The organism is Pseudomonas sp. QD4 (genome assembly GCF_049199125.1).
Lineage (GTDB): Bacteria > Pseudomonadota > Gammaproteobacteria > Pseudomonadales > Pseudomonadaceae > Aquipseudomonas.
Window position 1 is genome coordinate 1 of the sequence record NZ_JBLZOM010000014.1, and the last position, 41,138, is coordinate 41,138.

At 62.5% G+C, this 41,138-nt stretch carries 37 protein-coding genes; 21 read left to right on the forward strand and 16 right to left on the reverse strand.

The window, feature by feature from the left end; all coding sequences use genetic code 11:
- Positions 1-483 precede the first annotated feature (483 nt).
- Positions 484-1,929 (forward strand): purine-cytosine permease family protein, encoded by a 1,446-nt coding sequence (locus ACOZJV_RS34235; protein WP_421549568.1) that lies wholly within the window; start codon positions 484-486, stop codon positions 1,927-1,929.
- Entirely contained in the window at positions 1,926-2,750 is an 825-nt protein-coding gene (locus ACOZJV_RS34240) for a nitrilase-related carbon-nitrogen hydrolase (protein ID WP_421549569.1), read from the forward strand. Before ACOZJV_RS34235 ends, ACOZJV_RS34240 begins: the two co-directional genes overlap by 4 nt.
- A gap of 165 nt (positions 2,751-2,915) precedes the next feature.
- Here the strand turns inward: ACOZJV_RS34240 and gbcB are convergent, their stop codons facing one another.
- On the reverse strand, positions 2,916-4,016 hold the full coding sequence (gene gbcB, locus ACOZJV_RS34245; RefSeq protein ID WP_078472794.1) for a glycine-betaine demethylase subunit GbcB: 1,101 nt from the start codon (positions 4,014-4,016) through the stop codon (positions 2,916-2,918).
- Between the two features lie 285 nt (positions 4,017-4,301).
- On the opposite strand from gbcB, the gene gbcA reads away from it, so the two are divergent.
- Positions 4,302-5,597 (forward strand): glycine-betaine demethylase subunit GbcA, encoded by a 1,296-nt coding sequence (gbcA, locus tag ACOZJV_RS34250; RefSeq protein WP_201128340.1) that lies wholly within the window; start codon positions 4,302-4,304, stop codon positions 5,595-5,597.
- 92 nt (positions 5,598-5,689) lie between these two features.
- Here the strand turns inward: gbcA and ACOZJV_RS34255 are convergent, their stop codons facing one another.
- From ACOZJV_RS34255 to ACOZJV_RS34285, 7 genes are all read right to left on the reverse strand, one after another.
- On the reverse strand, positions 5,690-6,946 hold the full coding sequence (locus ACOZJV_RS34255; protein WP_421549570.1) for a metallophosphoesterase family protein: 1,257 nt from the start codon (positions 6,944-6,946) through the stop codon (positions 5,690-5,692).
- 992 nt (positions 6,947-7,938) lie between these two features.
- Positions 7,939-8,709: an electron transfer flavoprotein subunit beta gene (locus tag ACOZJV_RS34260; protein ID WP_078472791.1), complete on the reverse strand. Its 771-nt coding sequence runs from the start codon at positions 8,707-8,709 to the stop codon at positions 7,939-7,941.
- A 10-nt stretch (positions 8,710-8,719) separates the two neighbouring features.
- Positions 8,720-9,940: an electron transfer flavoprotein subunit alpha/FixB family protein gene (locus tag ACOZJV_RS34265; RefSeq protein WP_421549571.1), complete on the reverse strand. Its 1,221-nt coding sequence runs from the start codon at positions 9,938-9,940 to the stop codon at positions 8,720-8,722.
- Positions 9,940-11,883, reverse strand: a complete 1,944-nt coding sequence (gene dgcB, locus ACOZJV_RS34270) for a dimethylglycine demethylation protein DgcB (RefSeq protein WP_421549572.1) — start codon at positions 11,881-11,883, stop codon at positions 9,940-9,942. The genes ACOZJV_RS34265 and dgcB overlap by 1 nt, the downstream gene beginning before the upstream one ends.
- 96 nt (positions 11,884-11,979) lie before the next feature.
- Positions 11,980-14,040, reverse strand: coding sequence for a dimethylglycine demethylation protein DgcA (dgcA, locus tag ACOZJV_RS34275; protein ID WP_421549573.1), 2,061 nt, complete (start codon positions 14,038-14,040; stop codon positions 11,980-11,982).
- A 14-nt stretch (positions 14,041-14,054) separates the two neighbouring features.
- Positions 14,055-14,585 (reverse strand): 4-vinyl reductase, encoded by a 531-nt coding sequence (locus tag ACOZJV_RS34280; RefSeq protein ID WP_078472787.1) that lies wholly within the window; start codon positions 14,583-14,585, stop codon positions 14,055-14,057.
- Between the two features lie 151 nt (positions 14,586-14,736).
- Positions 14,737-15,714: a dipeptidase gene (locus ACOZJV_RS34285; RefSeq protein WP_421549574.1), complete on the reverse strand. Its 978-nt coding sequence runs from the start codon at positions 15,712-15,714 to the stop codon at positions 14,737-14,739.
- A 237-nt stretch (positions 15,715-15,951) separates the two neighbouring features.
- Here ACOZJV_RS34285 and ACOZJV_RS34290 point away from each other — a divergent pair, with 237 nt between their 5' ends.
- Complete coding sequence (locus ACOZJV_RS34290) at positions 15,952-16,353, forward strand: lysozyme inhibitor LprI family protein (protein ID WP_421549575.1); 402 nt, start codon at positions 15,952-15,954, stop codon at positions 16,351-16,353.
- A gap of 23 nt (positions 16,354-16,376) precedes the next feature.
- On the opposite strand, the gene ACOZJV_RS34295 is transcribed toward ACOZJV_RS34290, so the two are convergent.
- Genes ACOZJV_RS34295 through ACOZJV_RS34305 form a run of 3 tightly spaced genes read right to left on the reverse strand, consistent with a single transcriptional unit; the run spans position 16,377 to position 18,636 of the window.
- The gene (locus tag ACOZJV_RS34295; RefSeq protein WP_201128352.1) at positions 16,377-16,715 is read right to left on the reverse strand and encodes a hydroxyisourate hydrolase; all 339 of its coding nucleotides are present in this window, start codon (positions 16,713-16,715) and stop codon (positions 16,377-16,379) included.
- 8 nt (positions 16,716-16,723) lie between these two features.
- Positions 16,724-17,233, reverse strand: a complete 510-nt coding sequence (locus ACOZJV_RS34300; protein WP_421549576.1) for a nucleoside deaminase — start codon at positions 17,231-17,233, stop codon at positions 16,724-16,726.
- Between the two features lie 50 nt (positions 17,234-17,283).
- Positions 17,284-18,636, reverse strand: a complete 1,353-nt coding sequence (locus ACOZJV_RS34305; protein ID WP_421549577.1) for a nucleobase:cation symporter-2 family protein — start codon at positions 18,634-18,636, stop codon at positions 17,284-17,286.
- A gap of 169 nt (positions 18,637-18,805) precedes the next feature.
- On the opposite strand from ACOZJV_RS34305, the gene ACOZJV_RS34310 reads away from it, so the two are divergent.
- The 5 genes from ACOZJV_RS34310 to ACOZJV_RS34330 all read left to right on the forward strand — a co-directional run bounded on the left by ACOZJV_RS34310 (position 18,806) and on the right by ACOZJV_RS34330 (position 21,497).
- Positions 18,806-19,720 (forward strand): LysR family transcriptional regulator, encoded by a 915-nt coding sequence (locus ACOZJV_RS34310; RefSeq protein ID WP_421549578.1) that lies wholly within the window; start codon positions 18,806-18,808, stop codon positions 19,718-19,720.
- A gap of 116 nt (positions 19,721-19,836) precedes the next feature.
- Entirely contained in the window at positions 19,837-20,061 is a 225-nt protein-coding gene (locus ACOZJV_RS34315; protein ID WP_421549579.1) for a type II toxin-antitoxin system RelE family toxin, read from the forward strand.
- Positions 20,042-20,368: a helix-turn-helix domain-containing protein gene (locus ACOZJV_RS34320; RefSeq protein ID WP_421549580.1), complete on the forward strand. Its 327-nt coding sequence runs from the start codon at positions 20,042-20,044 to the stop codon at positions 20,366-20,368. Before ACOZJV_RS34315 ends, ACOZJV_RS34320 begins: the two co-directional genes overlap by 20 nt.
- A 33-nt stretch (positions 20,369-20,401) precedes the next feature.
- Positions 20,402-20,821 carry a DUF3010 family protein gene (locus tag ACOZJV_RS34325; RefSeq protein ID WP_421549581.1) on the forward strand — a complete coding sequence of 140 codons (420 nt, stop codon included), beginning with the start codon at positions 20,402-20,404 and terminating at the stop codon, positions 20,819-20,821.
- A gap of 37 nt (positions 20,822-20,858) precedes the next feature.
- Positions 20,859-21,497: a hypothetical protein gene (locus ACOZJV_RS34330; protein WP_421549582.1), complete on the forward strand. Its 639-nt coding sequence runs from the start codon at positions 20,859-20,861 to the stop codon at positions 21,495-21,497.
- Between the two features lie 82 nt (positions 21,498-21,579).
- Here ACOZJV_RS34330 and ACOZJV_RS34335 read toward each other — a convergent pair whose 3' ends face one another.
- Positions 21,580-22,524: a GlxA family transcriptional regulator gene (locus ACOZJV_RS34335; RefSeq protein WP_421549583.1), complete on the reverse strand. Its 945-nt coding sequence runs from the start codon at positions 22,522-22,524 to the stop codon at positions 21,580-21,582.
- Between the two features lie 195 nt (positions 22,525-22,719).
- Here ACOZJV_RS34335 and ACOZJV_RS34340 point away from each other — a divergent pair, with 195 nt between their 5' ends.
- The 4 genes from ACOZJV_RS34340 (at position 22,720) to ACOZJV_RS34355 (ending at position 26,202) form a co-directional block, all read left to right on the forward strand.
- Positions 22,720-23,664, forward strand: a complete 945-nt coding sequence (locus ACOZJV_RS34340; RefSeq protein WP_421549584.1) for a choline ABC transporter substrate-binding protein — start codon at positions 22,720-22,722, stop codon at positions 23,662-23,664.
- 87 nt (positions 23,665-23,751) lie between these two features.
- Positions 23,752-24,639 carry a 3-keto-5-aminohexanoate cleavage protein gene (locus ACOZJV_RS34345; RefSeq protein ID WP_201128360.1) on the forward strand — a complete coding sequence of 296 codons (888 nt, stop codon included), beginning with the start codon at positions 23,752-23,754 and terminating at the stop codon, positions 24,637-24,639.
- Positions 24,640-24,699: 60 nt separating this feature from the next.
- Positions 24,700-25,665 (forward strand): L-carnitine dehydrogenase, encoded by a 966-nt coding sequence (locus ACOZJV_RS34350; protein ID WP_421549585.1) that lies wholly within the window; start codon positions 24,700-24,702, stop codon positions 25,663-25,665.
- Positions 25,666-25,725: 60 nt separating this feature from the next.
- Positions 25,726-26,202 (forward strand): thioesterase family protein, encoded by a 477-nt coding sequence (locus ACOZJV_RS34355; protein WP_421549586.1) that lies wholly within the window; start codon positions 25,726-25,728, stop codon positions 26,200-26,202.
- 229 nt (positions 26,203-26,431) lie between these two features.
- On the opposite strand, the gene ACOZJV_RS34360 is transcribed toward ACOZJV_RS34355, so the two are convergent.
- The gene (locus tag ACOZJV_RS34360) at positions 26,432-26,860 is read right to left on the reverse strand and encodes a DUF4952 domain-containing protein (protein ID WP_201128366.1); all 429 of its coding nucleotides are present in this window, start codon (positions 26,858-26,860) and stop codon (positions 26,432-26,434) included.
- 263 nt (positions 26,861-27,123) lie between these two features.
- On the opposite strand from ACOZJV_RS34360, the gene ACOZJV_RS34365 reads away from it, so the two are divergent.
- Both ACOZJV_RS34365 and aac(6') read left to right on the forward strand, forming a co-directional pair.
- Positions 27,124-27,384: a hypothetical protein gene (locus ACOZJV_RS34365; protein WP_078472775.1), complete on the forward strand. Its 261-nt coding sequence runs from the start codon at positions 27,124-27,126 to the stop codon at positions 27,382-27,384.
- A gap of 66 nt (positions 27,385-27,450) precedes the next feature.
- On the forward strand, positions 27,451-27,897 hold the full coding sequence (gene aac(6'), locus ACOZJV_RS34370) for an aminoglycoside 6'-N-acetyltransferase (protein ID WP_421549587.1): 447 nt from the start codon (positions 27,451-27,453) through the stop codon (positions 27,895-27,897).
- Here the strand turns inward: aac(6') and ACOZJV_RS34375 are convergent, their stop codons facing one another.
- Together ACOZJV_RS34375 and ACOZJV_RS34380 are read right to left on the reverse strand one after the other, a co-directional pair.
- Complete coding sequence (locus ACOZJV_RS34375; protein WP_020295353.1) at positions 27,898-29,001, reverse strand: GlxA family transcriptional regulator; 1,104 nt, start codon at positions 28,999-29,001, stop codon at positions 27,898-27,900.
- Between the two features lie 447 nt (positions 29,002-29,448).
- Positions 29,449-30,825, reverse strand: coding sequence for an L-serine ammonia-lyase (locus tag ACOZJV_RS34380; RefSeq protein ID WP_078472773.1), 1,377 nt, complete (start codon positions 30,823-30,825; stop codon positions 29,449-29,451).
- A 430-nt stretch (positions 30,826-31,255) separates the two neighbouring features.
- Here ACOZJV_RS34380 and ACOZJV_RS34385 point away from each other — a divergent pair, with 430 nt between their 5' ends.
- From ACOZJV_RS34385 to choV, 3 genes are all read left to right on the forward strand, one after another.
- Positions 31,256-32,212: a choline ABC transporter substrate-binding protein gene (locus ACOZJV_RS34385; RefSeq protein ID WP_078472772.1), complete on the forward strand. Its 957-nt coding sequence runs from the start codon at positions 31,256-31,258 to the stop codon at positions 32,210-32,212.
- Positions 32,213-32,283: 71 nt separating this feature from the next.
- A complete protein-coding gene (gene choW, locus ACOZJV_RS34390; protein ID WP_020295350.1) occupies positions 32,284-33,129 on the forward strand; it encodes a choline ABC transporter permease subunit in 846 nt (281 codons plus the stop codon).
- A complete protein-coding gene (gene choV, locus ACOZJV_RS34395) occupies positions 33,126-34,304 on the forward strand; it encodes a choline ABC transporter ATP-binding protein (RefSeq protein WP_078472771.1) in 1,179 nt (392 codons plus the stop codon). Before choW ends, choV begins: the two co-directional genes overlap by 4 nt.
- 234 nt (positions 34,305-34,538) lie before the next feature.
- Here the strand turns inward: choV and ACOZJV_RS34400 are convergent, their stop codons facing one another.
- On the reverse strand, positions 34,539-36,479 hold the full coding sequence (locus tag ACOZJV_RS34400; RefSeq protein WP_342032588.1) for a BCCT family transporter: 1,941 nt from the start codon (positions 36,477-36,479) through the stop codon (positions 34,539-34,541).
- A 484-nt stretch (positions 36,480-36,963) separates the two neighbouring features.
- On the opposite strand from ACOZJV_RS34400, the gene betI reads away from it, so the two are divergent.
- The 3 genes from betI (at position 36,964) to betA (ending at position 41,037) form a co-directional block, all read left to right on the forward strand.
- Complete coding sequence (gene betI, locus ACOZJV_RS34405) at positions 36,964-37,557, forward strand: transcriptional regulator BetI (RefSeq protein WP_078472769.1); 594 nt, start codon at positions 36,964-36,966, stop codon at positions 37,555-37,557.
- A gap of 108 nt (positions 37,558-37,665) precedes the next feature.
- The gene (gene betB / locus ACOZJV_RS34410) at positions 37,666-39,138 is read left to right on the forward strand and encodes a betaine-aldehyde dehydrogenase (RefSeq protein WP_078472768.1); all 1,473 of its coding nucleotides are present in this window, start codon (positions 37,666-37,668) and stop codon (positions 39,136-39,138) included.
- Positions 39,139-39,333: 195 nt separating this feature from the next.
- Positions 39,334-41,037: a choline dehydrogenase gene (betA, locus tag ACOZJV_RS34415; RefSeq protein WP_421549588.1), complete on the forward strand. Its 1,704-nt coding sequence runs from the start codon at positions 39,334-39,336 to the stop codon at positions 41,035-41,037.
- Positions 41,038-41,138: the final 101 nt, after the last annotated feature.

Below are 41,138 nucleotides of genomic sequence, written 5' to 3' on the forward strand. Positions count from 1 at the left end.
GGGCAAGCCGCCTGTGACGTTGGTGGGAGCATCCGCGCTTTTTTGTGGCGAGGGAGCTTGCTCCCGCTGGGGCGCGTAGCGGCCCCAATCGCGGCAACCCCGTTTCTCCAGGCAAATCGCGAACTCTTGTTTACGGCCGCTGCGCGACCGGGCGGGAGCAAGCACCCTCGCCACAGAGGGCAAGCCGCCTGTGACGTTGGTGGGAGCATCCGCGCTTTTTTGTGGCGAGGGAGCTTGCTCCCGCTGGGGCGCGTAGCGGCCCCAATCGCGGCAACCCCGTTTCTCCAGGCAAATCGCGAACTCTGGTTTACGGCCGCTGCGCGACCGAGCGGGAGCAAGCTTCCTCGCCACAGGGGGCAAGCGCCCCTCGCCCTGCAATCAGTTCACAGATTCGTGAACTGATTATTTGCCGCCGCTGATTCAACATCCCCGGCAGATCCCGGACACTTCAAGGTCGACCTATAAAAACAAGGCAGCGACCCCATGACGAGCCTGGCCTCGGCTTCCGACAAAGCCCCTGCGTCAACCCTCAAGATCGAAACCCGCTCCATCGACTACGTCCCCCGCAACGAGCGGCACGGCAAAGTCTGGCACCAGGGCCCCTTCTGGTTCACCGGCAACTTCGTCCTCACCACCATGGTCACCGGCTTCACCGGTGCCGCCCTCGGCTTGAGCCTGCACTACGCGATCCTGGCGATTGTCATCGGCGTGTGCCTGGGCACCTTCTGCATGGCCTTTCACGCCAACCAGGGGCCGCGCATGGGTTTGCCGCAGATGATCCAGTCCCGGGCGCAATTTGGCCTGCGCGGCGCCATCGTGCCGTTTATCGCGGTGGTGTTTGTCTACATCGGCTTCAACGTGTTCAACGTGATTCTCGCCACCGACGCCATCAACACCGTGCTGCCCGGCGCCCGCGCGCCCTGGTACACGCTGATGATCATCCTCGCGGTGATCATTGCAGTGATCGGCCACGACCTGCTGCACACCGTGCAGCGCTGGCTGACCTACGTGATGATCAGCGTGTTCGCGGTGCTGACCATCAGCGCCCTGATGACCCTGCAGGCCGACGCCGCCGTGGCCAACGCGCACTTTTCCTGGTCGGCGTTCCTGATCCAGCTGTCGGCCGCCGCCGGTTACCAGATCAGCTACTCGGTATACGTCTCCGACTACTCGCGCTACCTGCCGCACAAGACGCCGTCGCGCCAGGTGATTTTCTGGACATACCTCGGCGCTGCCGGTTCGGCTCTGTGGCTGATGTCCCTGGGGGCATTCCTGGCCTCCGCCCTGCCCTCGCCGGACGCCATCGGCAGCGTGCGTGAAGTCGGCAACCAGGTGATTCCGGGCTTCGGCACCTTTACCGTGTTGATCGCGGTGCCGGCGCTGATCGGCATCATGGCGGTCAACTGCTACGGCGCCATGCTCACCGGCATCAGTGCCATCGACGGCTTCCTGCAGATCAAACCCAACCTCAAGAGCCGGGTGGTGGGGATCTCGCTGGTGGCGGTGGTGATCTTCCTGATCGCCCTGAATATCCCCGAGAGCTACCTGGGCAGCTTCAACACCTTCGTGCTGCTGATGCTGTATTTCCTGGTGCCCTGGACCGCGGTCAACCTCGCCGATTTTTATGTGGTGCGCAAAGGGCGCTACGCCATCGGCGATATCTTCAACCCGGCCGGGATCTACGGCCAATGGTCCTGTGCCGGCCTGGTGGCGTACTTCCTCGGTCTGCTGGCGATGGTGCCGTTCATGTCCCTGAGTTTTTACCAGGGGCCGGTTTCCCGGGCCCTTGAAGGTGCCGACATTGCCTTTGTGATCGGTTTGGCCGTGGCCGGGGTGGCCTATTGGGCGATGACCCGGCGACTTGATCTGGCTGCCGAGCAGCGGGCCATTGCCGCCAGCGAGCACCTGCTGGAGGGCCCGAGCGCATGAACCCGGTACACACCCTGAAAGTCGCCTGCCAGCAACTGGCGCCGCGTGTCGGCGAGCTGGCCCATAACCGCGAGCTCAGCGCCGCCGCCATCCGCCAGGCCGCGGCCCAGGGCGCCCAGGTGGTGGTGCTGCCGGAGCTGATGCAAAGCGGCTACGTGTTCCACGACCTGGCGGAAGCCCTGGCGCTGGCGGAAACCCTCGACGGCCCGGCCCTGAGCCTGTGGAAAAGCCTGGCCGAAGAACTGCAGGTGGTGATTGTCGCCGGCTTTTGCGAGCGCCTGACAGAAGACCAGGTGGCCAACAGTGCGGTACTGATCGAGCCCGAAGGTAACCTGACGGTGTACCGCAAGGCCCACCTGTGGGATCGGGAAAACCTGATCTTCACCCCTGGCAATGAACCGCCGCCGGTGGTGGCGACACGCTTCGGGCCGATTGCGCTGATGATCTGCTACGACCTGGAGTTTCCCGAATGGGTGCGCCTGCCGGCCCTGGCCGGGGCCGCCCTGCTCTGCGCCCCGGTGAACTGGCCGGACGGCCCGCGCCCGGTGGGCGAGCGGCCGGGGGAAATGGTTCGGGTACAGGCCAATGCGGCGGTCAACCGGATGTTTATTGCCGCCTGCGATCGCAGCGGCGAGGAGCGCGGGGTGAATTGGGTCGGCGGTTCGACCATCGTCGATGCCGACGGCTACCCCCTGGCGGGCAAAAACCGCCACACCGGGGAGCAACTGCTGCTGGCCGACCTGCCCCTGGCCGAGGCCTGGCACAAGTCCATCAGTGAACATAACCATGTGCACCTGGATCGGCGCCCGAGCTTGTATTAAACCCCTGCTCGCGCTGGGTCGGCCGGCGCTCCGGGGCTTAGCCGCCCTAATGGCTGCGCCCCATTTATTCAGATAGACCGTGCACTCTGGGTTTGCGACCGCTGCGCGGCCGAGCGGGAGCAAGCGCCCTCGCCACGGGGGGAGTGCCTGATCGGGTCCTTGGGATCAGAACTCGATGCGTACGTCGCCTTTTGGCACGCTGCAGCAGGAGAGGATGTAGCCTTCGGCTTCGTCCTCTTCGGTGATGCCGCCGTTGTGTTCCATTTCCACTTCGCCGCCGAGCTTGAGCACTTTGCAGGTGCCGCAGATGCCCATGCCGCAGGCCTTGGGGATCATCAGGCCGAGCTTGGCCGCAGCCGCGTGCACGGTTTCACCCGGGGCCACGCGGATGCTCTTGCCCGAGGCAGTGAATTCCACCTGGTGCAGGTCGGCAACGTCGATTTCCGGCGCGTCGGCCGCTTGTTCGGCTTGCTCCACCGCGTCGGCACGGGCTTCGGGCGGGGTCGCGCCGAATGATTCCTCGTGGTAGCGGGTCATGTCGAAGCCCGAGGCCTCCAGCAAGCGCTTGACCGCGGTCATATAGGGCGTCGGCCCGCAGCAGAACACTTCGCGCTCAAGGAAGTCGGGCGCCATCAATTCCAGCATCTTGTGGTTCAGGTAGCCGCGATAACCGGCCCAGGGTTCGCCCAGGCCGTGTTTCTCGCAGATCAGGTGCAGGCTGAAGTTGTCGATGCGCGACGCCATGTGCTCCAGCTCGCGGTGGTAAATGATGTCCTTGGGCGAGCGGGCGCTGTGGATAAACACCATGTCGACATTGGCGTTGGTGTCGTAGAACCAGCGCGCCATGGACATCACCGGGGTAATGCCGACCCCGCCGCTGAGGTAAAGCACCTTGGGACTGGGGAAGTCGATGGCGTTGAACAGCCCCACCGGCCCGTGCACCGCCAGTTCCTGGCCTTCGTGCAGGGTGTCGTGCAACCAGTTGGAGACCTTGCCCCCCGGCACGCGCTTGATGGTCACCGAAAAGCTGTAGGGCACCGAAGGCGAGCTGGAAATGGTGTAGGAGCGCATGATCGGCTGGCCGTCGATTTCCAGCTCCAGGGTCACAAACTGCCCCGGCTTGAAGAAGAACAGGATCGGCTGGTCGGCCATGAAGCAGAAGGTGCGCACGTCCCAGGTTTCCTGGATGACTTTGACGCAACGGACGATATGCCGACCATTGGCCCAGGTCTGGGTCGTTACCGGATTCAGGAAGCTGTTGGACATGCTGTTCTCCATAGCCGTGTGCTCGGCTTCATGGTGGCGATTCTGCGTAACGCACGAAGCACCCATTTACCTATCTGCGACATTCACATGCTTATCGCGACCAGCCCCCAATCACCGGGGGTTGCGCGTCGGGAACAGGTTGGGCCATGTCGCCCATGGATAAGGTTCGGGGCGCTGGCGACCGCACACTCGGCGCAACGACAACAGCCGTATTTCGTGCCTTGCGTAGCACCAACCGTAGCCACTTTTCGCCGGCCGCACAGAACGGCCATGAGGACTTTAACGATGGACGTCACCGCAACCCTGAGCTTGGGCGATCCGCTGGAACCTGCACGCAAGGCCACTGCACAGATGCTGCAGGAGCGCGAGCGGACCTTTTCCCTGCCGCAGCCGTTTTACTCTGACGAGCGACTGTTCGATATCGACATGCAGGAGATCTTCCAGAAGGAGTGGTTGATCGCCGGCATGACTTGCGAGATCCCGACCAAAGGCAACTACCTCACGCTGCAGGTCGGCAAAAACCCGATCATCGTGATTCGCGGCGCCGAGGGCGTGGTGCACGCCTTCCACAACGTCTGCCGTCACCGTGGCTCGCGCTTGTGCACCAGCGAAAAGGGCAAGGTGGCCAAACTGGTGTGCCACTACCACCAGTGGACCTACGAGCTGGACGGCCGCCTGCTGTTCGCCGGCACCGAGATGGGCGCCGACTTCGACATGAAGCAGTACGGCCTAAAGCCGGTGAACGTGAAGACGGCCGGCGGCTACATCTTTATTTCGTTGTCGCAGAACCCGCCGGCGATCGATGACTTCCTGTCGACCCTGAGCCACTACATGGAGCCCTACGACATGGAGAACACCAAGGTGGCGGTGCAAACCACCTTGATGGAGAAGGCTAACTGGAAACTGGTGCTGGAAAACAACCGCGAGTGCTACCACTGCAACGCCTCGCACCCGGAGCTGCTGAAAACCCTGCTGGAATGGGACGACGTCACCGACCCCCGGGCCGATCAGGCGTTCAAGGACCACGTGGCCGCTTCGGCCGCCGCCTGGGATGCCGAGAAGATCCCCTATGCCCACGCCAGCTTCGGCCTGCGCAACCGTATCGTGCGCATGCCCCTGCTCAAGGGCACCGTGTCCATGACCATGGACGGCAAACAGGGCTGCGCCAAACTCATGGGCCGGATCAAGAACCCGGACCTGGGCTCGATGCGCATCCTGCACCTGCCGCACTCATGGAACCACTGCATGGGCGATCACATCATCGTGTTCACGGTCTGGCCGATCAGCGCCCAGGAAACCCTGGTCAGCACCAAGTGGATCGTGCACAAGGACGCGGTCGAAGGCGTGGACTATGACGTCGAGCGCATGCGCAAGGTGTGGGACGCCACCAACGACCAGGACCGGCGCCTGGCGGAAGAAAACCAGCGCGGCATCAACTCCACCGCCTACCAGCCCGGTCCGTACTCCAAGACCTACGAGTTTGGCGTGGTCAACTTCGTCGACTGGTACAGCGAGCGCATGTTGAGCAACCTGGGCGCAGAGCCTGCGCCTTACCTCAAGGGCGTGCCGGTTCAGGGCTGAACGTTGCCGCGAGCCACCCGCCGAATGCCGCAATACAAGAGCCCGGGGGCGAGGTAAGCCGGCCCCGGGCTCTTGTATTGCAGCGGGTCCCATCAAGCAAGCGGCCAACTGACGGCGCCGTTCTCGCCCACAAACGCTTCGGTGATCGTTGCGCCCTGCAACGTCACCCTCACATAGCCATTACGCACCCGCTGCGGGTAGTCAGGGTCGTCCGCGGACAGGGTTTCCGACCATTGCACGCGAGGGTTGCCTTTGACCTCGCGGGTGGGGCCATAGGGGATCGCCCCGTGGCCGATGCAGCGTCCGTACATGCCGCCCTGGGGCGCATAGCAGATGCCATTGTGCAGGTGCCCCCAATACCAGTAGTCCGGTGCACGGCCCATGGCCGCAACCACTTGCTGATAGAGCGCGGTCTGGGTCTGGCCGGTGATGTCCAGCCCCTGGTGATGGCTGAGCAGCATGATCTTGCGTCCCTGCCCCTTGCTGGCGACCAGGTCCTGGAGCCATTGCTGCTGCGCCGGGGCCAGGTTGCCGTCCATATAGAGGCTCATCTCGTCGGCGGCATAGGCCGAGTCCAGGCCGACGATCAGCCAATGGGTATTGAACAGGGCGAAATAGCTGGTGCTCTGCTGCTTGGGAAACAGCGCGTCGATCTCGGCAAAATAGCCATGGGCGCCGCTGTACATCTCATGGTTGGAGTTGAGGCTGAACGAAGCCTGGGTGCCCTGGGGCCAGTTCTTGAGGTCAGCGCCCTCCTCGCTGCCGGTCCCGGCGTAATACACATCCCCCAGGTGGATGGTGTAGTCCGGCTTGTCCTGGAGCATCAGCTCCGCCACCCGCTGCGCCGCCGACGCACTGTCGAAATACCCGGTGCCCCAATCCCCGGCCATGTCCAGCAGCACGTCATCGGCCATTTCGATCAACGCCGGGGTCGTGTCGAAGGGTGCATGATTACGCAGGTTTTCGATCCAGTTGAGCAGGGCCTCGCTCCAGCGCAGGTCCAGCAACTCCCATTGGCGACAGCCCAGCAGGGTGCCGTCCTTCATCACCTGGGTCTGCAGCTCGGCCTCCGTTTGCGGCAGGCGCGCGGCGTTACCAAGGTGCAGCAACGACAGGCCGTGGGCCAGCTCCCACGGCACCGGCGCCTGGCCCCGCGGCAGCTCGCCGTGAATGATTGCGTACTGAGCCTGGTCGTGGGCGCGCTGCAACAGGTTGACCAGCGCCTGCAGTTGTTCGGCGTCGAGCTGATTGCTGAGTTTTTTCCAGGCCAGGTCGAGCCTGGCGAGCAGGCCGTCGACCCGGGTTTTCACGCGGTCGTACTCATGTTCCAGATGACTGACGAATGACATTCCGTTATCCCTCTTGATCGTCCATTGGGGCAGGCGCCTCACCGGGATCGGCCGTTGAGGCGCAAGTCGAATAGCCCGTGACGCGATTCGATGTGGCCTTGTGGTCAGGCAGTCGCAACTCTTCCGTGGTGCTGACCAGGGGGTTGGGGCGGTCGCCGGGGGAGAGAAACACGGATCGGGGAACCCTGGGATAAACGACAATCCATTGTCTGCACTCCTGAAAGCAGGTGTGGATAAGTAATCATGCTGTCCTGGTGGCATCAGTGAAGACAGGCCCCTGATCCCTGTCAAGCAGGCCATTAGAACTGTAGGAAGTTTGATCTATTGCCTTGCATGCTATGTATTACAAGGCGTCCAGGGTTCGGCCAACATCTTATCCACAGCTTGGCCCACAGCAATTGTGGGCAAGTGCACCGGGTACCGGGACAGCTCAGCGGAAAAAGGCGAGAAAAACCGTGACTTATGGAGAAACAGCGGTTTCAGCGGCAACTGATCAATTTTTGAACAAAACCCTGCAGCCCTTTAATTAAAAGGGCTGCAGGGTAAGGCAAACACCTTATCCACAGAACCGCCAACAGACTTTGGGGGCAACTTGCACACAGCCCGTAGCCGGTGTGGAAAACCCGCTCCACGCCGCGAAAATCGAGGCTTTGCGCGGGCACGAACGGGTAAAATCTCGAAATCGATCAATAATTGAACAACTCTCTACAAGCAGCTAACGGCGTGGCCTACAGCCGACAGCAAACATCTTATCCACAGAAGCGCCAACAGAGATTGGGGGCAACTTCAGGGGATGAAGGAGCTCAAGGCCTGGGAAAAAGCTCGAAAAAACAACAGCTAACGCTGGTCATTTTTCATACAGGGGGCTGCAGGGCCTGCTGCACATGGGCTGTAGCGAGGGGCGAACACGTTATCCACAGAAACGCTAACAGGGATTGTGGGTAACCTTCTGCGGCAGCAACCCGGACCGGTCGCTGCCGCATGAAAGTCAATCAGCGGACGACGCCTTCCTCGATCAACAGCTTGAGGATGGCGTCGGCGCCGGCCTCGGCCGTCACGCCCTTGAGCACCTGGCCGGTGCCACCGCTGGCCTTGGCCGTGGCGGCTTTCATGCGGTCGGCACCGCTCTTGGCCTTGATCACTTTCAGGCGCTTGGGCCGGGGCTTGGCCGGTTGCAGGGTCGAGGCTGTGAGTAACTCGTCGTCCACCACCGTGACCTGGTCTGCCTGCAACACGCCGCGCTGGGCCGGACCGTAGGCGCTTTGTCGGGGTTTGGGCGCAGCGTTATCCACAGTGGCGAGAAATGGCAGGCGCACTTTCAGGCGCCGCCGCTGGCCACGGGGCAAGGCTTGCAGCACCAGGGCTACCCCGGCGTCGATGGACTCGACCTGGGCCAGCCCCACCACCAGCGGCCATCCCAGGTTCTCGGCCAGCAGAAACGGGAGCATGCCCGAGCCTTCGCCGGTTTCCGCCTGACTCCCGGTCAGCACCACCTGGGCCCCGGCGTCGCGCAGGTAGTCGGTCAGCGCCGGCAAGGCATCGGCACCGGACGGCTGTTCCAAGACATGCAACTGCTCCAGGCCCATGCCCAGGTAGGCCCGCAGCGCCGGTTCGTGGATGTCGCCGGCGTGCAGCACCTGTAGTTTGTCCCCCGCCAGTTGCAGGCCCAGCTCCACTGCGCGCGCGTCCTGATCAGCGCGTCGTGGGCGGCCGGAAGTGGGGTGGGCGCCGATGGATACCAGGCTGATTACGTTACTGTTCATGGTCGTCCCCTTAAGCCGCGTCGCGCTTGGCGCCGTTGCGGTAAGCCGCTACCGCCGCGATCAAGGCTTGAAGAATCTCGGCGCTCTCGCCAATCACCGACAGGTCGGCACGCTTGATCATGTCGCAACCGGGGTCGAGGTTGATCGCCACCACCTTGTCGCAGGCACCGATGCCCTGCAGGTGCTGGATCGCCCCGGAAATCCCCACCGCGACATACACCCGCGCCGTAACCCAGGTGCCGGACGCCCCGACCTGCCGGTCGCGGGCCATGAAACCATCGTCCACCGCCACCCGCGACGCGCCTTCAGTGGCACCCAGGGCAGCAGCGGTCTGGTGAAACAGTGCCCAGTCCTTGACCCCGTTGCCGCCGGAGAAGATGAACTCGGCTTCAGCCATGGGAATGGCGGCCGGGTCCACCGCCACCGCGCCCAAGTCTTCGATCCGCGCCAGGCTGCGGGCAACGCTTGTGGATAACTCCACGGGCAGCGCTTCATGCCGGGTTTCGCTGACCGGCTCGGCGCATTCGACGGCGCCCAGGATCAGCCGTGCCAGAGGCCGGGCCAGATCCTGCAAGCCGGCACCGGCACGTCCGATGCACTGCCCGTCCTTGACCTGCCAGACACGGGTCGCCGGGCGCTCGCCCAAGGCCGCGGCAAAGCGCCGGCCCAATTCGGCGCCGCCGCTGCGGCTGTCAGGCAGCAGCCAATGGCGCGGGCTGAACTGGTTATCCACAGCCCGCAGGCCCTGGACCCGTTGCTCCGGTGCATAACCTTCGAACTCATGACCTTGCAGCACCAGCAGGCGATCGACGCCGGCCTGGGCGAAGGCGGTTTCCTTGTGCTCGCCAAACACCACCGTCAGCACCGCACCGTCCTGGCCGGCCAACTGGCGGGCCAGGCCCAGCAGGTCGCGGTCGTGGCTGCCGAGACGGCCACCGACCATGTCCGGCACCACGCCGATGTAAAACGCCGGTTGCGGCACCTGATGCAGCGGCAGTTGCACCTCGACCGCGGCGCTGCGCTTGCTCATGCCGCCCTGCTGGGCACCGCTGCGGTCGATGCGCTTGATCCCGTTGGGGCCGATAAAACCCTGGCCATGGGGATTCTTGCGCAGCAGGCCATTGGGCCCCATCCAGCTGTGGGTCAGCGGTTGCATGGCGGCATGCAGCGGGTGCAGGCGGTTACGGGCGATCCACTCGGCCCGTGGGTCGCGGCGAATAATGTCGCTCATCAGTGCACCTCCGCAGGTTCGCGCTTGGCCGGAGCCTTGCCTGGCGCCGGTTCTTCGAGCAGGGCATCGGCCACCAGCTCGGCAATGTCCTTGATCTGCGGCCGGGGCTCGACCACCCCTTCGAGCATCGCCGTGCACTGTGGACAACCCACCGCCACCAGCTCGGCGCCGGTTTCGCGGATGTCCTCCATGCGCATATCGGGGATACGCTGCTTGCCAGGGATGTCGGTAATCGGCGCACCGCCGCCGCCACCGCAGCAGCGGGAGCGGAAGCCCGAGCGCTGCATCTCTTTGACCTCGATCCCCAGGGCACGCAGCACCTGGCGCGGAGCCTCGTATTCGCCGTTGTAACGGCCCAGGTAGCACGGGTCGTGATAGGTCACGCTGCTGCCCTTGTGCTGGCCGAGGTTCAAGGCCCCCTCGCCAATGATCTGAGCCAGATAAGTGCTGTGGTGCTGCACCTGATAGTTCCCGCCAAATGCGCCGTATTCGTTCTTCAGCACATGGAAGCTGTGGGGGTCGCAGGTGACGATGCGCTTGAAGCTGTACTGGGCCAGGGTCTGGATATTGCGCCTGGCCAGTAGCTGGAAGGTCGCCTCATCCCCCAGGCGCCGGGCCACGTCGCCGCTGTCCCGTTCTTCGAGGCCGAGCACGGCAAAGTCGACGCCGGCCGCCTTCAGCACTTTGACGAACGCACGCAGGGTGCGCTGGTTGCGCATGTCGAAGGCGCCGTCGCCGACCCAGAACAGCACGTCGGTGGTTTTCTTTTCGCTGAGCAGGGTCAGGTTCAGGTCCGCTGCCCAGTTCATCCGCCCACCGGGGTTGAAGCCGCCGGGGTTGTCGGTGGCGATCAGGTTTTCCAGGACTTCGGCGCCCTTGTTCGGGGTCGCGCCTTTTTCCAGGGTCAGGTGCCGCCGCATGTCGACGATGGCATCGACGTGCTCGATCATCATCGGGCATTCCTCGACACAGGCGCGGCAGGTGGTGCAGGACCACAGGGTCTCGGCGTCCACCAGGCCGTTGACGATCGGTTGATGGGGATTACCGCCATGCTCGCCAATCGGTTTGCCAGGGTAAGGGCTGCCGGCGAACTGGGCGTCGGTGCCTCCGGCGAGGCCGACCACCATGTCCTGAATCAGTTTTTTCGGGTTCAGCGGCTGGCCGGCGGCGAACGCCGGGCATGCCGCTTCGCATTTGCCGCACTGCACGCAGGCGTCAAAACCCAGCAGTTGGTTCCAGGTGAAATCCTTGGGTTTTTCCACCCCCAAAGGCGCCGAGCGGTCGCTCAGGTCCAGGGGCTTGAGCCCGGTGGAGCGACCGCCGCCAAAACGCTCGGCGCGGCGATGCCAGGCCAGGTGCAGGGCACCGGCGAAGGCGTGCTTCATCGGCCCACCCCAGGTCATGCCGAAGAACAGCTCGGACACGCCCCACAGCACACCGACCGCGAGGATCAGCGCCAGCACCCAGCCACCGAAATCTTCCGGCAGGATGCCCGCCACCGGCAGGGTCAGGACAAAGAACGAGGCCGAGAACGCCAGCAGGCTTTTCGGCAGGCGCATCCACGGGCCTTTGGACAAGCGCGCGGGCGGGTTGCGCCGGCGCAGGAAGACAAAGACCGCGCCGACGAACATCACCACCGTCATCAACAGCAAGGCGTAGCCGAGGATGCGGTTGTGCAGGCCGAAACCGTGCACCAGCAGCGCCAGCACAATCGACGCCACCGCGCCGCCGGCCGTGGCCACGTGGGTATTGGCGATGTATTTGTCCCGCGCCACCACGTGGTGCAGGTCGACCATATAGCGCCTGGGCATGGCCAGCAGGCCGCCGAGCAGGTCAACCTTGGAGGCTCGCCCCCGGCGCCACAGGGATGCACGCCGCAGCGCGCCGAGGACGGCAAGGCCCAGGGCGGAGAAGAGCAGGATGGGAATAATGATGTTGAGCATGGTGAAGCTCCCGCAAGGATCTTGTCGGAGCTGGCGGGTGTGGCGAGGGAGCTGGCTCCCTCGCCACAACAAGCCGGCTCCTATCAGCAACTGTTGTTAAAAATCCTTGCACAAGCGCAGGGCGTCATAGATGGCGGCATGGGTGTTGCGCTGGGCCACGCAGTCGCCGATCCGGAACAGCAGGAAACCCTCGCCCGGCTCGCCCAGGCACGGCTGCGGCTTGATCGCGAACAGCGCCTCGACATCGATCTGGCCCTTGTTGCGCGAGTCTTGCTTGAGCCCGTAATACAGCTCTTCATCCGGGCGCACGCCGTTCTCCACCACCACCTGGTCCACCACCCGCTCTTCCTTGGCCCCGGTGTATTCGTTTTCCAGCACGGCAATCAGCTTGTCACCCTCGCGGTAAACCTTCTCCAGCATCATGTCGCCGGTCATGATCACTTCCTTGGGGTACATGCTGCGGTAGTAGGTCGGGAACGACGTCCCGCCAATCGCCACCCCAGGCTTGATGTCATCGGTGACGATTTCGACCTGGCTGCCTTTGTCGGCCAGGAAATCGGCCACCGACATACCGGTGAATTCGCAGATGGTGTCGTAGACCAGCACATTCTTGCCCGGCGCCACCTTGCCATCGAGCACGTCCCAACTGCTGACCACCAGGCCTTCGGCAGCGCCCCAGTGTTCGTTCTGCTCCAGGTTCGGGTGCCCGCCCACGGCCAGTACCACGATGTCCGGACGCAGGTCGAGGATGGTCGCGATATCGGCCGCGGTGCCCAGGCGCAGGTCGACTTTCAGGCGCGCCAGCTCCAGCTGATACCAGCGGGTGATGCCGGCGATCTGATCCCGTTGCGGTGCCTTGGAGGCTGTGGTGATCTGCCCGCCGATGGCGTCCTTTTTCTCGATCAGGGTCACGTCATGTCCGCGCTCGGCGGCCACTCGCGCGGCTTCCATCCCCGCCGGGCCGGCTCCGACCACCACCACCTTGCGCTTGACCCCGATGCTCTTCTCGATGATGTGCGGCACGCCCATGTATTCACGGGAGGTCGCGGCGTTCTGGATGCACAGCACATCCAGCCCCTGGTACTGGCGATCGATGCAGTAGTTGGCACCGACGCACTGCTTGATCTGGTCGATCTGGCCCATCTTGATCTTGGCGATCAGGTGCGGGTCCGCGATGTGCGCACGGGTCATGCCGACCATGTCGACGTAACCGCCTTCGAGAATGCGCGTGGCCTGGTTCGGGTCCTTGATGTTCTGCGCGTGCAGCACCGGGACCTTGACCACTTCCTTGATCCCGGCCGCCAGGTGCAGGAAAGGCTCCGGTGGGTAACTCATGTTGGGAATGACGTTGGCCAGGGTGTTGTGGGTGTCGCACCCCGAGCCCACCACACCGATAAAGTCGAGCATGCCGGTGTCGTCGTAGTACTTGGCGATCTGCTTCATGTCCTCGTGGGACAGGCCGTCCGGGTGGAATTCATCACCGCACAGGCGTATGCCGACGCAGAAATCGTCACCGACTTCGGCACGCACCGCCTTGAGCACTTCCAGGCCGAACTTCATCCGGCCCTCAAAACTGCCGCCCCATTCGTCGGTGCGCTTGTTGACGCGCGGGCTCCAGAACTGGTCGATCATGTGCTGGTGCACCGCCGACAGCTCGACGCCATCCAGGCCACCGGCCTTGGCCCGGCGCGCGGCCTGGGCGTAGTTGCCGATCACGCGCCAGATTTCTTCCGGTTCAATGGTCTTGCAGGTGGCGCGGTGCACCGGCTCGCGCACACCGGATGGCGACATCAGGGTCGGCCAGTTGAAACCATCCCAGCGTGAGCGACGACCCATGTGGGTAATCTGGATCATGATCTTGGCGCCATGCTTGTGCATGGCGTCGGCCAGGTTCTGGAAGTGCGGAATGATGCGGTCGGTGGCCAGGTTGACCGAGGCCCACCACTCCTGCGGGCTGTCGATGGCCACCACCGAGGAGCCGCCGCAGATCGCCAGGCCGATGCCGCCCTTGGCTTTCTCTTCGTAGTACTTCACATAACGGTCGGTGGTCATGCCGCCATCGGTGGCATAGACCTCGGCGTGCGCGGTGCTCAGCACACGGTTGCGGATGGTCAGTTTGCCGATCTGGATCGGCTGGAACATCGCTTCGAAAGCCATTTTCTAAACTCCGCCTACAACGGTTTGACGATGAACAGGCCGTCGTCGTGGCCTTCTTCGGAGCCACCGTAGACCTGCTCCGCCACGGTCCGGATCGAACTGCCCCGGGCTTGGAGGATCTGGTCCATGGCGCCGGCGAACCAACCGGTGAACATGTAGTCGACCTTGCGCCCGACCTTGCCGTAGACGTAGACGAACGCCGAGTGCTCGAGCTTGACGCTGGCGGTGCCTTGATCCAGGTCGATGTCCTGGATCTTGAACAGGCCCCAGCCGCGCTGCGACAGGCGCTTCATGTAGTGCTCGAACACCGCCACGCCTTCCAGGCCGTGGCATTCGGCTTCTTTCTCGCACCAGTGCCAGGCGGATTTGTAGCCGGCCTTGTACAGGATCTCGGCGTAGGCCTCGGCCCCCAGCACGTCTTCGATGCCCATGTGGTTGTTGACGAAAAAGTGCCGTGGCACGTAGAGCATCGGCAGGGCATCGGAGGTCCAGACACCGGTCTCGCTGTCGACTTCGATGGGCAATTGCGGGGCGATTTTGGCCATGGAAACTTAACTCCAGAAAATTCGTTTTCAGTGCTTAGCAAAGCTTTTGCCTTGCTCTAATAAACAAGCCGTGTGAATGACTTTGGAGCCGTAGCGAGCACGTCGAGGACCTGACGCCACTATCGGCGAGCGGAGTAGGCTCCGCAGGCATTCATTCGCCCCAGACGTCCTTCAGGACATTGACCCAGTTCTCGCCCATGATCTTGCGCACCACACGCTCGGGGTGGCCGCGCTTGAGCAGGGTCTCGGTGAGGTTGGGAAACTCGCCCACGGTGCGGATCCCCAGGGGGTTGATGATCTTGCCGAAGCTGGTCAGGCGGCGGGCGTAGCCCTTGTCATGGGTCAGGTACTCGAAGAAGTCCTGGCCATGGCCCTGGGTGAAGTCGGTGCCGATGCCGATGGCGTCTTCGCCCACCAGGTTCATGGTGTATTCGATGGCTTCGGCGTAGTCGTCGATGGTCGAGTCGATGCCCTTGGCCAGGAACGGTGCAAACATGGTCACGCCGACGAAACCACCGTGATCGGCGATGAACTTCAGCTCCGCATCGGACTTGTTGCGCGGGTGTTCCTTGTGGCCCGACGGCAGGCAGTGGGAGTAGCAGACGGGTTTCTTCGATTCGAGGATGACTTCCTCGGACGTCTTGGAACCGACGTGGGAAAGGTCGCACATGACCCCGACGCGATTCATCTCGGCCACGATTTCGCGACCGAAACCCGAGAGCCCGCCATCACGCTCATAACAGCCGGTGCCCACTAGGTTCTGGGTGTTGTAGCACATCTGCACAATGCCCACGCCCAGCTGCTTGAACACCTCGACATAGCCGATCTGGTCTTCATAGGCATGGGCATTCTGGAAACCGAAGAGGATGCCGGTCTTGCCCTGTTCCTTGGCCTTGCGGATATCGGCGGTGCTGCGGACCGGCATTACCAGGTCGCTGTTTTCGCGCATCAGCTTCTGGCTTTTGCAGATGCTGTCGATGGTGGCCTGGAAGCCTTCCCACACCGACACAGTGCAGTTGGCTGCGGTCAGGCCGCCCTTGCGCATGTCCTCAAACAGCTCGCGGTTCCACTTGGCAATGATCAGCCCGTCGATAACGATGCTGTCGGCGTGCAGTTCGGCTGGGCTCATCAGGCTGTCCCCTTATTGGCGATTCATGCGCCGAATCGTCTGCCGGCGCTTTGGGGCCAGCATATGCCGCGTGGGCAAGGGAGCCGGATGCAAAAGCGACAGGGGAATTGCCGAAAGCGTCAAGGCGCGACAAAGGGTCGGCAGCCGGGCATCGGCGTCATCTGTTCTTTGCCCGGCGCTTGCGCCAGAATCCGCCGCTTTACTGGATGCTTCACTGGATTTAGGGGCGGCGACGCAATGAAATCGATCTTCCTCGCTTTGGCACTGATGGCGACCGGCGTACAGGCGGCTGAAGAAGCCGACAACTCGCCCTGCGATGCCGTCGAAAACGACGTGCAGACCCTGGAATGCGCGACCTACAACCGCACCACCGCCGAACAGTTGCTCAAGGACAACGTCCAGGGCCTGCTGGAACGCTTCGCCAACCTGTACGGCAGCGACAAGGCCAAGCTCGCCGACATCACCGGCAAGCTCAACAACGCCCAACAACTGTGGCAAAAACAGCGCGAAGCCGATTGCGCCGTGGAAAGCTTCCCCGCCAAGCCGGGCAGCAAGGCCTACACCATTGCCCAGAACGACTGCATGGCACGCATGAGCGATGAACGGTCGGAGTTCCTCGAGTCCATCGGCCAGGAGTAACTACGCGGGCATAAGGTTGAGCCTCAAGCGCCGCCGCGAAAGCACGACAGGCCCCACGCAGTCAGCTTGAACGGCAGGTGGTAATGCTGAGCGCTGTCGTCCAGGCCAAAGCGATACACCAGCACGTCGAGAAACGGCACCTGGGGCAGCGCCTGGCCTTGCTCGCGGTAAAACGCCGCGACCTCCAGTTGCACTTCATAGACCCCCGGCACAAAACTCGGCGCCTGCTGCGCGAGTTCGACCAGCAAGCCATTGGCGGCGATGCGCCCGCTGCATATCAGCTCACCGTCCAGCCGACGGATGCTGACTGCCATGCCCTGGGCCACCTTGCCACTGGCCACATCCACTGCGTGGATCGACACCCCGCCGTTCATTTCCAGAACCCTGCATGGGCCTTGGCCGCTTCATCTTCGAGCATCGGGCCGAACACCGGGATCTTGCGCTGGCCACGGGCGAACACTTCGCGACACGGCAGGGAGAAGGTCGGGTTTTCCGGGTGGTCGCCGGTCAGCCCCAGCAACGCGTGTTCAGACAAGGCATAAACCACACGCCCGATTCCGGTCCAATAAATCGCCCCGGCGCACATGCAGCAAGGCTCGGCGCTGGTGTACAGGGTGCATTCGGCGAGGGCCTGGGGGCTGAGGGTTTTGGCGGCCATGGCTGCCGCCGACAGTTCGGCGTGCTGGGTCGGGTCGCCCTCGGGCGGCATCGAGTTGTTACCGGCGCTGGCGATGACCTTGCCAGTGCGGTCGGCCACGAGCGCGGCAAACGGGTGCCGTCCGCGCGAGCGGGAGGCCTCTGACAGGGCGATGGCCTGACGCAGCAGGTGCAGGTCCAGTTCAGTGATACCGGCAGGCGTAAGGGACGTGAATCGGGTCATGGAGACCTCCTGGTTGTGGGCAGTACCCCAAAGGGGGATGGGAAAGGCGCTCACTCGGAACATTTGCCCGAGACGGCACCAGGCTCGGTGGCCTGGGGGCCGGGGTTGAGGCGGCGTGGGTTAAGCAAAATATTGAGCACCACCGCAGTCACGCCGCCGAGGAAGATGCCGCTTTCAAGCACCAGCTTGAGGGCACCGCCGGTGTGCTCGAACAGCGCAGGGAGGGACATCGGCAGCACCCCCACACTGACCGAGACCGCCACGATGATGCCGTTGCGGGTGCCCTCGAACTGCACGCGGGACAGCTCCTGAATGCCGGCCACCGTGGTCATGCCGAACATCACGATGGCGCAGCCGCCCAGTACCGGCGCAGGCACTGCGGCAATCAGCGCGCCGAGCTTGGGAAACAAGCCCATCAGCACCATGAGTGCCCCCGCCGAGGCCACCACGAAGCGGCTTTTGACATTGGAGAGCGCGATCAGCCCGGTGTTCTGGGTAAAGGCGTTGTAGGGAAAGCTGTTGAACACACCCCCCAATAGGGTTGAAAGACCATCCGCACGGAACGCGTTGCCCAGGGTCCGCTGGTCGACGGGGCGCCCAGTGAGCCTGCCGATGGCCAGGCAGTTGCCGGTGGTCTCGGCCATGATCACCAGCATGGCCAAGGTCATCACCAGGATCGGCGTCAGGGAAAACTGCGGCATGCCAAAGGCCATCGGCGGGCTCAGTTCGAACCAGGCGGCGTTGCTCACCTGGGCGAAATCGGTCATGCCGAAGGCTGCGGCGATCAGGCTGCCGGCGAACAGGCCGATGAGCACGCTGAGGTTGCCGATAAACCCGGAAAACCTGGCGTAGACCACCAGGGTTACGGCCACCGTCGCCAGCCCCAGCAGAAGGTTGGCCGGCGCGCCGAACTGCGCGGAGCCCGGGTGACCGCCGCCCAGCCAGACCGCCGCGGCGGGCATCAAGGAAATACCGATGATGGTAATCAGGCTGCCGATCACCACCGGCGGAAAGAAGCGCAGCAAACGACTGAATACCGGGGCGATGGCGAGGGTGATCGCCCCGGCGGCTATCACCGCACCAAAGACTTCGGTCAGGCCGAACTCCTTGCCGATCATGATCATCGGCGCCAGAGCAATGAACGAGCAGCCTTGAATCAAGGGCAAGCGCGCGCCGAACTTCCAGAAGCCCAGGGTCTGGATCAGCGTGGCGATACCGGAGGTCAGCAGGTTGGCATTGATCAGGGTGACCACCTGGCTCGGGGTCAGCCCCAGGGCGCTGCCGAGGATCAGCGGCACCGCCACCGCGCCGGCATACATCACCAGCACGTGTTGCAGGCCAAAGGTGAACAACTGGCGGGCGGGCAGGATTTCGTCTACCGGATGAACCTGTAAAGTGCTCATGTCCCATGTCTCCTGAGGGTGCAACCTAATGGTTTTGGGCGAGCATCCTCAGGGATACGGGCCCGACAGGAAGTGCTGATGCGGGCCGATCTTCTGTGGTTTTATACGATGATAAAAATCAGCAACCATCGTTTTTAACGATGGATCAAACCGCTGCTCGGGAGACGCAATGCGCTTTTCACTGGATCAGTTGCAGATGTTCATACAGGCCGTGCACAGCGGCTCGTTCTCGGCCGCCGCGCGCAAGCTGGGCAAAACCCAATCGACGGTGAGTGCGGCGATTGCCAACCTGGAAACCGACCTCGGCGTGGAGCTGTTCGACCGCTCCAGCCGCACCCCGGTGTTGACCGCCGCCGGGCAGCGCATGCGGCTCCAGGCCGAAGCCGTGCTGGAGCGCTGCCTGACGTTGCAGGCCCACGCCGATTGCCTGTCGGAGGTGGTCGAGCCGAGCGTGGCCATCGCCATTGAAACGCCCTACACCGCCGTGATGCCGGTGCTGCGCGAGTTTGCCCAGGCGTTCCCGTTCGTCGACCTGATCATCCGCCACCCGATCGACGGCGACGTCAGCGAACTGGTGGCCAAGGGTGATGTGGGGCTGGGCATCGCCTTCTCCCAGCCGGGGTATCCCCAGGCCCTGCAATTTCAGCAACTGGGCAAGCTGATCATGCTGCACGTCTGCCACCCGCAACACGCCTTGGCACAACTGGACAGCGTGACCTTCGACGACTTGCACGTGCACCGGCGCCTGGCCTTCAGCGCCCACGCCGACAAGCTGCCCAGCAGCGAGTACCTGCACGCCACGGGGCTGTGGCAGGCAGAAAACTACCTGGCGCTGCTGGAAATGGTCCGCGCCGGGCTCGGCTGGGCCACCCTGCCCCGCCAGTTGATCCAGCGCGAACTGGCCAGCGGTGAGTTGGTGGAACTGCAATTGGGCGCCTACCCCCACACCGATTGGCTGGTGGGGGTCGACCTGCTCTGGGCCCGGCAGCGACGCATGGGCAAGGCCGAGCACTGGCTGAGGGAACGCCTGCTGAAGAACAAAGTGTCCGAGGTCGATCGCCAGGGCCAGTCGACCACCTGGTAGGCAACATGTGGACAAGGTTGAAGCGTTGCCAACCGGCATGGCATAAGCAAATATTGAAAAACCCTATAAAAAGCTTATATTTTCCATGAGCACTATCCAGTTGGACCCGCAAGGCTGTGAAACAACTGCTCAGATTGCACCGCGAACATCAGGTTCAAGTACGCGACGCCGTCAGCGCCCTGGCCGCTATGCCCGATGTGGGCCAGCTCACGGCATTAACCGATCACCGCTACACCTATCGCCTGCGCGTTGGACACTATCGCGTGCTGTTCGATTGGGACGACGCGATTCACGTGATCAGTATCCAACAGGTCAAAAGACGTGACGAACGCACCTACTGATATTCAGATCATCAACGACACGGACGGCAAGCCGGCGTTCGTGGTCATTCCCTATGCCCAGTACCTGGCCCGGTACAACAGCGCCGAGCCGATTCCCCATGATGTGGTCAGCCGTATCGTCGACGGCGCCACGCCGATCCGTGCCTGGCGCGAACACCTGCACCTGACCCAGGATGAAGTCGCCCAGCGCCTGGGCATTTCCCAGCCGGCCTTCGCCCAGCAGGAAAGCGTCGCCAAGCCGCGCCGCGCCACCCGCGAGAAAATTGCCCGGGTCTTTGGCATTCGCGCCGACCAGCTGGAGCTGTAAGCTGCACGCAATTAACGGATCAAAGGAACGCTCATGAGCATCTGTGGCATCGAAATCAAAGGCAGCGAAGCCATCTTCGCCATCGCCTCCCTGCAGGGCGACGCCCTGCAGCACGTGGCCATCGCCACCAAGAAAATCGCCCTCGAAGACGACGATGAAGCGGCCAACGTCAAAGCCTTTGCTGCCCAGGTGGCGGCCTTTGTCCGTGACAACGGCATCAGCCGCTTCGCCATCAAGAAGCGCAGCAAAAAAGGCGAATTCGCCGGCGGCCCGACCACCTTCAAGATCGAAGGCGTGTTTCAGCTGCTGGAAAACTGCGACGTGACCCTGCTCTCGCCGCAGACCATCAACGCGCAGAACAAGAAGCACAGCTTCGAGCTGCCAGGCACCCTCAACAAATACCAGCACGAGGCCTACAAAGCCGCCTGCACAAAACTCATGAGCCAAAAATAACGGGCCGCTTTAGCAAAAACACTTCAAGGAAAGAAAAATGACAGACAACATCAAAAAAAGCCGTATTACATGGACTACACTAAGCGGACTCGGCAACTCCAAAACAATTAAATCGATCAGTTTCTGGTTCATTGCAATTCCAATACTAGCGAAACTGACTGAAAAATTCCCATCAGAAATAAATATCGGAATCTTTCAAACACCAATAACATTAAACTGGGACATCCCATTCAGTTTAAAAGTTTTATATGCCGCAACCCTTCTATTCACTACTGCCAACGTTTTGTATTCTGTATATGCACCAAAAATAATAAAAGAATATAAAACCTTTGCTGACTTCAAAGAAAAAGAAGGCAGCTTCGAGTCATTAAAGCAAATGTTCGAAGAGCTACTGGAGCGTAGCTCCCCCGAGTATCAATCCACACTTATAAATGACTTTTTTGGCCACGTTACCAGTAACGAGGCCCATCTCAGCCACATCAGCAACCTTAGAAATAGATTTGATGCATGTACTGTAGTTACCGCAAATCATGCCGACGCATTCTCCAACATCAAGGGCGCCTTCGACGTTGAGCATGCCATTATCACAAACATCATCATGATATTTTATGCATTGGGCTTTGGTTGCCTAGCCATCCTGCTATTTCAAAACATCATGTATGTCTATTTCGGATAGCCAATACTTACTATCTTCCCCACATAACTTCAGCATTACTGAATGCACGACCTAGTATTCTTTAGACACAAGTCGCCAGTTTTCAATTAATCAAAGCTCGCCGATCCTCGCGCGGGCACTTGGCAAACCTGGCGCGGTAACTGCGGGTGAAGTAGGAAGGGGATTCAAAACCGCAGGCGATGCTGACTTCCAGCACGCTGAGGTCGGTCTGGCGCAGCAGTTGCCGCGCCTTATCCAGGCGCAGGCCGAGGTAGAAGTTGCTCGGTGTGTCGTTGAGGTGCAGGCGAAACAGGCGCTCCAGTTGCCTGCGGGTGACGTTGATTGATTCAGCCAGGGCCAGGGTGCTCAGCGGCGGTTCGCTGTGCTGTTCCATCTCGCCAATCACCTGCACCAGCTTCCGGTTACTGATGCCGTAGCGGCTGGCGACCTCCATGCGCTGGTGATCCTGGCGCGGGCGGATGCGGCCAAGCACGAACTGCTCGCTGACCTGGACCGCCAGCGGCGCGCCATGGGCCTGGCCAATCAGGTCGAGCATCATGTCGATGGACGCGGTGCCGCCCGCCGAGGTGATGCGCCGTCGGTCGATTTCGAACAGCTCCTGGGTCACCCACAGCTGTGGATAAGACTCCTTGAACGCCTCGATGGCTTCCCAATGCAGGGTCAGGCGATGGCCTTCCAGCAGGCCGGCTTCGGCCAGGACCACGCTGCCGGTATCGATCCCGCCCAACGTCACGCCTTCCAGGTCGAGACGGCGCAACCAGTGCACCAGAGGCGCGGTCAGCGACTTCAACGGCTCGAAACCGGCCACCACCCACAGCGTTGCGCCCTTTTTCAAGGGTTCCAGCGCCGCATCGGCATTGACCGACATGCCATTGCTGGCCAGCACCGCCCCGCCGTCTGCACTCAGCACGTGCCAGCGATACAGCTCGCCGCGAAAGCGGTTGGCCACCCGCAGCGGCTCGATGGCGGAAATAAAGCCAATGGCGGAGAAGCCCGGCATCAGCAGAAAGTAAAACTCTTGGGACATGAAACGCACTCGCAAGACGGGTGGCGTGGGGGCCTGTGATACGCCAATTGCCGGCCCCCGACAAGGGTCCAGGTCGCTGCAGTGCAAGAGCGGGTCGCCGCTGTGCGCTTTCCCTGGGCAGCAGCTGCGTACCTTGGCATTACCGGCGCACAAAGACCCCGGAACCCACAATAACGACCTGCCGAGGGAACCTCCATGAAACGACTGATCAGCAGCTGTGTTCTTGCACTCAGCGGTACCGCTTTCCTGAGTTCCGGCGCCATTGCCGCGGACGCCGCCAGTTGCCAGAACGTGCGCCTGGGCGTGGTCAACTGGACCGACGTCATCGCCACCAGCGCCATGACCCAAGTGCTGCTCGACGGCCTCGGCTACAAGACCAAACAGACCAGCGCGTCCCAGCAAATCATCTTCGCCGGCATCCGCGACCAGCGCCTGGATCTGTTCCTCGGCTACTGGAACCCGCTGATGACCCAGACCATCGCCCCCTTCGTCGAGGCCAAGCAGGTCAAGGTCCTGGCCGAACCCAGCCTCAAGGACGCCCGCGCGACCCTGGCGGTGCCCACTTACCTGGCGGACAAGGGGCTGAAAACCTTCGCCGACATCGCCCGTTTCGAAAAAGAGCTGGGCGGCAAGATCTACGGCATCGAGCCCGGCTCGGGGGCCAATACCCAGATCAAGGACATGATTGCCAAGAATCAGTTCGGCCTCGGCAAGTTCCAACTGGTGGAGTCCAGTGAAGCCGGGATGCTGTCGGCGGTGACCCGCGCGGTGAAACGCAACGAAGCCATCGTCTTCTTCGGCTGGGCGCCGCACCCGATGAACGTCAACCAGAAGATGACCTACCTCAGCGGCAGCGACGATGCCCTGGGCCCGAACGAAGGCATGGCCACGGTCTGGACCGTGACCGCGCCGAACTACGCCGAACAATGCCCGAACGTCAGCCGGCTGCTGAGCAACCTGACCTTCAGCGCCGAAGACGAGAGCCGCATGATGCAACCGCTGCTCGACCACAAGGACGCCCTGGAGTCGGCCAAGCAATGGCTCAAGGACCATCCGCAGGACCAGCAACGCTGGCTTGAAGGCGTCACCACCTTCGATGGCAAGCCCGCCGACCAGCACCTGCAACTGACCAGCCAATAACCCCGATGCCCCGCTGCCTCGCAGCCGCTTCCCGGCTGCGAACGGCAGCGTCACGCCCAAACATCACGCCTGCAAGGAACCCGCACCATGAACCACGACGTCATCATCACCTGCGCACTCACCGGTGCTGGCGACACGACCGCCAGGAGCCCCCACGTCCCGGTCACCCCCAAGCAGATCGCCGCCGCGGCGGTGGAAGCGGCCAAGGCCGGCGCTACCGTGGTCCATTGCCACGTGCGCGACCCACAGAGCGGCAAGTTCAGCCGTGACGTGGCGCTGTACCGCGAAGTCATGGAGCGCATTCGCGAGGCGGACATCGACATCATCGTCAACCTCACCGCCGGCATGGGCGGCGACCTGGAGATCGGCGCCGGGGAAAACCCCATGGAGTTCGGCCCTAACACCGACCTGGTGGGCCCACTGACGCGCCTGGCCCACGTCGAGGCGCTGCTGCCGGAAATCTGCACCCTGGACTGCGGCACCCTGAACTTCGGCGACGGCGACACCATTTACGTTTCCACCCCGGCGCAGCTGCGGGCCGGCGCCAGGCGCATCCAGGAACTGGGGGTGAAGGCCGAACTGGAAATCTTCGACACCGGGCACCTGTGGTTCGCCAAGCAGATGATCAAGGAAGGCCTGCTGGACAACCCGCTGTTCCAGCTGTGCCTGGGCATCCCCTGGGGCGCCCCGGCCGACACCACCACCATGAAGGCCATGGTCGACAACCTGCCGGCCGATGCGGTGTGGGCCGGTTTCGGCATCGGCCGCATGCAAATGCCGATGGCCGCGCAGGCGGTGTTGCTGGGCGGCAATGTGCGGGTCGGGCTGGAGGACAACCTCTGGCTGGACAAAGGCGTGCTGGCGACCAACGGCCAACTGGTGGAGCGCGCCACGCAAATCCTCAGCCGCCTCGGCGCACGGGTCCTGACCCCGGCCGAAGGGCGGGCCAAGATGGGCCTGACCCAGCGCCGCTGACCCGCCTCCCGACAAAACCGGCTTGCACAGCCCCTCGCACCCTTTTTTCAGGAATTTGCCATGCGATTTATCACCGACATCAAAACCTTCGCCGCCCTGGGCAGCGGTGTCATCGGCAGCGGCTGGGTGGCTCGCGCCCTGGCCCACGGCCTGGACGTGGTGGCCTGGGACCCGGCCCCCGGCGCCGAAGCAGCCCTGCGGCAACGGGTGGCCAATGCCTGGGGCGCCCTGGAGCAACAAGGCCTGGCACCGGGCGCCGCGCAACAGCGCCTGCGTTTTGTCGCCACCATTGAGGAGTGCGTGAAGGACGCCGACTTCATCCAGGAAAGCGCCCCGGAGCGCCTGGAGCTGAAGTTGCAGCTGCATAGCCAGATCAGCGCCGCAGCCAAGCCCGATGCACTGATCGGCTCCAGCACCTCGGGGCTGCTGCCCAGCGAATTCTACGAAGGCGCGACCCACCCGGAACGCTGCGTGGTCGGCCACCCCTTCAACCCGGTGTACCTGCTGCCGCTGGTGGAAGTGGTGGGCGGCAAACACACTGCGCCCGAGGCGGTGCAGGCGGCAATACGGGTCTATGAATCCCTGGGCATGCGCCCGCTGCATGTGCGCAAGGAGGTCCCGGGATTTATCGCCGACCGCCTGTTGGAAGCCCTGTGGCGCGAGGCGCTGCACCTGGTCAATGACGGCGTGGCCACCACGGGTGAAATCGACGACGCGATCCGCTTCGGCGCCGGCCTGCGCTGGTCGTTCATGGGCACCTTCCTCACCTATACCCTGGCGGGTGGCGATGCCGGCATGCGCCACTTCATGGCCCAGTTCGGGCCGGCGCTGCAACTGCCCTGGACCTACCTGCCCGCCCCGCCACTGACCGACAAGTTGATTGACAACGTGGTGCAAGGCACCAGTGAGCAGTTGGGCGAACGCAGCATTTCGGCCCTGGAGCGCTATCGTGATGATTGCCTGCTGGCGGTACTCGATGCGGTCAAGACCACCAAGGCCAAGCACGGCATGAACTTCAGCGACTGACCCGACGTGGCGAGGCCGCTGCGCCTCGCCCGATTTTCTTCGCCCCCTGGAACCCAGCCCATGCCCGCACTGCTCACCTACAGCACCCCCGTCCTGCCTGAGTGGGTCGACTACAACGGCCATCTGCGCGACGCCTTTTACCTGCTGATTTTCAGCTACGCCACCGACGCCCTGATGGACCGCCTGGGCCTGGACAGCGAGAACCGCGAAACCAGCGGCCACTCGCTGTTCACCCTGGAGCTGCATCTGAATTACCTGCATGAAGTGAAACTCGGCACCCAGGTCGAGGTGCACACCCAACTGATCGCTCACGATCGCAAACGCCTGCACCTCTACCACAGCCTGCATCAGGTCGGTGACCCGCAGATGCTGGCCGGCAACGAGCAGATGCTGCTGCATGTCGACCTGGCCGGCCCACGCTCGACACCGTTCAGCGAGGCTGTACTGGAACGCCTGCAAGCCATTGCTGCCGAGCAGTTGGAACTGCCGGCCCCGGCGTATCTGGGGCGGGTCATGGCCTTGCCGGCGGAAAAATGAACCCGGGCACCGAATTGCCCGACGCTCGAGCAGCGCCTTTTCGCGCAGACAAAAAAAGCCCCGATCAAGCCGTGACAGGATCGAGGCAGGGAGTGCTTTGCCAAGGAGCTGTAGTAAGAGGGTGACCAAACCGTCGTGACATCAGCTGGGGTTCAGTCTGCCTGCTCGGCCCTGGCGCTGGTTAGCTGAATGCGACCTGTTCATAGGTAAATGGGCCACTGGGCGACCTTCAGACGTCCTCGGTATACAGCACCACCGTCACATAGAAATAGCCGATCTTGTGCCACCGCTCCCGGCGGTTATGGGGCGTCTCTTCGGACCCCATGCTGAGTTGATAGGTGCGGCCGGCTCTTCGATCCAGGTAGTAGGTCATACGCGTTGTTTCCCAGCCACAGCAGACAAACTTCAAGTAATTTGTCTCCCCCGAGATGAGCCGCAAATAGCTCTCCACCTCTTGGGCATGTCGGCCTTCGACGCGATAGGTCGCGGTCAGCGGCGCGCCTTGCTGCTGCGGCGTGTATTTACACTCGACAAACTCGAGGACCTGGGGTGGATCGGCGCTGGCCCGAAGAAAGTCGGCACACTCCGGAGCAGCCCAGGCTCCGCTGGAAAACAGCCACAACACACCGGCCAGGGTCCCTCTGAACAGCACTTTCATCGACTACAGCTCCTTGGTTTCCAAGTGGGCGGCCGTCCCTGTCGAACACCGACCGCCGGCGCAGAATACCTTGGGCGCCAGGACCGGTGATGAGTTATCTGCGACGCAGGCGGCGCCCTGGAAAGCAGGCCCGGGGACTGCACTTAGTCGAAAACGACCTGTTCATAGGTAAACGGGCCATGGCGACGATTTGCCCTTGCCGACTCCCGGGCGGCCTACCAGAATCGATCCACCACCCCGCTCCCTGAATAAGGATAAGAGTCATGATGCACGCGGATCTGATTGATCAGGATGACCTGCTCGGCCAACTCCGGGCCCTGGGTTTCGAGATGCCGGCTGGCGCCACCGCCGACCAGGCGTGTGAGTACGCGGTGCGCGGCTTGAGCGATGCGCGGGTCCGGGCGCTCAAGGGCATGGTCGAGCAGATGCTGACCGGCAACGCGACCATTCTTCCGGCCGTGCGCCAGGCCATCGACCAACAGTTGCTGCCGGCCCTGGCCCAGTACCGCAACAGCCACGCCTGAGCCGTCGCCGGCAAAGGATCCCAGGGTGTAGAGTGCGGGTCCTTTCAGCCCTCTGGAACCCGCCCCATGCCGCGAATCGAACCCTGTCAGTCAGCCCGACAATCGGGCTGGCTAGAGTTGCGCCAGGCGCTCTGGCCGGACAGTTCGCGCCAGGAGCACCTGGACGAAATCACTGATTTGCTGAGTGACCCGCGGCGCTATATCAACCTGCTCGCTTACACCGCCGATGGCCAACCCGCAGGCCTGGCCGAAGCCTCGCTGCGCCGCGATTACGTGAATGGCACCGAACATTCGCCGGTGGTGTTTCTGGAAGGCTTGTATGTGGTCGCCGAACAGCGGCGCCAGGGGATTGCCGAGCAATTGATCGAAGCCGTCGCCCAATGGGGACGGGATCAGGGCTGCGGGGAAATGGCGTCGGATACCGGCCTGGAAAACCTGTTGAGCCAGACCGTGCACAAGGCGCTCGGTTTCGAGGAAACCGAGCGCGTCGTGTACTTCAAGAAAACGCTGTGACTACAGGCGCACGCTGGCGAATGTCGACTCGTTGCGCGCCTGGCTCAGGGCCGACAGCGGGCCCGAGAGTGGCGCCAGCACCAGCGCCTGCGGAATTGGCATCATCGCCACTTGCTGGGTGGTGTTGGAACCGACGCGCTCATCCCGTGGCGGAATGCCGAAGTATTCGCGGTAGCACTTGGAGAAATGCGGCGTGGAGACAAAACCGCAGACCGACGCCACTTCGATGATCGACATCGGCGTCTGCTTGAGCAGTTGCCGGGCGCGGATCAGCCGCAGCTTGAGGTAATAGCGCGACGGCGAACAGTGCAGGTACTTCTGGAACAGCCGCTCCAGCTGACGCCGCGAAACAGCGACGTACACTGCCAGTTCGTCGAGATCGATCGGCTCTTCGAGGTTGGCTTCCATCAACGCAACGATTTCCTGGAGCTTCGGCTGGTTGGTGCCGAGCATGTGCTTGAGCGGCACGCGCTGGTGATCCTGCTCGTTGCGGATGCGTTCGTAGACGAACATTTCCGAGATCGCGGCGGACAGTTCACGGCCGTGATCGCGGCTGATCAAGTGCAGCATCATGTCCAGCGGCGCGGTGCCACCGGAGCTGGTGAAGCGGTTGCGATCGAGGGTAAACAGGCGGGTGCTCATGGCGACCCGGGGAAAGGCTTCCTGCATCGACGCCAGGCATTCCCAGTGCACGCTGCAATCGAAACCGTCGAGCAGGCCGGCGCACGCCAGGGCCCAGCTGCCGGTGCACACGGCACCCAGGCGTCGTGACTGGCGGGCCTGGCTTTGCAGCCAGGACACGTGTTCACGGGTTACGGTGCGCTGGATACCAATGCCGCCGCAGACAATCACGGTGTCGAGGACGGGCGCTTTGTGCATGGAGGCGTCGGGGGTGATCTGCAGGCCATCGCTGGCCCAGACTTGCCCGCCATCGACGCTGAGGGTGGTCCAGCGATACAGCTCGCGACCGGACAGCTGGTTGGCCATGCGCAGCGGTTCGACTGCGGAGGCCAGGGAAATCAGCGTGAAATTGTCCAGCAGCAAAAAGCCGATGGATTGAGGCGCACGGTTCTGGGGTTGAGCCCCGGAGTTGAACGACGTCATCGCGGTATCTCCTCACACAAAGCGGGTGATGGCCTCAGGCGGAGGCTCTTGTTATTGCCATCATTCTCTTGCAGAGAAGGGCTTTGTCATGACAGAGCAATTGCCATGCCTAAAGTTGAATGGCCATTCAATAACTCCTGAAAACGACATGACGGGGTGTCTATATAAGCCACGCGCGCAGTGGGGGTTATAAGCACCAGCAATTGCCCCCAGCGCCCTCGCCCGGGGCCTGTGAGCAGTTCGGTAGCACTTGTGGGAACAGCGTCGCGGGGCGCTGGCGGGGAGTGTCACCGCAAGCACGGGTGACAGGCGGTCAGGGCCGGATTGGATTCCGGCCCCGGGAAAGGGGCTTATCTGTTTGCGACGCGCTAAAAGGTGGCGCGGTGTAGGTGGCGTGTTCCTTTAGCGCGCAGCGGCGAGCGGCGGAAAAATGAGCACGTGCCTGACTCAGCACTCCACCGCACTCACCGCCAGGCCACCGCGCGAGGTCTCCTTGTATTTGTCGTGCATGTCGGCGCCGGTATCGCGCATGGTGCGGATCACCCGGTCCAGGGAGATAAAGTGCTGGCCGTCGCCGCGCAGGGCCATTTGCGCGGCATTGATCGCCTTGACCGCGGCAATCGCGTTGCGCTCGATGCACGGCACCTGCACCAGGCCGCCGACCGGGTCGCAGGTCAGGCCGAGGTTGTGCTCCAGGCCGATTTCAGCGGCGTTGCACAATTGCTCCGGGGTCGCGCCGAGGATCTCCGCCAACCCGGCCGCCGCCATGGCGCAGGCCGAACCGACTTCGCCCTGGCAACCGACTTCGGCCCCCGAGATCGACGCATTCTTTTTACAGAGGATGCCCACCGCCGCCGCGCCGAGGAAATAGTCGACCACGTTGGCCTCGGTCACCACCTCGCTGAACTTCATAAAGTAGTGCAGCACCGCCGGGATGATCCCGGCCGCGCCGTTGGTGGGTGCGGTGACCATGCGCCCGCCGGCAGCGTTCTCTTCGTTGACCGCCAGGGCGAACAGGTTGACCCACTCCATGGCCGACAGGGTCGAGCCAATGACGTTGGGCTTGTTCAGTTCCTGCAAGCTGCGGTGCAGGCGCGCCGCACGCCGCCGCACATTCAGCCCGCCGGGCAGGATGCCTTCGTGCTTGAGGCCCTGCTCGACGCAGTCCTGCATGGCCCGCCAGAGGGTCAGCAGGCCACTGCGAATTTCCTCCTCGGAGCGCCAGACTTTTTCATTGGCCATCATCAGTTCCGCGACCCGCAGGTTGTGGGTCTGGCACAGGCTCAGCAGCTCCACCGCGCTGGAGAAGTCGTAGGGCAATTCGGTGCGATCGAGGTCGACCACGCCGCTGCTGGCCTGGGCCTGGTCGACGACAAACCCACCGCCGACCGAATAGTAGGTGTCGCGATGCACCTCGGCGTTTGCGCCGATCGCGACCAGGGTCATGGCATTGGGGTGGAACGGCAGGTTTTCGTCGATCAGCTGCATGTCCCGGGCCCAGATAAAGGGGATCGGCAGGCGGCCGTCCAGCAGCAGGGTCTGGGTTTCACGCAGCCGGTCGATGCGCGGACCGATCTGCGACGGGTCGATCGCGTCCGGCCACTCGCCCATCAGGCCCATGATCACCGCGTTGTCGCTGCCGTGGCCGATACCGGTGGCCGACAGCGAACCAAAGAGTTGCACCTCGACCCGCTGCACCTGCTCCAGTAGCTGCTTTTCCCTGAGCGATTGCACGAACAAGGCGGCGGCGCGCATGGGGCCGACGGTGTGGGAACTGGAAGGACCGATGCCGATTTTGAACAGGTCGAAAACACTGATAGCCATGACAGCAAAACTCCTCGAATGAGCACACTCCGGGCGGCGCGGCGCCCGCTGACGGAGCTGCTACGCTCAAGCTGCAATCCGCCGAGATGGGCGCATCATCAGGCTTTTTCCACGGTGCTCGACGTCTGACACCGACTCACCCATGCCCAGCAACGCCGCAACCCGATAACCAAGGGTTTTGGCCGCTTTTTGCGGTGCAGAGCGGCAAAAAGTCCTGAAAAAAGCTGTAAACGACCTCACTGACACTGGATGCGACCCTCCCTGTACTGGATACGACGCACCCTGTAGGCGTCAGATTTTCACTGGTACATGATCAGTCTCGACTCGATTGCAAGGCACCGTGGCACAGCTGTCCCACGCGCCCCAACCGCCACGCTTATAAGTGCGGTAAGAACGCCGCCAAAAAGAAGACACCCAGGAGTCCCCCCCGATGAAAGGTTCCCCCTCGTTGTTGTTGGCCGCCATGCTGAGTCTGCCGCTTCTGGCACAAGCCGCAGAACCGGCGCAATGCAGTACCGTTAACTTCTCCGATGTTGGCTGGACCGACATCACCGTGACCACCGCCACCACCAGCGTGGTTCTCGATGCACTGGGCTACAAAACCAAGACCACGATGATTTCCGTACCGGTGACCTACAAGTCCCTGGCCGACGGCAAGAACATGGACGTGTTCCTCGGCAACTGGATGCCGACCATGGAAAACGACATCAAGGCCTACCGTGATGCCGGCACCGTCGACACCCTGCGCGCCAACCTGGAGAACGCCAAGTACACCCTGGCGGTCCCGGAAGAGCTGTACAACAAGGGGCTCAAGGATTTCGCCGACATCGCCAAATTCAAGAAGGAGCTGGACGGCAAGATCTACGGGATCGAGCCCGGCAACGACGGCAATCGCCTGATCCAGAGCATGATCGACAAGAACGCCTTCGGCCTCAAGGACGCCGGGTTCAAGGTGGTCGAGTCCAGCGAAGCCGGCATGCTGTCCCAGGTCGATCGTGCCCAGCGGCGCAACACCGCCGTGGTATTCCTGGGCTGGGAACCGCACCCGATGAACACCCGTTTCAAGATGAAGTACCTCACCGGGGGTGACGAGTTCTTCGGCCCCAACTTCGGCCAGGCCACCATCTACACCAACACGCGCAAGGGTTACGCCCAGGAATGCAGCAACGTCGGCCAGTTGCTGAAGAACCTCTCGTTCACTCTGAACATGGAAAGCACCCTGATGGGCAACGTGCTGGACGACAAAATGAAGCCGGATGTGGCCGCCAAGGCCTGGCTGAAAAACAACCCGCAAGTGCTGGATACCTGGCTCGCCGGGGTCACCACCATTGATGGCAAACCCGGCCTTGAGGCGGTCAAGGCCAAGCTTGCACAGGCTGCTAACTAAGTCACTCGCTTACGCCGGGCGGGCCAGTTCCGCCCGGGCTGTTTTTTCCTTGCATGCGGACGTTCACTACCATGCTGACTGATCATAAAATCCCTCTAGGCCAGTACATCGCTGCCTTCGTTGAATGGTTGACGCAACACGGCGCCAGCACATTCGATGCGATCGCCACGACCCTGGAAACGATGATCCACGGCGTGACGTTTGCGCTGACCTGGTTCAACCCGCTGGCATTGATCGGGCTGATCGCCTTGCTCGCGCACGTCATTCAACGCAAATGGGGCCTGACCGCCTTTGTAGTGCTGTCGTTTCTGCTGATCCTGAACCTGGGCTACTGGCAGGAAACCATGGAAACCCTGGCCCAGGTGCTGTTCGCCACCCTGGTCTGCGTGGTCATCGGCGTGCCGTTGGGCATCGTCGCCGCGCACAAGCCGATGTTCTACACCATGATGCGTCCGGTACTCGATCTGATGCAGACCGTACCGACCTTCGTCTACCTCATTCCTACCCTGACCCTGTTCGGTCTGGGGGTGGTGCCCGGGCTGATTTCCACGGTGGTGTTCGCGATTGCCGCGCCGATCCGCCTGACCTACCTGGGTATCCGCGATGTCCCGCAAGAGCTGATGGACGCCGGCAAGGCCTTTGGCTGCTCGCGTCGCCAGTTGCTGTCGCGTATCGAATTGCCCCACGCCATGCCGAGCATCGCCGCCGGGATCACCCAGTGCATCATGCTCTCGCTGTCGATGGTGGTGATCGCCGCCCTGGTCGGCGCCGATGGCCTGGGCAAGCCGGTGGTCAACGCACTCAACACCGCCGATATCGCCTTGGGCTTCGAAGCCGGGCTGGCCATTGTGCTGCTGGCGATCATGCTCGACCGGATCTGCAAACAACCCGACGCCAAAGTAGGGAGCGACGCATGAGCATTATTCGCTTCGATAACGTAGACGTTATCTTCTCCAAAGATCCCCGCGAGGCCCTGAAACTGCTGGACCAGGGCATGACCCGCAACGAGATCCTGAAAAAGACCGGCCAGATCGTCGGCGTGGAAAAAGCCAGCCTCGATGTGGAAAAAGGCGAGATCTGCGTGCTGATGGGTCTCTCCGGCTCCGGCAAATCCAGCTTGCTGCGCTGCATCAACGGCTTGAACACCGTCAGCCGTGGGCACCTGTTCGTCGAGCACGAAGGCAAACAGATCGACATCGCCGCCTGCACCGCCGCCGAACTGAAGATGATGCGCACCAAGCGCATCGCCATGGTGTTCCAGAAGTTCGCCCTGATGCCCTGGCTGACGGTGCGCGAGAACATCAGCTTCGGCCTGGAAATGCAGGGCCGCCCGGAAAAGGAACGGCGCAAGCTGGTGGAGGAAAAGCTCGAGCTGGTGGGCCTGACCCAATGGCGCAATAAGAAGCCCGATGAGCTCTCCGGCGGCATGCAACAGCGTGTGGGCCTGGCCCGCGCCCTGGCGATGGACGCCGATATCCTACTGATGGACGAACCCTTCTCGGCCCTCGACCCGCTGATTCGCCAGGGCCTGCAGGACGAGTTGCTGGAACTGCAACGCAAGCTGAGCAAGACCATCGTCTTCGTCAGCCACGACCTCGACGAAGCGCTGAAGCTGGGCAGCCGCATCGCCATCATGAAAGACGGGCGGATCATCCAGTACAGCAAGCCGGAGCAGATCGTGCTCAACCCAGCCGACGACTATGTGCGTACGTTCGTTGCCCACACCAACCCGCTGAACGTGCTCTGCGGGCGCAGCCTGATGCGCACCCTGGACAACTGCAAACGCATCAACGGTTCGGTATGCCTCGATCCGGGCGGCGACTCCTGGCTCGACCTGGCCGAAGGCAACACCATCAAGGGCGCACGCCAGAACGGCGCCAGCCTCGACCTGCAGAACTGGGCACCCGGCCAGGCGGTGGAAGGCCTGGAACGCCGGCCGACCCTGGTGGACTCCAATATCGGCATGCGCGATGCCTTGCAGATCCGCTACCAGACCGGCAACAAACTGGTGCTGCACGACAACAACAAAGTGGTGGGGATCCTTGGCGACAGCGAGCTCTACCATGCGTTGCTGGGCAAGAACCTGGGGTAATCCCCCGGACATGAAAACGCCGCGAGGATCGCGGCGTTTTCATTGATGCAGCACTGAGTGTGTGTGGCGAGGGAGCTTGCTCCCGTTCGGGCGTCCGGCGTTCCGGGGCGAAGCAGCCGTAAAGCCCGGCTCCGCGATCCGACTGCTGGAGCCCGATTGCAGTCATCGGGGTGGCGGTGCCACCCAGCTGGAGCAAGCGCCCTCGCCACAGGCTCACACCGCCCTTTTCAACCCTCAGCTATAGACACGGCCAAGGAGCTGCCGATGGCTTTCAAACTGATCGAGCACGTCCCGGGTGATCTGCTCCGGGGTGAAGCCCATCAGGTCGTATTCCTGGCTGCCGTTGTGCAGGTAAACCTCGGCGCGGTAGTAGCGCGTGCGCTCTTCCTCGGCCTCGGTGGACTCGCTCGGCGTGGCCAGGTAGCCATCCAGGCTTACCTCGTAGACAAACGGGTTGCCCTCTTCCATCTCGATCCGCACGCCCATGCAGCGCTTGGATTTGCCCAGCAGGGTCTGCACGTCCAGACCTTGAGCACGCAGCAATTGCGCGGCTTCTTCCAGGGCCGGGGTGACTTTCTTGTCCATGAACCGCTGGACCACCGACTGGGTCGGTTGCAGGTCCAGGGCGGTCAGGCGCTCGCTGAAGCCACGACGCCCACGTTCCGCCAGTTGCGCCTGCTCCTGTTCGATCTGCACGTCCTGGCGCATGGCCTTGTGCAAGCCGAACATGAAGAAGATCAGCACCACCGAGAACGGCAGCCCCGCCAGCACCACCATGGTTTGCATGGCTTCGAAGTTGCCGGCGAACAGCAGGCCGATGGTCACCAGGGTGATCACCGCCGACCAGAAGATCCGCAGCCAGTGCGGCGCGTCTTCGTCAACATTGCCGCCTTTGCAGGACAGGTTGGCCATCATCACCGCGCCGGAGTCGGCCGGGGTCAGGAACAGCACGAAGCCGACGAAAATCGATACACCGATCACCACCTTCGACGCCGGGTAATGCTCAAGCAATTGGTAGATGGCCATGGACGGCTGTTCCAGCGCCGTCTTTCCAAGCTCCACCGCCCCATGGTTCATCACCAGGTCCAGGGCCGAGTTACCGAAGATCGACAGCCACGCCAGGGTAAAGCCCAGGGGAATCAGCAATACGCCCGCCACCAGTTCACGCACCGTACGGCCACGGGAAATACGCGCGATGAACATGCCGACAAAAGGTGCCCAGGAAATCCACCAGGCCCAGTAGAACAGAGTCCACAGGCCCAGCCAGCGATCGGATTTGGCGCTGTCGCCCTCATACACATAGAGGTCGAAGGTTTTCAGCACCACGCCGTTGAGGTAGTCGCCGATGTTCTGCACAAAGCCGTTGAGCAGGTGCAGGGTCGGGCCGAACAACAGCACGAAAATCAGCAGGCCGCTGAACAGCACGATGTTCAGGTTGGACAGGCGGCGGATGCCGTTTTCCACACCCGATACCGCGGCGATGGTGGCCACGGTGCTCATGACGATGATCACGATCAGCAGGTTGGTGTTGCTGTGCTCCATGCCGAACAGGTTTTCCAACCCCGAGGACACCTGCATCGAGCCGATACCCAGGTTGGTCACCAGGCCCAGCAGGGTCACGAACATGCCGAAGCCATCCACCGCGTGGCCCGCCGCGCCCTTGACCCAACGCTCGCCCACCAGCGGATACAGCGCCGAACGCAAGGCCAGCGGCTGGTTGTGCCGGTACGCAAAATAGGCCACGGCCAGCCCGACCAGGGCATAGATCGCCCAGCCATGCAGGCCCCAGTGGAGGAATGTCAGCTGCACCGCCTGGCGCGCGGCCAGGTTGCTGCCGGCGACACCCTCGGGCGGGTTGAAGTAGTGATCCAGCGGCTCGGACGCACCGAAGTACAGCAGCGAGATGCCGATACCGGAGGAAAACAGCATGCCGGCCCAAGCGCCGTAGCTGAAATCCGGGGTGTCGTCCTTGCTGCCCAGCTTGAGCTTGCCATAGGACGAAAATGCCAGGCCCACCACGAACACCAGGTAGGCGGCGATCACCACCATGTAGTACCAGCCGAAGCTGCGGGACAGCCAGGCCTGGGCAATGCCCAGCATGCTGCCGGCCTCTTTCGGGGCGATGATCAGAATGGCGGTCAACAGCAGAATCAGCGCGGTAGAGGTGTAAAACACCCAACCGTTGACCCGCACCTTCTCTGGTGGGGTCTTTATAAGGGAGGCAGAACTCATGGCACAGATGCTCCAGGCAGTGCGAGAGAAGAACGCAAGGCAACGCGATACCCGACCAATCGGTTAGTTGGCAGCCGACCGGCGGGTGATATAAAGACACCCCGAAAAAAAACCGAAACCGCAGAAGTCACATTGAGCACCGGTATCCAAGGCTTGCCACGAGCTGTTCGTTCGTCACTGGCCCCAAGAGCGTCCCGCCCCGTCAACACGTCCTTTCCAGCCGGTTCTTGCCATGCCACCTGTCAGTTTTGGAGCTATTTCGGAGGTCGTTTTTCCGCCCTCTACACGCAGGAAAAACCTGTAGGCAGCGACGATTTGTCGCAGATCTTATTCTTTGTTGATTGAACGTTCAATCAAAACAAAATAGACTGGCCCCTACGCCGGTAGCCGTTCTACGTCTGCCGGCAGGCCTAAGGAGAGGTGCAAGATGCCCAAGGTCGGTATGCAACCCATACGCCGCCAGCAATTGATCGAAGCCACGTTACAGGCCGTCGATCAGGTCGGAATGGGGGACGCCAGCATTGCGCTGATCGCCCGTTTGGCCGGTGTCTCGAACGGCATCATCAGTCACTACTTTCAGGACAAGAACGGCCTGATTGCCGCCACCATGCGGTACCTGATGAACGCCCTGATAGAGAACGTCACCGAGCGTCGTCAGGCGCTGACAGATGACAGCCCGCGGGCCCATCTGCAGGTGATTATCGAAGGCAACTTCGACGCCAGCCAGGTCAATGGCCCGGCAATGAAAACCTGGCTGGCCTTCTGGGCCACCAGCATGCACCACCCGTCTTTGCACAGGTTGCAGCGGATCAACGATCACCGTCTGTATTCCAACCTGTGTTGCCAGTTCCGCCGTGTCCTGCCGCTGGATGAAGCACGCAGCGCAGCACGAGGCCTGGCAGCCCTGATCGACGGTTTGTGGTTGCGCGGCGCGCTGTCCGGAGACGCCTTCGACACCGCACAGGCGCAACAGATCGCTTACGAATACATGGATTTCCAATTGGCTAAGCAGGAGCGCTAGAGCACACAGAGACGCTCGGCCCCCTGAACTGCCGCTGACCCGCGATGCCCAAGCTACAAGGCCCGCCCAGCGGTTAACGCCAACCACTTATGCACTTGCGAGGACTATATGGCCCGTTTCGAACTGCAAAAACTCTACATCGACGGCGGTTATACCGACGCCAGCAGCGACGCCACCTTCGAAGCCATCAACCCGGCTAACGGTGAAGTCCTCGCACAAGTGCAGCGTGCGACCAAGGACGACGTCGAGCGCGCCGTGGTCAGCGCCGAAAAGGGCCAGAAAATCTGGGCCGCCATGACCGCCATGGAGCGTTCGCGCATCCTGCGTCGCGCCGTCGAGATCCTGCGTGAGCGCAACGACGAACTGGCCGCCCTGGAAACCCTGGACACCGGCAAATCGTTCTCCGAAACCAAATACGTCGACATCGTCACCGGCGCCGACGTGCTGGAATACTACGCCGGCCTGGTGCCCGCCATCGAAGGCGAGCAGATCCCGCTGCGTACCACCTCTTTCGTCTACACCCGTCGCGAGCCCCTGGGCGTCGTGGCCGGTATCGGCGCCTGGAACTACCCGATCCAGATCGCCCTGTGGAAATCCGCTCCAGCCCTGGCGGCCGGCAACGCGATGATCTTCAAGCCAAGTGAAGTCACCTCCCTGACCACCCTGAAACTGGCCGAGATCTACACCGAAGCCGGCCTGCCGGACGGTGTGTTCAACGTCCTGACCGGCAGCGGCCGTGAAGTCGGCACCTGGCTGACCGAGCACCCGCGCATCGAGAAAATCTCCTTCACCGGCGGCACCGACACCGGCAAGAAAGTCATGGCCAGCGCCTCCAGCTCCTCGCTGAAAGACGTGACCATGGAACTGGGTGGCAAGTCGCCGCTGATCATTTTCGACGACGCCGACCTCGATCGCGCCGCCGACACCGCGATGATGGCCAACTTCTACAGCTCCGGTCAGGTCTGCACCAACGGCACTCGGGTGTTCGTACCGAGCCACCTGAAAGCCGCTTTCGAAGCCAAGATCGTCGAGCGCGTTGCACGCATCCGCATCGGCAACCCGGAAGATGAAAACACCAACTTCGGCCCGCTGGTCAGCTTCGCCCACATGGAAAGCGTGCTCGGCTACATCGCCAAGGGTAAGGAAGAAGGGGCTCGCGTCCTGTGCGGCGGCGAGCGTCTGACCCAGGGTGACCTGGCCAAGGGCGCGTTCGTGGCGCCAACCGTCTTCACTGACTGCACCGACGAGATGACCATCGTCCGCGAAGAAATCTTCGGCCCGGTGATGAGCATCCTGACCTACGAAACTGAAGAAGAAGTCATCCGTCGTGCCAACGACACCGACTTCGGCCTCGCTGCCGGCCTGGTCACCAAAGACCTGAACCGCGCCCACCGCGTGATTCATCAGCTTGAAGCCGGTATCTGCTGGATCAACGCCTGGGGCGAATCCGACGCGAAGATGCCGGTTGGCGGCTACAAGCAATCCGGTGTGGGCCGTGAGAACGGCATCAGCTCGCTGAATAACTTCACCCGCATCAAATCGGTACAGGTTGAGCTGGGCGATTACGCCTCGGTGTTCTAAGACCCGATCGAGCCTGGCATGGCCCCCGCGGCGAGGGAGCTTGCTCCCATCGGGCTGCGAAGCAGCCCCATTCCAGGCACCGCCGTTCTTTCAGACCGAACTCGAGCGCTGACTTTGCGACTGCTGCGCAGTCGAACGGGAGCAAGCTCCCTCGCCACAAAAGCAGCCTGAACCAACTTTTACGAGGGTGCATTTATGTCCCAAGAATATGACTACATCATTGTGGGTGCCGGCTCCGCCGGTAATACCCTGGCGACCCGTCTGACTGAAGACGAAGGCGTCACCGTGCTGCTGCTCGAAGCAGGCGGCCCGGACTACCGTTTCGATTTCCGTACGCAAATGCCGGCCGCCCTGGCGTTCCCGCTGCAAGGCCGACGCTACAACTGGGCCTACGAGACCGATCCGGAGCCGCACATGGACGGCCGCCGGATGGAATGCGGTCGCGGCAAGGGCCTGGGTGGCTCGTCGCTGATCAACGGCATGTGCTACATCCGCGGCAACGCGATGGACTATGACAACTGGGCGAAACTGCCAGGTCTGGAAGACTGGGATTACCTCAACTGCCTGCCGTACTTCCGCAAGGCCGAAACCCGCGACATCGGGCCCAACGACTACCACGGTGGCGATGGCCCGGTCAGCGTGACCACGCCCAAGGCCGGCAATAACCCGCTGTTCCACGCCATGGTCGAAGCCGGCGTGCAGGCGGGTTACCCGCGTACCGAAGACTTGAACGGCTACCAGCAGGAAGGCTTCGGTCCGATGGACCGCACCGTCACGCCTAAAGGCCGTCGTGCCAGCACCGCTCGCGGTTACCTGGACACCGCCAAAAAGCGCTCGACCCTGACCATCGTCACCCACGCCCTGACCGACAAAGTGCTGTTTGACGGCAAGCGCGCGGTGGGCGTGCGTTACCTGATCGGCGCCGCCGAAGAGCGCGTTGAAGCCCGCGCCCGCAAGGAAGTGCTGGTGTGCAGCGGCGCCATCGCCTCGCCGCAAATCCTCCAGCGCTCCGGCGTCGGCCCGGCCAAGCTCCTGGAAAGCCTCGACATCCCGGTGGTGCACGACCTGCCGGGCGTCGGCGAAAACCTGCAAGACCACCTCGAGCTTTACCTGCAGTACGCCTGCACCCAACCGGTGTCGCTGTACCCTTCGCTGCTCTGGTACAACCAGCCGGCCATCGGTGCCGAGTGGCTGTTCAACGGCACTGGCATCGGCGCCAGCAACCAGTTCGAAGCGGGCGGTTTTATCCGTACCCGTGAAGAATTCGATTGGCCGAACATCCAGTACCACTTCCTGCCGGTAGCGATTAACTACAACGGCAGCAACGGTGTGAAAGAGCACGGTTTCCAGGCGCACATGGGCTCCATGCGTTCGCCAAGCCGTGGCCGGATCCAGCTCAAGTCGAAGAACCCGCGCGAGTACCCAAGCATCCTCTTCAACTACATGGCCACCGAGCAGGACTGGCAGGAATTCCGCGACGGCATCCGCCTGACCCGGGAAATCATGCAACAGCCTGCACTGGATGCGTTCCGTGGCCGGGAAATCAGCCCGGGCATCGACGTCCAGACCGACGAGCAACTGGATAAATTCATCCGCGAGCACGCCGAAACCGCGTTCCACCCGTCCTGCTCGTGCAAGATGGGCACCGACGAGATGGCCGTGGTCGATGGCGAAGGTCGTGTGCATGGCATGCAGGGCCTGCGGGTGGTCGATGCGTCGATCATGCCGATCATCACCACCGGCAACCTCAACGCGCCGACGATCATGATCGCCGAGAAAATCGCCGACAAGATCCGTGGCCGCCAGCCTCTGCCACGCAGCACCGCCGACTACTTCGTGGCCGGCGACGCCCCGGTACGTGGCAAGCCGCTGCGTGACGTGAGCCGCACCGCGCAGTAAAACAGCCTGGCGCCCCCCCCCACCGGCCGCCCCCACCCCGGGGCCCCCCGAGCCGCCCCCCCCCCCCCCCCCCCCCATTCCCCCCCCGGGGGCAGGCAGAA

Bases quoted from the DNA above. Each gene is read 5' to 3' on its own strand.
- ACOZJV_RS34235 (WP_421549568.1), top strand. From the start codon at position 484: ATGACGAGCCTGGCCTCGGCTTCCGACAAAGCCCCTGCGTCAACCCTC.
- ACOZJV_RS34240 (WP_421549569.1), top strand. From the start codon at position 1,926: ATGAACCCGGTACACACCCTGAAAGTCGCCTGCCAGCAACTGGCGCCG.
- gbcB (WP_078472794.1), bottom strand. From the start codon at position 4,016: ATGTCCAACAGCTTCCTGAATCCGGTAACGACCCAGACCTGGGCCAAT.
- gbcA (WP_201128340.1), top strand. From the start codon at position 4,302: ATGGACGTCACCGCAACCCTGAGCTTGGGCGATCCGCTGGAACCTGCA.
- ACOZJV_RS34255 (WP_421549570.1), bottom strand. From the start codon at position 6,946: ATGTCATTCGTCAGTCATCTGGAACATGAGTACGACCGCGTGAAAACC.
- ACOZJV_RS34260 (WP_078472791.1), bottom strand. From the start codon at position 8,709: ATGAACAGTAACGTAATCAGCCTGGTATCCATCGGCGCCCACCCCACT.
- ACOZJV_RS34265 (WP_421549571.1), bottom strand. From the start codon at position 9,940: ATGAGCGACATTATTCGCCGCGACCCACGGGCCGAGTGGATCGCCCGT.
- dgcB (WP_421549572.1), bottom strand. From the start codon at position 11,883: ATGCTCAACATCATTATTCCCATCCTGCTCTTCTCCGCCCTGGGCCTT.
- dgcA (WP_421549573.1), bottom strand. From the start codon at position 14,040: ATGGCTTTCGAAGCGATGTTCCAGCCGATCCAGATCGGCAAACTGACC.
- ACOZJV_RS34280 (WP_078472787.1), bottom strand. From the start codon at position 14,585: ATGGCCAAAATCGCCCCGCAATTGCCCATCGAAGTCGACAGCGAGACC.
- ACOZJV_RS34285 (WP_421549574.1), bottom strand. From the start codon at position 15,714: ATGAGCCCAGCCGAACTGCACGCCGACAGCATCGTTATCGACGGGCTG.
- ACOZJV_RS34290 (WP_421549575.1), top strand. From the start codon at position 15,952: ATGAAATCGATCTTCCTCGCTTTGGCACTGATGGCGACCGGCGTACAG.
- ACOZJV_RS34300 (WP_421549576.1), bottom strand. From the start codon at position 17,233: ATGACCCGATTCACGTCCCTTACGCCTGCCGGTATCACTGAACTGGAC.
- ACOZJV_RS34305 (WP_421549577.1), bottom strand. From the start codon at position 18,636: ATGAGCACTTTACAGGTTCATCCGGTAGACGAAATCCTGCCCGCCCGC.
- ACOZJV_RS34310 (WP_421549578.1), top strand. From the start codon at position 18,806: ATGCGCTTTTCACTGGATCAGTTGCAGATGTTCATACAGGCCGTGCAC.
- ACOZJV_RS34325 (WP_421549581.1), top strand. From the start codon at position 20,402: ATGAGCATCTGTGGCATCGAAATCAAAGGCAGCGAAGCCATCTTCGCC.
- ACOZJV_RS34330 (WP_421549582.1), top strand. From the start codon at position 20,859: ATGACAGACAACATCAAAAAAAGCCGTATTACATGGACTACACTAAGC.
- ACOZJV_RS34335 (WP_421549583.1), bottom strand. From the start codon at position 22,524: ATGTCCCAAGAGTTTTACTTTCTGCTGATGCCGGGCTTCTCCGCCATT.
- ACOZJV_RS34340 (WP_421549584.1), top strand. From the start codon at position 22,720: ATGAAACGACTGATCAGCAGCTGTGTTCTTGCACTCAGCGGTACCGCT.
- ACOZJV_RS34345 (WP_201128360.1), top strand. From the start codon at position 23,752: ATGAACCACGACGTCATCATCACCTGCGCACTCACCGGTGCTGGCGAC.
- ACOZJV_RS34350 (WP_421549585.1), top strand. From the start codon at position 24,700: ATGCGATTTATCACCGACATCAAAACCTTCGCCGCCCTGGGCAGCGGT.
- ACOZJV_RS34355 (WP_421549586.1), top strand. From the start codon at position 25,726: ATGCCCGCACTGCTCACCTACAGCACCCCCGTCCTGCCTGAGTGGGTC.
- ACOZJV_RS34360 (WP_201128366.1), bottom strand. From the start codon at position 26,860: ATGAAAGTGCTGTTCAGAGGGACCCTGGCCGGTGTGTTGTGGCTGTTT.
- ACOZJV_RS34365 (WP_078472775.1), top strand. From the start codon at position 27,124: ATGATGCACGCGGATCTGATTGATCAGGATGACCTGCTCGGCCAACTC.
- ACOZJV_RS34375 (WP_020295353.1), bottom strand. From the start codon at position 29,001: ATGACGTCGTTCAACTCCGGGGCTCAACCCCAGAACCGTGCGCCTCAA.
- ACOZJV_RS34380 (WP_078472773.1), bottom strand. From the start codon at position 30,825: ATGGCTATCAGTGTTTTCGACCTGTTCAAAATCGGCATCGGTCCTTCC.
- ACOZJV_RS34385 (WP_078472772.1), top strand. From the start codon at position 31,256: ATGAAAGGTTCCCCCTCGTTGTTGTTGGCCGCCATGCTGAGTCTGCCG.
- choW (WP_020295350.1), top strand. From the start codon at position 32,284: ATGCTGACTGATCATAAAATCCCTCTAGGCCAGTACATCGCTGCCTTC.
- choV (WP_078472771.1), top strand. From the start codon at position 33,126: ATGAGCATTATTCGCTTCGATAACGTAGACGTTATCTTCTCCAAAGAT.
- betI (WP_078472769.1), top strand. From the start codon at position 36,964: ATGCCCAAGGTCGGTATGCAACCCATACGCCGCCAGCAATTGATCGAA.
- betB (WP_078472768.1), top strand. From the start codon at position 37,666: ATGGCCCGTTTCGAACTGCAAAAACTCTACATCGACGGCGGTTATACC.
- betA (WP_421549588.1), top strand. From the start codon at position 39,334: ATGTCCCAAGAATATGACTACATCATTGTGGGTGCCGGCTCCGCCGGT.